41 protein-coding genes and 1 tRNA gene (1 of these 42 running past the window's edge) are annotated in these 57671 nt (G+C 34.2%); 18 read left to right on the forward strand and 24 right to left on the reverse strand.

What is annotated here, in order from left to right; genetic code table 11:
• Positions 1–388: 388 nt before the first annotated feature.
• The 6 genes from FNW52_RS11115 to FNW52_RS11140 form a co-directional block, all read right to left on the reverse strand.
• Positions 389–751 carry a nuclear transport factor 2 family protein gene (locus tag FNW52_RS11115; protein ID WP_143377547.1) on the reverse strand — a complete coding sequence of 121 codons (363 nt, stop codon included), beginning with the start codon at positions 749–751 and terminating at the stop codon, positions 389–391.
• A gap of 85 nt (positions 752–836) precedes the next feature.
• Positions 837–1742 (reverse strand): pseudouridine synthase, encoded by a 906-nt coding sequence (locus FNW52_RS11120; protein WP_143377548.1) that lies wholly within the window; start codon positions 1740–1742, stop codon positions 837–839.
• Between the two features lie 221 nt (positions 1743–1963).
• Positions 1964–2920 (reverse strand): geranylgeranylglycerol-phosphate geranylgeranyltransferase, encoded by a 957-nt coding sequence (locus FNW52_RS11125; protein WP_143377549.1) that lies wholly within the window; start codon positions 2918–2920, stop codon positions 1964–1966.
• A 49-nt stretch (positions 2921–2969) separates the two neighbouring features.
• The gene (locus tag FNW52_RS11130; RefSeq protein WP_143377550.1) at positions 2970–3908 is read right to left on the reverse strand and encodes a mevalonate kinase; all 939 of its coding nucleotides are present in this window, start codon (positions 3906–3908) and stop codon (positions 2970–2972) included.
• A 51-nt stretch (positions 3909–3959) separates the two neighbouring features.
• Complete coding sequence (locus FNW52_RS11135; RefSeq protein ID WP_143377551.1) at positions 3960–4154, reverse strand: hypothetical protein; 195 nt, start codon at positions 4152–4154, stop codon at positions 3960–3962.
• Between the two features lie 39 nt (positions 4155–4193).
• On the reverse strand, positions 4194–5276 hold the full coding sequence (locus FNW52_RS11140) for a diphosphomevalonate/mevalonate 3,5-bisphosphate decarboxylase family protein (RefSeq protein ID WP_143377552.1): 1083 nt from the start codon (positions 5274–5276) through the stop codon (positions 4194–4196).
• 108 nt (positions 5277–5384) lie between these two features.
• Here FNW52_RS11140 and FNW52_RS11145 point away from each other — a divergent pair, with 108 nt between their 5' ends.
• On the forward strand, positions 5385–5861 hold the full coding sequence (locus tag FNW52_RS11145) for a TspO/MBR family protein (RefSeq protein ID WP_143377553.1): 477 nt from the start codon (positions 5385–5387) through the stop codon (positions 5859–5861).
• A gap of 71 nt (positions 5862–5932) precedes the next feature.
• Here the strand turns inward: FNW52_RS11145 and FNW52_RS11150 are convergent, their stop codons facing one another.
• From FNW52_RS11150 to FNW52_RS11190, 9 genes are all read right to left on the reverse strand, one after another.
• Positions 5933–7141 (reverse strand): NAD(P)/FAD-dependent oxidoreductase, encoded by a 1209-nt coding sequence (locus FNW52_RS11150; protein WP_143377554.1) that lies wholly within the window; start codon positions 7139–7141, stop codon positions 5933–5935.
• A 343-nt stretch (positions 7142–7484) separates the two neighbouring features.
• Positions 7485–8171: a glycerophosphodiester phosphodiesterase family protein gene (locus FNW52_RS11155; protein ID WP_143377555.1), complete on the reverse strand. Its 687-nt coding sequence runs from the start codon at positions 8169–8171 to the stop codon at positions 7485–7487.
• Positions 8172–8545: 374 nt separating this feature from the next.
• On the reverse strand, positions 8546–10225 hold the full coding sequence (locus FNW52_RS11160; protein WP_143377556.1) for an alpha-amylase family glycosyl hydrolase: 1680 nt from the start codon (positions 10223–10225) through the stop codon (positions 8546–8548).
• 86 nt (positions 10226–10311) lie between these two features.
• Positions 10312–12762, reverse strand: a complete 2451-nt coding sequence (locus FNW52_RS11165; RefSeq protein ID WP_143377557.1) for a TIM-barrel domain-containing protein — start codon at positions 12760–12762, stop codon at positions 10312–10314.
• Positions 12763–13081: 319 nt separating this feature from the next.
• Positions 13082–14920: a glycoside hydrolase family 13 protein gene (locus FNW52_RS11170; protein ID WP_143377558.1), complete on the reverse strand. Its 1839-nt coding sequence runs from the start codon at positions 14918–14920 to the stop codon at positions 13082–13084.
• Between the two features lie 124 nt (positions 14921–15044).
• A complete protein-coding gene (locus tag FNW52_RS11175; protein ID WP_143377559.1) occupies positions 15045–17351 on the reverse strand; it encodes a glycoside hydrolase family 65 protein in 2307 nt (768 codons plus the stop codon).
• Between the two features lie 94 nt (positions 17352–17445).
• Positions 17446–18105 (reverse strand): beta-phosphoglucomutase, encoded by a 660-nt coding sequence (gene pgmB / locus FNW52_RS11180; RefSeq protein ID WP_143377560.1) that lies wholly within the window; start codon positions 18103–18105, stop codon positions 17446–17448.
• Between the two features lie 241 nt (positions 18106–18346).
• Positions 18347–19678 (reverse strand): MFS transporter, encoded by a 1332-nt coding sequence (locus FNW52_RS11185; RefSeq protein ID WP_185965963.1) that lies wholly within the window; start codon positions 19676–19678, stop codon positions 18347–18349.
• Positions 19679–20519: 841 nt separating this feature from the next.
• On the reverse strand, positions 20520–21542 hold the full coding sequence (locus FNW52_RS11190) for a LacI family DNA-binding transcriptional regulator (protein ID WP_143377562.1): 1023 nt from the start codon (positions 21540–21542) through the stop codon (positions 20520–20522).
• A 244-nt stretch (positions 21543–21786) separates the two neighbouring features.
• Here FNW52_RS11190 and FNW52_RS11195 point away from each other — a divergent pair, with 244 nt between their 5' ends.
• The 4 genes from FNW52_RS11195 (at position 21787) to FNW52_RS11210 (ending at position 30169) form a co-directional block, all read left to right on the forward strand.
• Positions 21787–24762 (forward strand): SusC/RagA family TonB-linked outer membrane protein, encoded by a 2976-nt coding sequence (locus FNW52_RS11195; protein WP_143377563.1) that lies wholly within the window; start codon positions 21787–21789, stop codon positions 24760–24762.
• 22 nt (positions 24763–24784) lie between these two features.
• Positions 24785–26389, forward strand: coding sequence for a RagB/SusD family nutrient uptake outer membrane protein (locus tag FNW52_RS11200; protein ID WP_143377564.1), 1605 nt, complete (start codon positions 24785–24787; stop codon positions 26387–26389).
• 21 nt (positions 26390–26410) lie between these two features.
• On the forward strand, positions 26411–27178 hold the full coding sequence (locus FNW52_RS11205) for a SusE domain-containing protein (protein WP_143377565.1): 768 nt from the start codon (positions 26411–26413) through the stop codon (positions 27176–27178).
• Positions 27179–27286: 108 nt separating this feature from the next.
• Positions 27287–30169, forward strand: coding sequence for an alpha-amylase family glycosyl hydrolase (locus tag FNW52_RS11210; RefSeq protein WP_143377566.1), 2883 nt, complete (start codon positions 27287–27289; stop codon positions 30167–30169).
• Positions 30170–30337: 168 nt separating this feature from the next.
• On the opposite strand, the gene FNW52_RS11215 is transcribed toward FNW52_RS11210, so the two are convergent.
• Positions 30338–30410, reverse strand: a tRNA-Phe gene (locus tag FNW52_RS11215).
• Positions 30411–30509: 99 nt separating this feature from the next.
• Between FNW52_RS11215 and FNW52_RS11220 the strand changes: the two genes are divergently transcribed.
• The 7 genes from FNW52_RS11220 (at position 30510) to FNW52_RS11250 (ending at position 37352) form a co-directional block, all read left to right on the forward strand.
• A complete protein-coding gene (locus FNW52_RS11220; RefSeq protein ID WP_143377567.1) occupies positions 30510–31244 on the forward strand; it encodes a type III pantothenate kinase in 735 nt (244 codons plus the stop codon).
• Positions 31237–32493 carry a hypothetical protein gene (locus FNW52_RS11225; RefSeq protein WP_143377568.1) on the forward strand — a complete coding sequence of 419 codons (1257 nt, stop codon included), beginning with the start codon at positions 31237–31239 and terminating at the stop codon, positions 32491–32493. The genes FNW52_RS11220 and FNW52_RS11225 overlap by 8 nt, the downstream gene beginning before the upstream one ends.
• A 25-nt stretch (positions 32494–32518) precedes the next feature.
• Positions 32519–33073, forward strand: a complete 555-nt coding sequence (gene lptC / locus FNW52_RS11230) for an LPS export ABC transporter periplasmic protein LptC (protein WP_143377569.1) — start codon at positions 32519–32521, stop codon at positions 33071–33073.
• Positions 33074–33257: 184 nt separating this feature from the next.
• Complete coding sequence (locus tag FNW52_RS11235) at positions 33258–33452, forward strand: hypothetical protein (protein ID WP_143377570.1); 195 nt, start codon at positions 33258–33260, stop codon at positions 33450–33452.
• A gap of 3 nt (positions 33453–33455) precedes the next feature.
• On the forward strand, positions 33456–34715 hold the full coding sequence (locus FNW52_RS11240; RefSeq protein ID WP_143377571.1) for a hemolysin family protein: 1260 nt from the start codon (positions 33456–33458) through the stop codon (positions 34713–34715).
• A gap of 110 nt (positions 34716–34825) precedes the next feature.
• Positions 34826–36925 (forward strand): peptidylprolyl isomerase, encoded by a 2100-nt coding sequence (locus FNW52_RS11245; RefSeq protein WP_143377572.1) that lies wholly within the window; start codon positions 34826–34828, stop codon positions 36923–36925.
• Between the two features lie 94 nt (positions 36926–37019).
• Entirely contained in the window at positions 37020–37352 is a 333-nt protein-coding gene (locus tag FNW52_RS11250) for a hypothetical protein (RefSeq protein ID WP_185965964.1), read from the forward strand.
• On the opposite strand, the gene FNW52_RS11255 is transcribed toward FNW52_RS11250, so the two are convergent.
• On the reverse strand, positions 37349–38269 hold the full coding sequence (locus FNW52_RS11255) for a GYDIA family GHMP kinase (RefSeq protein WP_143377573.1): 921 nt from the start codon (positions 38267–38269) through the stop codon (positions 37349–37351). The two genes, FNW52_RS11250 and FNW52_RS11255, sit on opposite strands and share 4 nt — an antisense overlap.
• A gap of 58 nt (positions 38270–38327) precedes the next feature.
• The gene (locus tag FNW52_RS11260; protein WP_143377574.1) at positions 38328–39656 is read right to left on the reverse strand and encodes a hydroxymethylglutaryl-CoA reductase, degradative; all 1329 of its coding nucleotides are present in this window, start codon (positions 39654–39656) and stop codon (positions 38328–38330) included.
• 317 nt (positions 39657–39973) lie between these two features.
• On the opposite strand from FNW52_RS11260, the gene FNW52_RS11265 reads away from it, so the two are divergent.
• The 4 genes from FNW52_RS11265 (at position 39974) to FNW52_RS11280 (ending at position 46084) form a co-directional block, all read left to right on the forward strand.
• Positions 39974–42145 (forward strand): S9 family peptidase, encoded by a 2172-nt coding sequence (locus FNW52_RS11265; protein WP_143377575.1) that lies wholly within the window; start codon positions 39974–39976, stop codon positions 42143–42145.
• A gap of 35 nt (positions 42146–42180) precedes the next feature.
• Complete coding sequence (locus tag FNW52_RS11270; protein ID WP_143377576.1) at positions 42181–43875, forward strand: peptide MFS transporter; 1695 nt, start codon at positions 42181–42183, stop codon at positions 43873–43875.
• A 98-nt stretch (positions 43876–43973) separates the two neighbouring features.
• Positions 43974–45458 carry a peptide MFS transporter gene (locus FNW52_RS11275; RefSeq protein WP_143377577.1) on the forward strand — a complete coding sequence of 495 codons (1485 nt, stop codon included), beginning with the start codon at positions 43974–43976 and terminating at the stop codon, positions 45456–45458.
• 125 nt (positions 45459–45583) lie between these two features.
• Positions 45584–46084, forward strand: a complete 501-nt coding sequence (locus tag FNW52_RS11280; protein ID WP_143377578.1) for a thioredoxin family protein — start codon at positions 45584–45586, stop codon at positions 46082–46084.
• A gap of 11 nt (positions 46085–46095) precedes the next feature.
• On the opposite strand, the gene FNW52_RS11285 is transcribed toward FNW52_RS11280, so the two are convergent.
• The 4 genes from FNW52_RS11285 to surE form a co-directional block, all read right to left on the reverse strand.
• On the reverse strand, positions 46096–48147 hold the full coding sequence (locus FNW52_RS11285) for a ComEC/Rec2 family competence protein (protein WP_143377579.1): 2052 nt from the start codon (positions 48145–48147) through the stop codon (positions 46096–46098).
• A gap of 338 nt (positions 48148–48485) precedes the next feature.
• On the reverse strand, positions 48486–49598 hold the full coding sequence (gene lpxB, locus FNW52_RS11290) for a lipid-A-disaccharide synthase (protein WP_143377580.1): 1113 nt from the start codon (positions 49596–49598) through the stop codon (positions 48486–48488).
• 88 nt (positions 49599–49686) lie between these two features.
• Positions 49687–49959: a hypothetical protein gene (locus tag FNW52_RS11295; RefSeq protein WP_143377581.1), complete on the reverse strand. Its 273-nt coding sequence runs from the start codon at positions 49957–49959 to the stop codon at positions 49687–49689.
• The gene (surE, locus tag FNW52_RS11300; RefSeq protein ID WP_185965965.1) at positions 49956–50732 is read right to left on the reverse strand and encodes a 5'/3'-nucleotidase SurE; all 777 of its coding nucleotides are present in this window, start codon (positions 50730–50732) and stop codon (positions 49956–49958) included. Before surE ends, FNW52_RS11295 begins: the two co-directional genes overlap by 4 nt.
• 210 nt (positions 50733–50942) lie before the next feature.
• Between surE and FNW52_RS11305 the strand changes: the two genes are divergently transcribed.
• Entirely contained in the window at positions 50943–53120 is a 2178-nt protein-coding gene (locus tag FNW52_RS11305; RefSeq protein ID WP_143377582.1) for a carboxy terminal-processing peptidase, read from the forward strand.
• A gap of 378 nt (positions 53121–53498) precedes the next feature.
• On the forward strand, positions 53499–55652 hold the full coding sequence (locus tag FNW52_RS11310; RefSeq protein WP_143377583.1) for a carboxy terminal-processing peptidase: 2154 nt from the start codon (positions 53499–53501) through the stop codon (positions 55650–55652).
• Positions 55653–56031: 379 nt separating this feature from the next.
• On the opposite strand, the gene rodA is transcribed toward FNW52_RS11310, so the two are convergent.
• Both rodA and mrdA read right to left on the reverse strand, forming a co-directional pair.
• The gene (gene rodA / locus FNW52_RS11315) at positions 56032–57267 is read right to left on the reverse strand and encodes a rod shape-determining protein RodA (protein WP_143377584.1); all 1236 of its coding nucleotides are present in this window, start codon (positions 57265–57267) and stop codon (positions 56032–56034) included.
• Between the two features lie 14 nt (positions 57268–57281).
• On the reverse strand, positions 57282–57671 hold the 3' end of the coding sequence (mrdA, locus tag FNW52_RS11320) for a penicillin-binding protein 2 (protein ID WP_143377585.1). Its footprint extends 1548 nt past the window's final position; only the last 390 of its 1938 coding nucleotides appear in the window; the start codon falls outside the window, past its right edge; the stop codon is at positions 57282–57284.

The raw sequence follows: 57671 nt of genomic DNA on the forward strand, positions 1-57671 counted from the left end.
CCCATCCCGAACAGAGTAGTTAAGCCCGCCTGCGCAGATGGTACTGCAGTTATGTGGGAGAGTATGTCGTCGCCTTTTTTTTTAAAAAACCCCGTTTCTTACGAAACGGGGTTTTTTTGTTTACAAAATACCGTAGTTTCTGTGGGAGTAGAACTCTATGTTTCTAAACTCCTCTGAATTGAGATCTAAAAGCTTTTATTTTGACATTGAAGATTCGGCAGATGCATTTGTACTTCTATTATCAAAATAGTTTAAGATTGACTGATAATAAAAACATCTAATGACACAATAATTAGAGAAACAAAAAATCTCATTCCGATTATAGCGAAATGAGATTTATTTACAACAATAGGTTTGTTTAGGTTTTGTTTTAAAAAGACATTAGTTGCTATCCATGATAGACTCTTGAAGCTACAATTTTATTCTCTTTAACCACAAGAACTTCTGCTACAAGCATGTCTTCTTCTCCATCAACAGTTCGTATGTATTCCATAAAAACGCGATCTGCATTTGCCGTAAGAGAAGTTACTTTGTAATGTAATGATGGTATGCGATCAAAGGCATCTTGCCACCAATCTCGCAACGCTTGTTTACCTGTTACTAATCCTTTAGTTTCAGGTTTGTGAATTTTTAATTTTGGACTGAAATGTTCAGCCTCATCGTCATAAAGTGAGAGTAGCTGTTCTAAATTATGATTATTAAACGCATCAAACCATTTAAAGGCAATTGATTGTAATTTTTCTGGCGTCATTCTGTTTGATTTTAAATGGTATTAAATTAAAAATCCCTTAACATTTTGAAGTGAAAGGGATTTAATATGCTTTTCTAAAGAACTATTATACGTTCTTCAGATTGATGATTTCTTGTTCTGTCAGCAATCTCCAATTTCCTCTCGGTAAATTCTTTTTGGTTAAACCTGCAAAAGCAACACGGTCGATTCTCAAAACATCATAACTAAAATTCTCAAAAATAGAGCGAACTACTTTTACATTTGCAGATCTTAATTGGATTCCAATTTCGCTTTTCGCCTCTCCATCAATATAACTTACATCTTCAACATAAACGCGGTGTCCATCAAGTACAAGACCTTTGTTTATTTTCTCTAGATCTTCAAATTTTAAATTTTTATCTAAAGAAACTTGGTAGATTTTTGAAGATTTTTGACTTGGCAAAGTGAATTTACGGATCATATCGGTATCGTTCGTAAACAACAAAAGACCCGTTGTATTCTTATCCATTCTTCCTATTGGTCCAATTTTCGAATTAGTAGAACCCTTAACCAATTCTAATACATTGCGGTATTCTTGACCTTCATCAAGAGCAGTTGTAAAGTTTTTAGGCTTGTTTAATAAGATATATACTTTTTTCTCAGGGGTTAAAACAGCTCCATCAAAATTGACTACATCTCCTGGCTTTACCATATATCCCATTTCTGTAACAGGAATTCCGTTTACTTTCACAGTCCCTGATTGGATATAAATATCGGCATCACGACGTGAACAAGCTCCAGAATTTGAGATATACTTGTTCAAACGAATTTCGTCTTTTACTTTAGGTCTTTTCGGTGCTTGATTCGGTTTTTTCTCTACTTTATCAGTAGTATCGGCAACTTTAACAATTGTTTTTACTTTTTTTGGACCTTGTGCCCTTTTTTGCATCGCAGGTTTTGGCTTATTTGAACTAGGTCTTGAGCTGTTTGCTCTTGGTCCACTTCCTCTATTATTGCCTTCCTTATTATTCATATGTTGATTTTTATTATTTTTTATAGGTCATATGTAATTCGCAAATAATAATTGGTGTTTACGACCAATTTACAACCATGCTCATTTCATAATATTCTATAATTTGTGCAAAGATACTATTTATATCATTGGGAAACGATTTTTAACAATTAGAATAAGCTAACTACTTCGTTAATTGGGTTTTAATTTGAATAAGAAACGATTTAAATGCCAAAGAAACTTTAAATTGTCATCAATATTTTTTTACCATGCCATAAAACGCTTGGATTGATTAATACAATGCAAAATACGCCCGAAACAATAAGGAATTTCAAAACGTTGTGCAGTAATATATATTGTTCTTTAGTGTTCCATTTCCACAGGTACAGTAAGAATAAAATTAAAACAATAAAACAGCTGTAGAAATAAATGTCCATATAACCAACATCATAAACATTTATCAAAAAATAAACGGGTACAATAGTCATAAGGGTCAATCCGGTAATTATTTTTTTGGAAACTTCCTCTCCATAAATAATTGGAATGGTTTTATAGTCATTTGCCAAATCTCCTTTTAAATTTTCTAAATCCTTTATCATTTCCCGAATCAAGATTAATAGGAACAAGAAAGAGGCATGGGAAAGAATCACGGAAAGTTTAGTACTATTGTTTTCGATTTCATACAATGGCATTTTCAAATAAAAATACAACAAAATTCCAAAAAAAGGAAGAACAGCCAAAAAAGCGGCCATTAAATTCCCAATTAAAGTGTATTTTTTGATTTTATGAGAATAAAACCAGATCAAGAAAATATAAACCGAAAAGAATAAAACAGCTCTAAAAGAAACAAAAAAAGCGATTAAGGCCACGAAAAAATTAAGACTGAAATAGACTCTCAACTTGGTTTTTTGACTTACCAAACGATCCAATTGTGATTTATTGGGACGATTGATTAAATCTTTTTTGCTGTCATAAAAGCTGTTGATGATGTATCCTGAGGCAATTGTCAAACTCGAAGCCAATACAATGATAAAAAGCTGAAAGTCTAATAGTATCGACAAAGCCCTTCTTTCTGGAGCCAATATAAAAATGGCAGACAAATATTGGGCTAAAGCAATAATGGGTATATTATAGCCTCTAACTACAGAAAATAAACTGATCATTTTTAATACAAATAGTTTATTCTGCCTGCTTAACATGGAGTAGGTTTAGAGTTTATAGGTAGTGTCCGTAAATTAATCGGAAGAATTAAAATTGGTAAACGACTTCTAATTTAAAGTCTTTCAATGATGCTTTTGCTCGTTCTAAATCTTCGGTAAATCCTAGAATATAGCCACCACCGCCAGAACCACATAATTTTAAATAATAGTCATTTGAATCTATTCCTGCTTGCCAAATTCCATGAAATTGTTCTGGAATCATCGGTTTGAAATTATTCAGCACCACTTTAGATAATTTTTTGGTGTTTTCAAATAATGATTTCATATCGCCACCCAAGAAATTCTCTACACAAGCATCTGTATATTTTACAAATTGATTTTTCAACATCGCACGAAATCCTTTGTCTTTCAAGTTTTCCATGAAAATATTAACCATAGGAGCCGTTTCTCCCACAATTCCTGAGTCTAATAAAAATACCGCTCCTTTACCGTCAAAACTTTGGGTAGGAATTCCGGTAGCCTCAATGTTGTCTTTTGAATTAATTAAAAGGGGAATGCTCAAATAGCTATTTAATGGGTCAAGACCTGAACTTTTTCCGTGAAAAAAGCTCTCCATTTGAGAAAAAATAGTCTTTAGAGTCAATAATTTTTCACGCGTTAAGTTCTCTAAAACGGTAATTTTATTTTGGGCGTATTTATCATAAATAGCGGCTACTAATGCGCCACTACTACCTACTCCATATCCTTGCGGAATACTGGAATCAAAATACATTCCCGATTGAACATCGTTGTTTAAAGTCTCTAAATCAAAAGTTACTAAATCAGGCTGTTCCTTTTGCAATTGCTCTAAATGGATTACAAAACGCTTCAAATGACCATTTGATTGTGTCGCTTCTTGCGAAGGATTTGTATCTTTCTTTAGCGCACCATTGTAAAAATTATAAGGAATTGATAAGCCCTTAGAGTCACGAATAATTCCGTATTCTCCAAAGAGTAATATTTTTGAGTAAAATAAAGGTCCTTTCATTTATTGTATTTTAAATTATCAATTTGGGGTTGGTAATTATTATTGTTATTTTCAAAAATCGACTACATCTCCGCGATTTTCATTTTGTATTCCTATGTTAATTTCTTCTTGCTGTTCGGGTGTTAATTCCTCCCAAAGCTCATTTTTTTCCTCTTCAAAAATGGCTTTGATTTTTTTTAGAAGCAAAACATCTTTGGTTTTTACTATCTTTTTAATTAATTCTAATTTTTCCGCATTCAAATCCATAATTGCATTAATTAAGAATTAAAGATACGAAAAAAAGAATCAATTCAACAAAGCGCCATTTCCAATTTCATCGCAAAGATACTGACCATTTTGGCAATAGTCAACTAATTCGGCTTTAATAAATTGCAACACTTTTTCTTTGACCGCATTGGGATATAAAACATGCACATTTGCTCCAGCATCCAAGGTAAAACAAACCGGAATTTTGGTTTCATTTCTGAATTTCCAAATCGCATTAATGATTTGCAGCGTGTTGGGTTTCATTAAAATAAAATACGGCATAGAAGCCATCATCATAGCATGCAAAGTCAAGGCTTCACTTTCTACAATTTTGATAAACTCTTCGAGATTACCATTTTCGAAAATTGGAATCAGTTTGTCTAAATTTTCATGCGCTTGAGCAAATCGCCTTTCGGCAAAAGGGTGGTCGTGCATTAAATCATGACCTACAGTACTTGAAACTTGTTTTTCGCCTTTGTCAACCAGCAAAATTGTGTCTTGAAAATTTTTGAAAGTATCATGTATTGCATACGGATATTCAACCCCATATAAATCAGAACTTCCTTTTATATTCGCTTGATTTCCCCAAACTACTACTTGTCCTTTTACACTTCTGCAAGCACTTCCAGAACCCAGTCGCGCCAGAAAAGAAGCTTTGTTATAGAAATAATCTTCGGACATTGTTGGATTTAAAGCTTTTTCCAAACTCATGAAATTCATTGCCAATGCTGCCATTCCCGATGCCGATGAAGCAATTCCGGAACTGTGCGGAAACGTATTTTGAGTGTCAATCGTAAAATGATAGTCTTTCAGAAAAGGCAAGTATATTGCAACCCGTTCTAAGAATTTCTGGATTTTTGGTTTGAAATCTTCTTTAGATTTTCCTTCAAATAACAAATCAAAAGAGAAATTACCATCGTTTATTTTTTTTGCAAAAGCCAAAGTGGTCATCGTTTTACAATTATTCAACGTAAAACTAACCGATGGATTAGCAGGAATCTGATTCTCTTTTTTACCCCAATATTTTACCAAAGCAATGTTACTGGGTGCACTCCAAGAAAAACTGCCTTGGTCTATTGAGTGACTATATTTTGATGGGATAAAATCGTTGGCTTCAAACATGAAAATTAATTTTTTGCAAAGATACTTTTTTTGATGAAATCGTTTATTCCTTTATTTGCATTCCTTAGAAAGTTTTTAAGTATTTTTGATCCCTCTAAAAAAAACAAAATGAATAAGATTACTCGAATATTATCAATTGTTGTTACTTGTCTTGTTGTTGGTTATTTCTCGGGAATTATTACCCGTTCTGCTATTACAACCTGGTATCCTACTTTGAATAAACCCAGTTTTAATCCACCCAATTGGATTTTTGCCCCCGTTTGGAGTATGCTTTATATCATGATAGGAATTGCCGCAGGACTGGTTTGGGACAGAATAGATTTTGAAAAAGAAATCGTAAAAAAAGCGTTGTTGATTTTTGCTGTTCAACTAGCTTTAAATGCTTTGTGGTCGTATTTGTTTTTTGGATTGAAAAATCCAATGTTGGCCGGTCTGGAAATAGTCATCTTGTGGTTGATGATTTATGAAACGTATATTCAATTTGCCAAAATCAACAAAATTTCGGGTTATTTGTTCATTCCTTATTTGCTTTGGGTAAGTTTTGCCACAGTTTTGAATGGGAGTATTTGGTGGCTGAATAGGTAGTTTCATGTCACAGTATTCAGTCGCAGTTTTCAGTACACTGGGAACTGAAAACTGCGACTGAATACTGTATCCTAAACTGCATTCGCCACAATAAACCCACTTGTCCAAGCATTTTGAAAATTAAATCCTCCTGTAATTGCATCAATATTTACAATTTCCCCAGCAAAATATAGGTTCTCATGCAGTTTACTTTCCATGGTTTTGAAGTTGATTTCCTTTAAATCGATTCCGCCAGCAGTCACAAATTCTTCTTTAAAAGTGCTTTTTCCATTGACTTGAAAAGTTCCGTTTGTCAATTGATTGGCCAAATTTTGTAACTGAATTTTAGAAAGATCCGCCCATTTGGTCTCAGCTTCAATATTCGATGCTAAAACCAAACTTTCCCACAGGCGATTCGGAAAATCGAAAGGTGATTTTTTCGAAACAGCTTTTTTGGCGTGTTCCTGTTTTAATGTTTTTAAAATTTTCTCTGCGTCTTCGGTTTCAACATCGTTCAGCCAATTCACAAAAATGGTAAACTGATAGTTTTTATCGAATAAAGTTCTTGCTCCCCAAGCGGATAATTTTAAAATGGAGGGACCGCTCATTCCCCAATGGGTAATTAACAATGGCCCTGTTGAAGTCAATTTGGTGTCTTTGATTTTTACGGTAACTTGAGCCGCTACACCCGGTAATTCTTTTATTCTGGAATCCTTTATATTAAAGGTAAATAACGACGGAACTGGACTTACAATCGCATGACCTTGTTGTTGAAGCATTTCCCAAATTTTCGGATTACTTCCTGTGGCAAGAACCAATTTTTCTGCAATATAGTTTTCGCTTTGCGTTTCGACTTTCCAAAAATTGTCCTTTTTAAAAATCGATTGAACACTCTGCCCTGTGAGAACAGCAATTCCGAGCTTTTGAGTAGCTTTCAAAAAACAATCAATGATGGTTTGAGAGGAATTCGAGACAGGAAACATTCTTCCGTCGTCTTCAATTTTGAGTTCAACGCCATGTTTCTCGAACCATTCAATGGTATCGCCTGAACAAAATTGATGAAACGGACCCCGCAATTCTTTTTCGCCACGAGGGTAAAATTTCACCAACTCATTGGGTTCAAAACAAGCGTGGGTTACATTACAACGTCCTCCTCCAGAAACACGAACTTTTCCCAGTACTTCTGATCCTCTTTCTAGAATGGCAACCTTAATTTTTGGGTTCTTCTCTACAATATTGATGGCTGTGAAAAAACCTGCAGCACCTCCCCCAACAATTAGTATGTCAAAATTTTGATTCATGATTTAGTATGGAAATTGAAACTGTGTTCGATTGATTTTGTTATTTGATGATTTAATTTAAAGATAAAAGTATCAAATAATTTAGAATGCAAAGGTAAGCATTCGTTTTTGAAAGAATGTAAGTTCAAACCTCTTTAAATCCTTAGTCATTTCAAATTAGCTTAATAAACCTTGTACTTTATTTTCATCAAACTATAGCCAACGGTTTCAACCGTTGGAGACAATACAGGAATTAAAAAAAGCTCAGCAATACGTTACCCACGGTTAAAACCGCGGGCTATAGTCTAAACGTTGATAAAGCCATATTCCAATCGCATTAAATTATTGGGAATTACTGATTGTATTAAATACGTTCTAGAAAATCGGTGATTATTCCATCGATTTTGAATGATTTCATTTTTTGTATATCGTCCTTATTATTTACTGTCCAAGGAAAAACCAGAATTCCTTTTTCTTGAATTTTAGCTGTATATTCATTAGTCAATAATTGAAAGGCGGGATGTAAGGCCTCGGCTTTTATAAATCGGGCAAAAGAAATAGCCAGATCCATATCGGTTTCTGTTAAAACTCCAATTCGAATATCCTCGCTTAAAAATCGAACTTGTTGCAAGGCATTCCAGTCAAAACTGGACACTAGAAAGTGATCGTAATTCCAATTCTTGTCTGAAATGTAATGCTCTATTAATTGAACCACTTGCTCTGCCGTATCTTGATTTTTCAATTCTATATTGATAAAACACCGCTTATTGACCAATTCAAAAACTTCTTCCAATGTTGGAATTTCATATTGGATATTGATCCGAAAAGATTTTAATTCTTGTAAGAGGAGTTGGTTCACAGTACCTTTTCCATTGGTTGTTCGGTCTATGGTTTCATCATGAATAACGATCAAATGACCGTCTAAACTTAAATGTACATCCAGTTCAATTCCGTCTGCACCCATTTCTATCGCTTTTTGAAAAGAAACCAAGGTGTTTTCGGGTTCGTACCCATTGGCTCCGCGATGTCCTATTTTGAGAATTTTATTCATAATAATTGTAAAATGTAAACATAAACCCAAATTATGGAATAGACAACTATAACAACTAAATCATTCTGAAAAACCCTGAAGGGGTGAAATGATTATAGAAATTTTATGACATTGCGGATAAACCCCGAAGGGGTGATATTTTTATATTTATGTAATTTTACGGAGGTTTTATTAAATTTAAAAGGTTAAATAATAATCACACCCCTTCGGGGTTGTGAATAATGGAATTATTTATTTCTATAATCATTGTACCCCTTCGGGGTTCGGATGAATTATAATTTATCTTGAGATTGTGTTTTAATACGGAATTAATAACATAAAAAAACGCCTTCATTGCTAAAGGCGTTCTAATTCAAAACTAATTCAATAACTAACTATTTTTTTAATTCTAATAATACAATACCAAATTCAGTATCAATCCTTGCTTTTCCATTCAAAACAGTACCTAATTTACCGGAATACCCATCTCTCAGTTTTGCACCTTCTTTAAATGTAGATCCTACAGGGATTTCTTTTTTTCCTTTGGCTAAATCCAATCCGATTACGACTGTATCTGTATAATTCCCTTTAGTAAAAGTTCTAGAACACACATAAGGTTTAGCAGAAACTGCTACATTCACACCAGCTCCTACCGATGGGTGATTGGCTCTAAATTGCCCCAATTTTCGCCAATGCGAAAGTACTTGTTGGGTTGCTTTATTTGTTGTTATGGCATCCCAATTCATAAACGAACGTAATGTTGCATCACCTTGAGTTCCTTCAACCACTAATGATCGTGCCGATTCATCTCCATAATAGATTTGGGAAATGCCAGGTGTCAATAGTAATTTTGTTGCGCTTTCTATGCTTTTTGTGCGATTGCCATCAAAAGGAGAACCATCATCATGGGAAGACAAATAATTCAAAACACTATATCCTTTCAATTGATTGTTGAGTAGATCCGAATATTTTTGGAACATAAAAGAATACTCTTTTTGGGCATCACTTTTAAATTCAAAATTGATCATAGCTGTAAAACCATTCTCATAATAGTTTACTTTTTTGTCTCCAAAATCAAATAGCTGTCCTCCGCTAATATTGTAATTGTAGACTTCTGCAATAGTGTAAAATGGATTATTGTCCAATACTTTAGTTGGATTGTTTTTCTTCCAATCGGCGAAGGAATAATCACATTGTGTTTTAAAATCGGCCCAAACTCCTTCATCGGTATGTTTTACGGTATCGGCTCTATAACCATCAATTCCAAATTCAGTAATATAATCTGTCAACCATTTAATAATATAATATTTTGGAGTTCTTGGATAACCCGTTCTTTTAAAAAAAACGTCCAATGAAGCGACCTCTTTGTCATATCTTCCTTCGGCTTTCCATTTTTCGATTAAAAAAGGAGGGAGGCTTACGGCTGTAGTGCTTTCCGTTTTTACATCTGGTAAATTAGCCACTAATGTACAAGCGGTTGTATTCTCAAAATTGCTGTATTGACATTTAGGCTCTGTTCGAACCCAACCTTCTGGCCAAACGGTATCGACTTCAGTAACTGGGCCAGTATGATTAATTACGGCATCCAGCATAATACGAATTCCTTTGGCGTGGGCTTTTTTAACCAATTCGGACAAATCTTTCTTGGTTCCGAAGTTAGGGTCTAAAGCAGTCCAATCTCTCGCCCAATAGCCATGAAATCCATAGCTCATTCCTGTTCCTTCATCCACACCATCGTGAATTTGTTCGACAACGGGCGTAAACCAAATCACATTGACACCTAATTTTGTAAAATAACCTTCGTCTAGTTTTTGAATAATTCCTTTGATGTCCCCACCTTCAAAACCACGAAGTTTTTCGGTTTTTTTGTTTCTGTTGAAATTGAGATCATTTGATTTATCTCCATTATAAAAACGGTCTGTCATCAAAAAATATAAATTGGCACCTTCCCAAACGAAGGGTGTTTTTTCGGTTTTTGATTTTGAATTTACAGTTCTTTCTTTTTTTGCTTGTGCAAAAGTAATTGAAGTAATCAGCAGTAGCAAAAAGGACAGTGTTGTGATTTTTTTTATCATACGAAGTTTATATTTGTTTTTTAATGGAATATGGTATCGCCATTCTTCATCTTTATTTGTGAATATAGAATCATGGCGATTTCATTTTACAATTGAATTTTAATTTCTTTATCCATTCCTTTTTCTATTACAACAGGAATTTCTAAAGTGTTAGTATTGGTTTTGAAATCGACATTCACTCCGTTTACAGTAATTTTAATTGGTTTTTTGTCCATGTTATGAACTATCAAATTAATTTTCTTATTGATGCTGGTAAACGATTTTCCAACAATGGTACTCACTTTGAGGGTAATCAATTTAGCCGCTGTATTGTTAGTGAAATTCAGTATTTCGTAGGCTCCTTTTTCATAAGCGTTAGATGTCAAACCATCGTCATTATATAGTTTGCCAAAACTATTTGTTGTTTTTTCGTCATAATAAAAATGCAAATCAAAATCGGCCAGCGAATATTTGGTTGTGTTTTGAATGGTTTTTATCATGGGTATAAAAGCGCCTCCGCGAACAAAAACCGGAATATTATCGGCTGAAACTGTAACCGTTTCAGTTAAACCGGCTTCGTGTTTTTCGCCAGTATAGAAATCATACCAGTTGCTGCTTTTGGGAAAATAAATAGAAGTACTTGTAAGAGCAGCTTTTGTAATTGGAGTAACCAAAAAATCATTTCCCCATAAATAAGAATCACAGGAATTCAATAACTTTTCGTTTTCAGGTTCTTCAAAAAATAAGGGACGCATGAGAGGCAAACCTTTGTTATTGTTTTCAAAAGCCAAGGTGTAGTTATACGGTAGCATTTGGTAACGCAATTCGATTTGTTTTTTGGCTTTGGCCTTAGTTACAATATCTTTATAAACAGGTTCCGAAGCTACATCTTCTTGTGCATGCGGGCGATACACGGGTTGAAAAACACCATATTGCAGCCAACGAATATACAATTCATTATCAAAATAATCCCCAGCAAATCCCCCTAAATCAGAGTGCATATAGGCCATTCCCTGCATTCCCATTTGCAATGCAATTTCAGGTTGTGATTGCAATCCGCCCCAAGATCTGCTTACGTCGCCAGACCAAGGAATCATGCCATAATTTTGAGAACCGGAATATCCAGCTCGCATTAAAATAAAAGGGCGCACATTGGGGAAATCATTTGCATATCCATCACGGATTATTTTTGCCCAAGTGTGTCCGTAAATATTATGCACTTCATCGGCAGAACCCTGAGCGGTAAAAGCCGCAGACGGGAAAACTTCAGGTTCTCCCAAGTCGCCCCACCAACCACCAACTCCCTGATTGATTAAATCTTTGTAGATATTCCAAAACCAAGTTTTTCCTTCGGGTTTAAATACATCTACCAATCCGGTATTCCCAAAATAGAAATCGTATTTGAACGGATTTCCCGCTTTATCAGTAGCCAATACTTTTTTGTCCACTGCTTCTTGCCATTTGCTTGAAGTCGTTAGAATAAAAGGTTCTGTTATCAAAACCGTTTTTACTCCTTTGTTGTTTAAATCGGTTATCATTTTCTTTGGATCAGAGAAATTGTCTTTGTCCCAATCTAAATTCCCCATCGTGCCTTGAACGGTTTTTCCAAACCAATACAAATCAAGGATTATGGCGTCTACCGGTATTTCATCTTTGATGTATTTGTCTATGGTTTTCGTCACTTCGTCTTGAGTATGATATCCAAAACGGCTGGAAAAATTCCCTAATGCCCAACGAGGAACAAGAGGTTGTTTTCCTGTCAATGTGGTATAATTTGAAATTAAATCCGTCCAAGAATCTCCTGCAATTACCTGATATGTTTTTCTTCCAGAAATGGTTTCATAAACTAGAGTATTGTCTTTTTTACTGTCTAAATCCAAATATCCGATGGCTCCATTATCAAAATGTACCGCATATATTTTGGATGACAGTACCAGCGGAATAGAGAAATTCATTTTTTTGGAATAGATTTGGTACCCATAATCCGCTTGATTGTACAATTGTAAACGATTCCCACGACGGTTCATGCCTAACGCACGGGCTCCGGCACCATAAAGTGCTTCGTTTGAATCTAAATTGAAGTCTAATGTTTCTTCCGAAAAAGTATTTAAATTTTGGTTGTCAGGAACCGCCTTTGTCTCTTTATTGGAAGAATATTTCTTTGTGGCGGTTTCTTCTTTATCCTTTTTGGTGTACCCGTTTTTTTCAGAAAGTAAAGGTTTGTTTTTATATGAATAACTGATTTTAAACGGAGCTTTTTGAATGGAAACCGTAATTCCATTAGTTGTACACTCAATAGAATTTTGGGTTTGTTTTACTTTGAAAGTCACTTTTTCAGGAGTTAAAACTACAGCATGAGAATTTGGATTCGACTTTTCTCCTGTTGGCAAAAAAGTAGTTTCGATTATTTTATCCGAATACGGTTTTATAAAATACTGCCCATCAGAAGTTTTTATTTCTAATGTGTTTTTGACTAATTTATAGCTTTCGAATTTCCTGTTTGCGTTTTGAGCCAAGGAAATACTGGAAACTAATAGGAATAGAATTATTTTTTTCATTATTATTTTAATTTTTGAACCATATAAGTAATATAAGTTCATTTAAGGCCGTTTATTTAAATTATATTTAAGCGAATGATTTTTCCGACTTTTTTTCATTTTCCAAATCTCGCTCAATACATATTCTTATATAATGTTGTTTTCTTAAGAATCTGACACAGCAGAATCGACACAGTTTGTCATTTCGACCAACGGGAGAAATCACATTTCGTGAGTCTCCCTTGTGATTCCTCCTTCGTCGGAATGACAAAGTCTCCTTAAGGAAACAGCATGATTCTTATATTTTTCTTATATCCCTTATATGGTTTAAATTTATTTTTTATTTCAATTCTAAAATCAGAACAGATTTTCCTTCGATTGTAATATCACTTTTCAAATCAATAGATTTTCCAGAAAGCACATCGATTCCTGTTTTATAATTTAAAATGCTTTCTTGAAAACGACTTGTTTTGAAAGTTTGTGTTTCTTTATTGTTATTGATGACCACCATAACCGATTTCGAATCAGTATATCTAAAGTAAACATAAACATTCTTCTCTGGAATGTAATGTTTCATTTTTCCAAAATGCACAGCATCATTGGTTTTTCTCCAATTGAATAATTGAGACGAAAAATCAAAAAACTGTTGTTGCTCAGGCGTTCTTCCGGTTTTGGTGAAAGCATCATTTTTGTCGCCAGCCCAACCTCCGGGGAAATCTTGACGAATGGCTGCATCTCCATCTTTATCTTTATTCCCGGACATTCCAATCTCGGATCCATAATAGATTTGAGGAATTCCTCGAACTGTAGCCAATAAAGTCATTGCCATTTTATATTTTGAAAAATCATTTTTGTAAATTTCATTGAAACGATTCGTGTCATGATTTTCTACAAAAGTCATAATGCTATTGATGTTGGGATATAAAAAATCGTTGGTAAAATTATTGTAAACATTTACCATTCCTGCATTCCAAGTATTATCATCTTCATTGAATACTTTTGCCAATGTTTCCATTAATGTAAAATCCATAACAGATGGCAAATACGAGTTGTAGTTTTCTATAGCTGCAATTTTACTGTCTTTTTGCCAATACGCCATTTGAGCTTGCTCGTGCATCCAAACTTCGCCTACAATATTAAAATTAGGATATTCATCCGTAATTGCTTTCGTCCATTTAGCAATTCCTTTTTTATCGCAATAGGAATAGGTGTCTACACGGAAACCATCCAAATTGGCATATTCAATCCACCAAATAGCATTTTGAGTAATGTAATTTAAAAGCAATGGATTGGATTGATTCAAATCGGGCATCGATTTTACAAACCAACCGTCCATGCACATTTTGGCGTCAATTTGAGAAGCGTTGGTGTCAAATTGAGTGGACATTTTATAATTGGTTTGGGCATAGCCCGGAAATTGATGCAACCATTCATATGTTGGCAAATCCTTCATCATCCAATGTTCAGCTCCCCAATGGTTGGTTACATAATCCATGATGAGTTTCATGTCGCGTTTATGCAATTCTGCCGATAATTGAACATACTCTTCATTTGTCCCAAATCGAGGGTCAATTTTATAAACATCGGATTGTCCGTAGGTGTGATACGAATAGGTTTTGTCATTATCCTCGCAAAGAGGCGTTGGCCAAAGTGCTGTTGCTCCTAATTCTTTTATATAATCCAAATGTTGAATCATTCCTGCAATATCGCCCCCATGTCTTCCTCCTGGAAGTGCTCTATTCCCTTTTTCAAAAACAGATTTATCGCTGTCATTTTTGGGATTCCCATTGGCAAAACGATCCGACATAACCAAATAAATTAAATCGGATGCATCATAACTTTTTCTGGAAGCCGAATTTTCTCTTCTTTGTTTTAAACTATATTTTTTGGTAAATACGACTTTTTTATTTTTAGAAAATGAAAAAATAAAATCTTGTGTCGTTGTATTTTTGGTGTCAATTGTTACGAAAAGGTAATTGGGATTTTCGGTTTTTTGAACTTCTTTTATGACAATAGCATTTGATGCCGTTACTTCATTTTGTGCAATATTTTTGCCATAAAACATAATTTGCAGTTCTGGATTATGCATTCCGGCATACCAAAAAGGTGGCTCAACTCTGTCTATTTGTGCAAAAATTGAAGTGGAGATGAAAAAGAAAAGAAAGATTATTTTTTTCATGTTTTAAACAATTAAAGATGTTTTTAAAGTCTAAACCGTATTTTTTTTAAACCATTAAGACATTAAGAAAATTAAGTTTAGTCTTAATGAATCTTAATGCCTTAATGGTTTTTTTTATTAAATTTTAAACCGCAACCAAATTATTTGGCTTCACTAAAATAGCAGTTTCATTTACAAAAACGGTAAGTTCTTTCGAACCTTCGAGAGTAAGTGTGGTTTCTTTGTGATTGATTTCGATTTTCAAAATTTGATTTCTGAAATTAATTTTAAACGAATACCCTTCCCATTCTTTAGGGATTTTTGGAGAGAAATGAAGCGTGTCTCCTTTGACTCTCATTCCGCCAAATCCTTCAACAATACTCATCCAAGTTCCCGCCATTGATGTGATATGACAACCTTCTTCCACTTCTTTGTTATAATCATCAAGATCCAAACGGGAAGTTCTCAAATAGAATGCATAAGCCATATCCATTTTATCCAATTTAGCCGCTTGAATAGAATGCACACAAGGAGAAAGTGAACTTTCATGTACCGTAAATGATTCGTAAAAATTGAAATTGCGTTCCAATTCTTCTTTAGAAAAATGATCTTCAAAGAAATAGAAACACTGCAATACGTCAGCTTGTTTGATGTATGGAGAACGCAATACACGATCCCAAGACCATTTTTGGTTGATCGGTCTTTGAGCGCGATCCAAATCTTTTACAGGGACTAAATCTTTGTCTAAAAAGCCATCTTGCTGCAAGTAAATGCCCATTTCTTCCGATTTTGGGAAATACATATTACCCGCCACTTTATTCCATTCCTGCAATTCGGTTTCAGATAGTTTTACCTTTTCCATAATACGTTTATGGTCTGCTGGATATTCTAGAGAAACTTTTTGAATTTGCTCGTAGGCATAATCAATACACCATTTGGCGATGTAATTGGTATAGAAATTATTGTTGATGTTGTTTTCATATTCGTTTGGTCCAGTCACTCCCAAAATCATATACTGATTTTTGTTTTTGGAGAAAGAAGCTCTTTGGTGCCAAAAACGAGCAATTCCAATTAATACTTCCAATCCTTTTTCTGGTATGTAACTGTAGTCTCCTGTAAAACGATAATAGTTGAAAATAGCAAAAGCAATGGCACCGTTTCTGTGAATTTCTTCGTGGGTTATTTCCCATTCGTTATGACATTCCTCTCCATTCATGGTAACCATTGGGTATAAAGCCGCTCCGTTTTTAAAACCTAAGTTTTTCTTGGCATTTTCTATTGCTTTATCCAATTGATTGTAGCGATACGTCAATAAATTACGGGCAACTTGCTGGTCTTTTGTAGCCATATAAAACGGAATACAGTAAGCCTCAGTATCCCAATAGGTAGATCCTCCGTATTTTTCTCCGGTAAATCCTTTTGGTCCAATATTCAAACGGGAATCTTTTCCTAAATAGGTTTGGTTTAACTGAAAAATATTAAAACGAATTCCTTGTTGTGCTTTTACATCCCCGTCAATAGTGATGTCTGACATTTCCCAAATTTTTGCCCAAGCATCGATTTGCTCTTGTAGCAATTGGTCATATCCTTTTGCTAAAGCGACTTGAATTACATTTTCGGCTGCAGCTATAGTGTCTTCATGGTTTAATGAAACGGTATAACCACCTATTTTTTGAATGCCCGTTTTATCGCCTTTGGCAACAATGACATCGTAATAAAATAGAATTTTATCGGTACTCGTATCAACAGACGTTGGAGAAAGGTTTTGTTTTTCGCCATTCGTCCAAATCGTGTTTTGCATAAAGGTCGTTACCTTGAAATGCGTTTTAAAAGTTTGAGCCGTTACAAAAGCTTCATTTCTGTATTTTTTAACATTAAGAGGCTTCCAGAATTTTTCATCCCAGTTTGCATCTTCATTGGTTACACCAGCATCAATATACGGTTTGTAGATTATTTTTGCGTCTTTGTTTAAAGGGGTGATTTCATAATTAATTACACCAACTTCATCTAAATCTATAGATAGAAAACGACGGATATTGGCTGAAATTTCAGTTCCGTTTTGCAAAGTGGCGGTAAAGGAACGGTTGTACCAACCTTCTTTCATATTCAACTCTCGACGGAAATCTTTAACTTCCGTACACGTATTCAAATCGAAATCTTCTCCGTTAATTTCGATGTTGATTCCAATCCAATTTGGGGCATTCAATACCTTGGCAAAATATTCTGGGTATCCATTTTTCCACCAACCTACTTTGGTTTTGTCTGGATAATAAATTCCGGCGATGTAACTTCCCTGAAAAGTTTCTCCCGTATAATTTTCTTCAAAATTGGCTCTTTGACCCATAGCACCATTCCCAATGCTAAAAAGGCTTTCAGATGATTTTACACTCTCTCTATCAAATCCTTCTTCGATGATAGACCAATTGTCTGGTTTTATATAGTCTTGATTCATTGTCTATTTAAGTTTAAGGCGTAAGGTTTGAAGTTCATGAATAAAACAACTCTATTGCTTCATTCCTCCTTAACCTTATCTTTTTGTTAATTTATTATCTATTTATAAGTGACTCCAAGAAACTGGTGTCAATGGCTGTGAAATCTTTAAAAATGTGTTGTGCCTCATGCAAGGTTGTTTCTTCTCCAATACCAATACTGATCATATGTGCTGTGTTTGCTGCTTGAACTCCTGCAACCGAATCTTCAAAAACGATTGAATCATCATTGGCAACATTCAATAATCGTGCGGCATGTAAAAACACTTCTGGATCTGGTTTTGCATTGACAACATCATTACCGTCTACAATAGCATCAAAATAATGTAAAGTTCCAGTTTTCTCTAGTATAGGTCGAGCATTTTTACTGGCAGATCCTAAAGCTATGAGTTGGTTGTTTTTCTTCAAAAAACGTAATGTATCCATAACGCCCGGCAGAATTTCACTTTCATTCATATCGACTAAATATGAAAGGTAATCTTCATTTTTTTGAATTAACCATTTGTTTTTGTCCTCTTGAGATGCTTCAACTTTTCCTAATTCTAGAATAATATCTAAGGAACGAACGCGACTCACGCCCTTCAATAATTCATTATGTTCTAATGTGAAATCAATTTCTAGCTCATTGGCAATTTTTTTCCAAGCTAAAAAATGATATTTCGCAGTATCTACAATCACACCATCTAAATCGAAAATAAATCCTTTACTCTTTTTCATTTTAATTTTGCTAATTTATTTGGTTCTACCATGGAATTGTGTGGTAAAAATTTTTCGCCACGAATTTCACGAATTGACACAAATTCATAAAGAATAAAAATTAATTAACGCGAATTTTATTACGTTTTTTGTAAATTTGTGTAATTTAAGAGTCTAAAAATTCGTGTTCATTCGTGAAATTCGTGGCTGCTTTTTTTTGTTTCTAAAGGCGTTTTCCCTGCTAGATACGTGGTAGAACCGTTTATTTAATTGTTGTTGTACTTTCTTTTACAAAAAACACTGCTGAACCTGCTATTAACATCGATACTCCGGCAATTACAATAATTGCCATAGGATTCCCTCCAAAAAGCATGATCAAAGTACTACCTAAAAGTCCAGCGGCAATTTGCGGTATTGTTATCGTTGCGTTAAATAATCCCATGTAAACTCCCATTTTATCGGCTGGTAATGATCCGGATAACATGGCATAAGGCATAGCCAAAATAGCTGCCCAAGCAAGACCAACTCCCGAAATGGATAACAATAACATGTTTTTATCTTCTACGATGAACATAGAAATCAAGCCTAAGCCTCCCAATACAAGAGAGAAACTGTAGGTTTTTTTTCTTCCAATCGCTTTTGCAATAGAAGGGATCAATAAGGAGAACAAGGCTGCTACTCCGCTATAGAAAGCAAATAGTACTCCTGTCCAATCTCCGGCTTCGTTAAATCCTATTGATTTTGCATCTAAAGCAGCGGGGCCCCAAACTTGATTAGCGATAGCTCTAGTGGTGTAAACCCACATCAGGAACAAAGCAAACCAAGAGAAAAACTGAACAATTCCTAATTGCCAAAAGATGGTTGGTGCATTACCAATTAGTTTAAAAATGCTTGTTTTTTCCTTTTTATCTGGAGCGTCAAGGTCTATTTTATTATATTCAGCGTGTTCTTTTGGGGCATATTCTTTGGTTTTAAATACCGTCCAAAGAACAGAGCCTAATAAAATGATTCCACCAATATAAAACGACCAGATTACGGATTCGGCGACTTTCTCTCCAGCTGCCGGAACATTAGACATTCCAATTTTTACTAGGATCCAAGGCAATAATGAACCAAAAACAGCACCAAAATTGATTAATGCACTTTGCAGTGAATACCCCAAATTGCGTTGTTCGTCATTGACCATATCTCCCACAAGAGCCCTAAAAGGTTGCATGGTAACATTAAAGGAAGTATCCATTAACAATAACATTACTGCGCCAAAAAGTAGGGGCGGTAGCACATAAGCAAAGTATTCTGCGTTTGGCATGAAAAACATGGCTAATGCAGATACAACCGCACCAAAAAATATAAATGGAATACGACGTCCTAATTTTGTCCAGGTTTTATCACTCGATAGACCGATGATGGGTTGCACAACCAATCCTGCCAAAGGTGCCGCGAGCCAGAAATAACCAATGCTGTGAACATCGGCTCCTAAAGCTTCTAGAATTCTACTTGTATTTCCATTCTGCAAAGAATATCCAATTTGAACTCCTAAGAATCCAAAACTTAAATTCCAAATTTGCCAAAAACTTAATTTCGGTTTTTCCATTATTAATTATTTTATGTGTTTGTATTGGATAAACGCAATGCCTATCAACTAGTTCCTGATTGTATCAATCGAAATTGATTTTCAAAAAAATAAAGCAACTGTTTTTGAATTAAAACATGCAATTCAGTTTTTAAATTCTAAATCAAGGTCGTTTCCTCAAGAATTTAATCGCCTCGAGTCAAAACAAACCTTAAGGAAACAATATTGAATTCTAAACGCTGTAAAATAAATTTTAATATTGATAGGAAGAATAGCTGAAGGCTTTATTGATTAAGGAAGAAATCCTTTAAACAATAAACAACTAAACAGTATAAAAATCCATTAAATCGCTCTCTTGATTTATGAATTTTCATCTTTTGATTTCATCGTATAGTGTTGAACTTTTACGATTAAATTATCGTTTAAAAAAAACTTATCTTATTTTTCGAAGTAAAAGAAAAGCTGCAAACGTGGAGTAAATGTATAAATTTATTTTTGTATTTAATTCAAAAAAAATAAATAAAAGGCGATTTTTTTAACTACAAGGTTGTAGTAATGAATAAAATATCTTTTTTTGTCCGCAAAATATTTCAGATTTAATAATTTTTAAGTGATTAGTGAGTAGCTGTAAGTGATTAGTTTTGGGCTTTAATTTAGAATCAAAACTAATTACAAAATAGATCTGTCAAGAGTATTTTGCAAAACATTCCTCTTTTTGGAATTGCTAATAATGAGTTGCTAGATTCAATAAAAAAACGGATAGTTTATTCAGCCTATCCGTTTTGATTTATACTTATGTCCGTCCTGAAATAGCGATACACCGCTAATTACTACGGGCTATTCACTATTCACTAAATTAAGGTTAACTAGTAGATTCTCTTTCTATAAGGTAGGTTTCAATTATTTCGGTTACATAAGTTTCTTCCTCGTCATCCTCTTCAGATTCTAGTCGGTCTATAATAATTTGCGCCGCTCGATTCCCCATTTTTATACCACTTTGACTAACCGTTGTGATGGTCGGTGTCGAATATTTCGATATTATTCCGTCTGTAAAAGCAATTACTGCCAAGTCTTTAGGCACATTCAAGCCCATTTTGTTTGCCGTTTTAATACAGGTTACGGCAAAAAGTTCATTTACGGCAAAAACGGCATCAATTGCTTTGTCTTCGAGTAATTTTGCAATTATTATTTCGCAAGTATCGACATCTTCAATCCTAATAATTAATTCGTCATCAAAAGGCAATTCGTTGTCCAGCAAAGCTTTGATGTAGCCGTCCGTTCTCAATTTGCCCACACTTAGATAATCTGCAGTAGTCAACAGGGCTATTTTTTTTCGGCCTTTATCTATTAAACTCTGTACAGCTTCATAGGCGGCGAGTTTGTCATCGATTATCACTTTGTCGCAAATTACCTCATTGGCAACCCTGTCAAACATGACTACCGGCATTCCTTGATTAATGACTTCTATAATATGATGAAAATCGCCCTTAAACTGTGTTTCTTTAGACAAAGACATAATAAAACCATCGATACTACCATTGGCCAAAAGTTCCATGTTTAGTACTTCCTTGTCAAATGAATCGTCAGAGAGGCAAATCACTACGTTGTATCCATTTTCATTGGCTACTTGTTCTATACCATTAATTACAGTAGAAAAAAAATGGTGTACAATTTCGGGAATAATAATGCCAATTGTTTTGGTTCTTCGGTTTTTAAGGCTTAATGCTATGTTGTTGGGTTTGTAATGGTAAAAGTTTGCAAATGCCTGTACTCTTAATCTTGTCTCTTCTCCAATTTCTGGACTGTTCCTCAATGATTTTGAAACGGTTGATATTGAAACGTCTAGTTCTTTTGCAATTTGTTTTAGTGTAATTTTTCTCTTCATAGTGGCATTGCTTGATTCAATATATTCAATTCGTAATAAAGGTAAAATATTTTTTCATTTATAGTAATTTTTCGCATAAAATTAAAAATAAAACACAAACTTTTCAACACTACCACGTTTTCGTAAGTCAGTTTGGAAAGTGTCATGTTTTTGATGTTAATAAATAGTTAGTTTTGATTATTCGAAGTAAAGTAAACTTAAACCAAACTTAACCAAAAACAATTAAATTAAACAAAAACAAAGTATGAAAACAATTTATAGAAAGTTGTTATTTTTAGTACTCCTACTTCCTTTTTGTGCCATAGCACAGAATAAAGTAGACGGAATTGTCCTTGATAATGTATCAGGACAGCCTATCCCGGGAGTAAATGTAAAAATAGAAGGGAGTTCTACAGGAACTTCAACAGGTTTTGATGGAAAATTTCAATTGACCAATGTAAAGCCAACAGATATGCTAAACATATCTTATATGGGATACGTAACCAAAAAAATTACCGTTGGATCTCAAAACGCTATAACGATTAAACTTGAAGAAGACTCAAGCCAATTAAAAGAGGTTGTAGTTCAAGTAGGTTATGGTAGTGTTAAGAAAAAAGATGCTACAGGAGCAGTAACCGTATTGGGAGGAAAAGATTTCAATAAGGGGTTAAATGTCACTTCAGAAAATTTAATTACGGGTAGAGTTGCTGGTGTAAGCATAACCGGAGGAGGTGCCCCTGGAGCAAAATCAGATATTAGAATTCGTGGTGGATCTTCATTGAATGCCTCTAATGAACCATTAATAGTCGTTGATGGATTACCATTGAGTGGGACAAAAAAAGACGATCAATCTAGTGTTCTTTCTACAATAGATCCAAATGATATTGAGACTTTTACAATTCTAAAAGATGCATCTGCATCTGCAATTTATGGATCTAGAGCTGCCAACGGAGTTATTGTAATTACTACTAAAAAAGGTGCAAAAGGCGGTGTGAAAGTGGCGTTTAATTCTCAAACTGGTGTAAGTACAATTGCTAAAAAAATAAATGTGTTAAGTGCCGATGAATTTCGTACACTAGTAAATGCTAATGGATCTGCTGCTCAAAAAGCAAAATTGGGCACAGCAAATACGGATTGGCAAAACGAAATCTTTAGCGATGTAATCACTAGTAATAATAATATATCAATTAGTGGTTCTTTGTTTGACAAATTACCTACTAGACTTTCTGTTGGTAATACGAACACTCCGGGTATTTTGAAAAACACTAGCTTCGAAAGAACAACTACTTCATTGTCTTTGAATCCTGTGCTTTTAGATAATCACTTAAAAATTGACCTTAGCGGAAATTTATCGTTTGTTAAAAATCAATTTCAAGATGAAGGTAGTGTAATTTCAAGTGCTATAGTATTTGATCCTACACAATCTGTGTATCAAGCAGGTTCTCGCTATGGCGGTTATTTTGAATGGTTGGAAGCCAATGGCGATGTCAATCTTCTTGCTTTAAAAAATCCAGTTGCTCGTATCAATCAAAACAACAGAAGATCTACTTCTACAAGAAAATGGGGTAACGCTAGAATTGATTATAAAATGCATTTCTTAGAAGAATTGAGAGCAGTTGCTGAACTAGGAATTGATAGATCTGATAACAATGGTTATGATGAAACCAGTACCAATAGTGTAAGTGGTTATCAACCTAATACATTTTCATCTGGGAAATGGGTAAATCTAGGAAATTCTAGACATTATACAGACTCTCGTCAGAACAAAAACTTAAATGCATATTTAAACTATGCTAAAGAATTTGACAAATTTAAAGTGGATTTAACGGGAGGTTATAACTACCAGTTATTTCAAAGAGTAGGATATTCCACCGGGGAAGTTATACAGCCAAATCCAGCTGAAGATGTAACTACAGATCCAGATATTAATTTACAGTCTTATTTTGGACGTGCAAATGTCGGATATGACAGCAGGTATTTACTTACCTTGAGTTATAGAAGAGACGGTACTTCTCGTTTCTCTGAGGAAAACAGATGGGGTAATTTTGCAAGTGCTGCTTTTGCTTGGAATATAGCCGAAGAATCTTTCTTGAAAGACAATAAAACCATTTCGGCATTAAAATTAAGAGCTGGATACGGTACTACTGGTCAACAAGACATCACTGCTTCTTATGATTATTTAAGAAGAGTTACATTAGGAACTGTAAAATCTAATTATGTTTTCGGGAGTACCGCTTATCAAGTTGCTAAAACGGAAGGATATAATGCAGATATTAAATGGGAAACTGCAACAGAGTTTAACGTAGGATTAGATTTTGGTTTTCTAGATAATAGAATCAATGGAACTATTAATTATTTTAACAAAAAAGCTTCTGATCTTTTGGCAGATATCGCTTATCCTGATGGTGCCAATTTGAGAAACTCTGGTTTTTCTAACATTGGAAGTGTTACAACCGATGGTATTGAATTCAACGTTAATGTTGACGTTCTTAAAAAAGACAATTTAAACTGGAATGTTGGTTTTAATATGGCTTACCTTAATCAAGAGATTACTGATTTGGGAGAAACAGTTCCTGGTTTTCAAGGATACATGACTGGTGACAATATTGCTGGAGGTAGTAATAATAAAATCAAAATCAATTCGGTTGGTTTCAATCCATCTTCTTTTTATGTATATGAGCAATTGTATGACGCTAACAAAAAACCAATACAAGGTGCGTATGTAGATAGAGATGGTGATGGTAAAATTACTGCTAGTGATAAGTACAGATTTCACAAACCAAATGCTGATTATACTTTTGGATTGTTTAGTACTTTCAATTACAAAAAATTCGATTTTGCTATGAGCTGGAGAGCTAGTTTAGGGAATTTTGTTTTTGATAATATTAGCTCAGATAAAGGATATTTACAAGCAGCTCTAAGAAGAGATACTGATTTAGCGAACATTACACCTGATTATTACGAAACTGGTTTCACTTTTGAAGATAATGGAACAACACGATACGCATCAGATTATTTTGTAAAAGATGCTTCTTTTATTAAATTAGATAATGTGTCTGTGGGATATACAATGGACAAATCGGTTCTGAAATTGGTGGCCTTACATTTCTCATTAGGGGTACAAAATGCACTTGTTTTTAGTAAATACAATGGTATAGATCCTGAAAGTTTTTCGGGTGTTGACGGATCAGTTTACCCAAGAGCTAGAACATACATGTTTGGTGTAAATGCTAATTTCTAATCATAATTTTAAAAATAGTAAAATGAAAATATCATTTAAAAAAATAGGTTATTTATTCCTAGTGATTTTAGGAATGAATATGGTTTTTACTTCTTGTACAAATGACTTGAATGTAACACCAAAAGACGATGATGAGTTTCTTGCAGAAGAATTTTATAAAAATCCAGATTCATACAAACAAGTTTTAGCAAAATTATATGCTGGATTGTATGTAGGCGGAAATGACGGAGATGATAAAGGAGATATCTCTGGAATTGGTGGGGATTTCAGTAGTTATTTAAGACTTCTTTTTGTGTGCCAGGAATTTACTACTGACGAAGCTGTTATTGCTTGGGCAGATGGTACGTTGCCAACCATGAATACACAGACTTGGGGTCCTGTTAATGAGTTTTTATACGGTACGTATTCAAGATCGTTTTATCAAATAAGTCTTGCCAATGAGTTTTTAAGAGAAACTACAGAGGAAAAACTGACAGCAAGAGGTGTCGATGCTACTTTGAAAACAGAAATAGCAGCTTTTAGAGCAGAAGCACGTTTCTTGAGAGCATTTGATTATGTGCAATTAATGGATCTATTCGGTAATGTACCTATTACTACAGAAGCTGATCCAGTAGGGATTTACAATCCAGTTCAAAAATCGAGAGCCGAAGTTTTTGCTTTTGTCGAAAAAGAATTAAAAGACTTAGACTCTAGTTTAAAAGCTTCAAGAGGAAATGAATATGGTAGAGTAGATAAAACGGCTGCTAAGTTTTTGTTAGCAAAAATTTATCTTAATGCCAAAGTGTACACTGGAACTGCAAAAAACACGGAGTGTATCACAGCTTGTAAAGAGGTAATAGCTTCAGGTTATTCTTTTGCAAATGTTCCTTATTTTAATTTATTCTCTGCTGATAATAATGTAAATGGTGCTCAAAATGAAGTTATTTTTCCAGTTGTAAGTGACGGAAAATTTATTAGAGCTACAGGAGCTGGAATGAGTTTTATCATGCACGCTTCTATAGGGGGATCTATGAATGCAAGTGATAGAGGTATGGATGGTGGATGGCAGGGAATCAGAACAAGAAAAGAATTTGTTCAATCCTTCCCAGACGAAAACGGAATTGGAGATAAGAGAGGTAGCTTTTATAAAGATGGGCAGTCTATTGATATAAATAACATCGGAAAATTTACTGATGGCTACTCGGTTACAAAATTCATCAATAAGAAAGCCGATGGTAGTGCTGCTCAAAGAAACGATATTCCTGACACTGATTTTCCAATGTTTAGAATGGCCGATGTATATTTGATGTATGCTGAAGGAGTACTAAGAGGAGGTGCAGGTGGAGATATTTCTACGGCTGTGAGTTATGTTAATCAATTAAGAACAAGAGCAGCTGCGACGGCAATTACTGCTACAGACTTAACGCTTGATTTTATTCTTGCCGAAAGAGGTAGAGAATTGTTTTGGGAATGTCACCGAAGAACTGATTTAGTTCGTTTTGACAAATTTACAGGTTCTGGAAAATTATGGCAATGGAAAGGTGGCGTTAAAAACGGTACTGGTACAGATTCATACAGAAACCTTATGCCAATTCCTGCAACAGCTATTCAAGCAAACCCAACTTTAAAACAAAATCCTGGATACTAACCAAATTTAAAAATTATAAAAATGAAAAATCTAAATAAAATTTTAATCGCTTTTATAAGCGTACTTGCTATATCTTGCTCAGGTGACGATGTTGAAAACAGACCTGTAATCGTTGCTGGAACTGCTCCAGTATTATTGTCTCCAAAATCAGATTTTATTATTGTTCTTGATAAAACAAAAGAGGCTGATTTAGCCACTTCAGTGGTTTGGGAAAAAGCAACTTATGCGGGAGATGCAACAGTAATAAATTATACTGTCGAAATTGCAAAAGCTGGAACTAGTTTTGCAAAACCTTCAGTTGCTGGGACTTCAACTAGTACTTTCAAAAACTTTACAGTGGCTGAGTTAAATTCAGCTGTTTTAGATGCAGGTTTTAAGCCTTTTGTTGAGAACAGTATTGATATTAGAGTGAAATCTACTATTGGTGGAGTAGGAAGCACACCACAAATTTCGAACTTTTACACTATAAAAGTAACTCCTTATCCAGCTTGGCCTAACTGGGGTATTATTGGTAGTGCAACTGCCGCTACAACAGGTGGTGATGGCTGGGGAAAAGATGCGAATTTAGATTATGATTTAACAACCAAAAAATACTCCATTACAATGGATTTAATCGGTGGTAAAGAATTCAAATTTAGACTTGACGATGCCTGGGCTGTAAATTATGGTGATGATGGTAATAATTTGTCATTAGATGCGGGTGGTGCAAATATTCCAGTTGCAGTATCTGGAAATTATACAATCGTAGTAGATTTCACAGCGAAAACTTACACGATTCAGAAAAATTAGTTTTATTTTTTATTAGTTATAAAGGACTGTCTTAATTGACAGTCCTTTTTTATATCATTTATTTTTTAAGGCTGTAAAGTTAATAGAAAACTTAATAATTTTAATACTATGAAAAAACTTATACTTTTATTATTATTCTTCATATCGTTGGGCAGTGTAGCTCAACAGGTAACCATTTCGCCGCCAGTGTTTAATGTTACAGATCAAATCACTATAACCGTTTCGTTTGCATCCTCAACATGCAACTCGATGGGGGCTTCTCCTATAAAAGTTTATATGCATTCCGGTATTGGGAATGATGCCAATGCATTTGGGTTTGCAGTGGTTGGAAATTGGGGAGCCGACGACGGTGTTGGATTAATGACGAATAATGGAAACGGAACCTGGAGCAAAACCATTACACCCAGTACCTACTTTGGATTGAATGCAACGCAACAATCTACAGCTACCAAGCTTGGAATGGTATTTCGTGATCCTTCTGGGAATAAAACATTGAAACTAGCTCCTCTATGTAATGATTTTATTTTTAATGTAGGTGCTTTTCAAGTAACAATGACTTCACCTGCACAAAACAGCACGACTATTTTAGCGTCGGGAGGAAGTCTTTCTATTGCTGCAACCAATACCAATGGAGTTGCAGATTACCATCTGAAATCGAACGGGTCAGAAATCAATATGAGTATGGGTGCCACTAGTTATTCTTTCAACCACACCAACATTATAGACAATCAAAACTATGAATTGGTAGTGACTCAAGGGGCAACTACGGTAACCAAAAAATTCACTGTAGTTATAAACCCAAACACTATTTCAGCAGCAATGCCTGTTGGAATGACCGATGGAATTAATTACAATACAAGCGATGCTACCAAAGCAACTTTGGTACTAGACGCCCCGCTAAAAGATTTTACTTATGTAGCTGGAAGTTTTAATAACTGGCAGCCTAGTTCTTCTTATGCCATGAAAAAAGACCCTACAAGCGGTAAATTTTGGCTAGAATTAATCGGATTGGTTTCTGGAACAAATTATACCTATCAATATTGGGTAGGAGATGCAACGCCATTAGCAAATTCACCAGCGCTTGTAAAAACTGCCGATCCGTATTCGACACTAGTATTGTCTCCTTATGACGACCCCGGTATTCCTGCTACCACATATCCCAATATACCGGTTTATCCTGCAGGTCAAGAAAGAGAAGTTACCGTTTTGCAAACAGGTCAAACTCCATATCCTTGGAGTACTGCTACAACCAATTTTGTAAAACCTGAAAAAGATAAGTTAGTAGTCTATGAAGTATTGGTTAGGGATTTTGATGCTAATAGAAATTATCAAAACTTAATTGACCGAATAGGTTATTTCAAAAACTTAAAAATAAATGCAATTGAATTAATGCCTGTAATGGAGTTTGAAGGCAATGAAAGCTGGGGTTATAATACCTCCTTTCACATGGCATTGGATAAATTTTACGGGCCTGCTACCAAATTAAAAGAACTGATCGACTTGTGTCATCAAAACGGGATTGCCGTAATTCTTGATGTAGCTTTGAATCATGCTTTTGGTAGAAACCCCATGGTACGCATGTGGATGAATGATCCTGATGGAGATGGATTTGGTTCGCCTACCTCAGAAAATCCATATTTCAATACGGTTGCCAAGCACAGTTATAGCGTAGGGGAAGATTTTAATCATGCTGTGGCTTTAACTAAAAACTATGTAAAAAGAGTTATTAAGCAATGGGTTGAAGAATATAAAATTGATGGATTCCGTTGGGATTTAACCAAAGGTTTTACGCAAAATTGTACTTCAGGAGACGATGCTTGTACCAATGCATATCAAGCTGATAGAGTTGCTGTTTTGAAAGAATATGCCGATTATTCATGGTCTTTAGATCCAACTCATTACACTATTTTCGAACATTTGGGAACCAATAATGAGGAACAGCAATGGGCCAATTATAGAATTACAGAAACGCCTAGTAAAGGAGTGATGATGTGGGGGAAAATGACTGATAATTACAATCAATTATCGATGGGGTATGCCGGAAACATATCAGAAATGACGAGCCAAAGCCGTGGATTTACAACCAATAGATTAATGGGGTACGCCGAAAGTCATGACGAAGAACGTTTGATGTATAAAAATTTACAATTCGGAAATACAACTAATGCGGCTCACAATGTAAAAAATCTAAATGTTGCCTTGTCCAGAATGTCAGCAATAGGAGCTGTTTCGTTATTGGTTCCAGGACCAAAAATGATATGGCATTTTGGAGAACTAGGATGGGAGTCTTCTATTTATACGTGTAATAATGGTGTTATAAACGATAATTCGTCAACTATTGCAGGAGATTGTAAATTAGATACCAAACCGCAGCCGCAATGGGTTCAAAGCTGGCTTAGTAATGATTCCCGAAATAAAATTTATTATGATTGGGCAAGAATGATTGGTCTAAAAACTACCGAAGCCGTTTTTTCGGGTACCGCGACTATGACTAATGTATCCAATTTAACACCAAATATCAAAATCACGAACAGTGCTTTGGCCGATACAGAACTTAAAAATGTTCTTATTATTGCCAATTTTGATGTAACCGCTAAAGATGTGGCAACAGGTTTCCAAAACACAGGATCTTGGTACAATTTAATGAACAACGCACTTTATAATGTGTCAGATGTCAATGCAACCATCAATTTGCAACCAGGGGAGTATAGAATTTACGGAAATAAAGCCAGTATATTAGGAACTACTGATTTTGAAGTTTTAAAGAATATTTATCTTTATCCAAATCCTGCTGCGAATTATTTTACATTAAATACAGATGCATCTAAAGTTCAAATTTTTTCGATTACAGGACAATTAGTCAAATCGTTCAATAAAAATCAAACAATAGATCATCATTACAATATTAGTGATTTAAATAATGGGATGTATCTTGTAAGAGTGTATAATGATGAAAACCAGGTAAAAGTGATGAAGTTTGTTAAACAATAAATAGATCTTATTAAGGATTTTGCATTCAAAAGAATCCTTCAAGAGCCATCAAAATTTATTTTTTGGTGGCTTTTTTGTTCCTCCACAGCTTTTAGGATTGATCCAAAATTTCGGCTTTTTGGAGATATATTCAAAACAAAAAACCCAAACATTGCTGTTTGGGTTTCGTGGTACCTCCAGGGATCGAACCAGGGACACATGGATTTTCAGTCCATTGCTCTACCATCTGAGCTAAGGTACCGTGCTTGTTGCGGGTGCAAATATAAGATGTTTTTTTAATTAAACAATACGTTTTAAAAAAAAAATCTATTTGTATCTTCGTGTTTTTAAATATTAGAATATGACTTTAACCATCGATGTTGGGAATACTAGAATTAAAGGTGCTGTTTTTGAGGAAGATAAAGCCTTAGAATGTTGTGTTTTTTCGAAAGACGAAATTCAAAAAAATATTGTAATTATTTTAAAAAAATATCCAAAAATCACGCATTTGGTGGTTGCCTCAGTCGGAAATGTAGAAAAACAATTGTTTTTAGACTTTGAGAAGGAGCTTCAAGTGTGGTTTGTTTCGCATGATGACGCTTTTCCGTTTGTAAATAGGTATGCTACTCCAAAAACGTTAGGTATTGATAGAATGGTGTTGGCTGCTGGGGCAACATTGCAGTTCCGAGGTCAAAACCGTTTAATTATAGACGCCGGGACTTGTGTTACTTACGATTTTGTAGACCAGAACGATGTGTATCTTGGCGGGGCAATTTCTCCTGGTTTGCGTTTGCGGTACGAGGCCTTGCATCAGTACACCGAAAAACTGCCGTTGCTGTCAGTGTCGGATCCCAATCATTTTATAGGAAAATCTACGGCAGAGTCAATTCATTCAGGAGTAGTAAACGGATTGGTCCATGAGATTAATGGTTTTGTCGATGAATATAGCGCTCAGTATTCAAATTTTATAATAATTTTAACGGGTGGAGACACAGAATTTTTGGCTAAACGATTAAAAAATACCATATTTGCCAATTCAAATTTCCTTTTAGAGAGTTTGAACCAAATTTTTCAATATAAAATCAAAAATGATTAAACAAATTATTGTCACTGCCTGTTTCTTTCTAACGCTTGCTTCTTTTGCTCAAAGCGGATCTGCTTCTCCTTATTCTTATTTTGGTATTGGAGAATCTAGGTTTAAAGGAAATCTCGAAAATCGTTCTATGTCGGGAGTTGCTATTGAGCAAGATAGTATTCACATAAATATATTGAATCCTGCGAGTTTTGCAGCAATTAGGTTGACCACTTTTACAATGGGTGGTGGGTACACTAGTACTAAAATGAAATCGGACAAAGGAGACGCAAAAGCGCAAAGAACAACGCTGGATTATCTGGCAGTTGCCTTGCCATTGGGTAAAATGGGTGTCGGTTTCGGATTGCTTCCGTATTCTTCTGTAGGATATAAGATTGAATCTTTAAGTTCTGATCCTAATGGCAATAATAATAGATTAACAGGATCTGGCGGTTTAAATAAAGCTTTTTTTGCTTTAGGATATACTATTATTCCTAATTTGGTTGTGGGAGCAGATATTCAATATAATTTTGGAAGAATAAAAAATAGTAATTTAGAATTCATTACTGCTATTCCTATTGGTACACAAGAAGAGAATAAAGCTGATTTGAGTGGGTTTAGTACGAATTTTGGGGTAATGTACCAAGGTAAGATTAATAAAAAATTAAATTATTACGGTAGTGCCACGTATATGCCAGGGAGTACTTTGGCTTCTAATAACACCAGAACTATTTCAACGGTACAATATGACGCGAATTTCAATCTAGGGATTGTGGATGTTGTTGACGCAGAATTGATTAGAAAAGACATAAAAATACCAGAAAAGATAACATTTGGAGCTGGTATTGGTCAATCAAGAAAATGGTTGGTAGGAACCCAAATTGTATATCAAAATATTGGTGGATCTGGAAACGGTGTTAATGATTCCAAGAATGTAACTTATGAAAATTACTCTAATTATAGTTTAGGAGGGTATTATATTCCTAATTACAATATGTTCTCTAAATACTATCAAAAAATCACGTACCGTGCAGGTTTGAAGTATGGTAAAACAGGAACAATTATTAATTCAAAATCAATTGACGAGACGGGTATTACACTAGGTTTTGGATTGCCGTCTGTTACTGGAGGATCTTTGTCTAATTTTAATATCGGATTAGAATATGGAAAAAGAGGAACAACCTCAAATGGGTTGATTCAAGAAAATTATGGTAGCATAAGTTTGAGTTTTTCTTTAAACGACAAATGGTTTAGACAGTCAAAATTTAATTAAAAAATAATTGGTTTAAATTTAATACATGACCTTTCATAAAAGATTTTTTTCGGTTCTACTCTCAATAGCTTTGGCTGTTGGTTTGTCTGTGGGGTGCGAAAGCAATTTTAAAGAAGTGCGACAAAATGATTACTCGGAGTTTGTTCCAAGTGGCGATGCTGATAATGTAAATTTAAAATATACAGACTCAGGTATGATTAAATCAATCTTGATTAGTCCAAAAATGTTAGATTATGCCAATGTAGATTTTGCTTTTACAGAATTTCCAAAAGGGATTGATGTAACTCTTTATGACAATAAAGGCAAAAAAACGTTTATTAAGTCGAATTATGCGGTTTCTTATAAAGCAACCAGTATTATAGATTTGCAAGGAAAAGTCAAAATCACATCTGAGGATGGACAAATGCTAGAAACCGAACAATTGTATTTTGACCAAAAAAACCAATGGTTTTATACCGAGAAAAAGTTTAAATTGACGGATGCCAAGGGGAGTTCTACAGGTCAAGGAATTGATTTTAGCAAAGATTTTAAAGTCGTAAACTCTCAAAGAATAGAAGGGGAAATCGAATCCTCTGAATAATATTGTTAGCCCTTAGTCCCGATTGCTATCGGGAGTGAACAGTAATTAGCTATCACTATGGTCAAATTTTTTTTAGTTTCATACGTTTCGCTTAAAGTTTTTAGACTAATTAGAATTCAATCAGATTTTAAGCTAATCACTATAAGCTAATTGCCAATCACTAATATTTAAATAAAACAATAACATGAATTTCTTAAAATACACCTCTTACCTTTACTTGGCTTTTGGAATCTATTTTTTGTATGAAGGATATACAAAATGGAGTTCCGGTACCGAAACTCCATTTTTGAGTTTTGTTATTGCGGGACTTGCTATTTTTATGTTTTTCTTCAGAAGAAAATTTGCCAAGAAATTTGATGACCGAAATAAACAATCCTAGGTAATGGAAGTTAGTATTATAATATTGTGTTTAATACTATGTGCTTTTTTTTCAGGAATGGAGATTGCATTTATATCTTCGAATAAAATTTATCTCGAGTTAGAAAAAAAACAGGATACTTTTCTTTCTAGAACGCTCACAAAACTTACCGAGAAACCCTCGAAATTTATTGCAGCAATGCTTATTGGCAACAATATAGCACTTGTGGTTTACGGTTTTTTTATGGGCGAGTTGCTTATGAATTGGCTGATGCTCTTTAAGTTGCATTTTTCTGATTTCGCAAGTCTTTTAATTCAAACGGTGCTGTCAACATTTATTGTTTTGATAACAGCCGAGTTTTTGCCTAAAGTTTTCTTTCAAATTTATGCCAATTCACTGATTAAGTTTTTTGCAATTCCTGCTTATTTCTTTTATGAAGTGTTTTATTTCATTTCTACTTTTTTAATATGGATTTCAGATTTTGTATTAAAAAGGTTCTTTAAAACCGAAGGAGATCAAGTGCAACTTTATTTTAGTAAAGTGGAGTTAGGGAACTACATTGCAGAACAAATGAGTACTGTAGAAGATCATGAAGAAGTAGATTCCGAAATACAAATATTTAGGAATGCTTTAGATTTTTCGGGTGTTAAGGCCAGAGATGTTATGACTCCAAGAACCGAAATTGCGGCAGTAGATGTAACAGACACTTTAGACAATCTCAAAGAATTGTTTATAGAAACGGGGTACTCCAAAATGGTGATTTATAAAAATTCATTAGACGATATCATTGGGTATGTGCATTCATTCGATTTGTTTAAAAAGCCAGTGAGTATAAAAGAAATAGTAATTCCTGTAGAGTTTATTCCTGAAGCTATTTATGTAAAAGACGCTATGAATTTGTTGACCAAAAAACGAAAAAGTGTCGCAGTAGTCTTAGATGAATACGGAGGAACTTCTGGAATATTGACTATAGAAGATATTGTAGAAGAGCTTTTTGGCGAAATAGAAGACGAGCATGATTTAGACGAAGAATTGATAGAGAAAGAGTTGGATGATGCTACCTTTTTGTTCTCTGCCCGTTTTGATGTTGAATATCTTAACCAAACCTATAAATTGGCTATTCCAGAAAGTGAGTCTTATGGAACACTTGGAGGGTTTATTGTTGATTTTACGAAGGAAATTCCTCAAAAAGGAGATGTAATTACCATCGAGAATTACCATTTTGTCATTGAAGAAGCCACAAATAAGAAGATTGAATTAGTTAAAATGACTATCAAAGACTGATATTATTTTTTTAATTTAAAAAAAAACAAAAAAAAAACAGTAGTTCTATAATTATTAATTAGATAATTGTATTTTCGCAAACAAAATTTTAAAATAAACAATAATAAACAATGGCAGTTTTATCAAAAATCAGACAACATTCGGCTATAATGATTGGAGTTATTGCTCTAGCATTATTTTCATTTATAATACAAGATCTTTTTACGAAAGGAAATTTTGGTAAAAGCTCAAAAGATGTTGGTAGCATCAATGGGAAAGATATCGCATTTGAGGATTTTAGAATAAAAGTAAGCAATGTTGAGAAAAGTGGACAAGGGGTTACTTCGACTGAAGCGTCAAAAAGAGTATGGGATCAAGAAGTGACCGTAGCTTTACTTTCTGCTGAATTTGATAAATTAGGTTTAAGAGTAGGAGAGAAACACATATTAGACATTCTTAAAGCAGATCAAAATATTGGAAAAAACCCAATGTTCTTGAATGCAGCAGGTATGTTCGATGTTGCTAAATTCAAAGAATACTTCAAATCAAATCCAGAACAAGCTCAATATTTAAAAGATAGAGAAAAAGATGCTGAATTGAATGCTAAATTTCAAATCTATAATACTTTAGTTAAATCAGGTATTTATACAACTGAAAGTGAAGGAAAGTTCAATTATGAAATGGCTTCTAATAAAGTAAATTTTGCTTATGTTGCTGGTTTATATTCAACAATAAAAGATAGTGATGTAAAAGTTACTGATGCTGAAATTGTTGATTTCATGAAATTGAGTCCAAAAAAATTCAAGTCAGAAGAAACTCGTAATGTAGAATATGTTTTAATTGAAGATAAAGCTTCGGTTGCAGATGAGAATGAAATCAAATCTAAAATCAACGGATTGTTATCTGGAAGCGTTGTTTACAATCAGGCAACGGGTAAAAACGATACTTTGGCTGGTTTTAGAACAACATCAAACGTGATTGATTTTGTAAATTCAAACTCAGATGTTCCTTATGATTCAACTTATGTTGCCAAAAAAGATTTACCAGCTGTAGATGCAGATCAATTGTTCAACTTAGCTCCTGGAGCGGTTTACGGACCTTATGTTTACGGAAAATACTATTGTATTTCAAAATCATTAGGAAAAAAATCAGGTGTGAATGCAAAAGCAAGTCACATCCTTATCAGCTACGAAGGAACTCAAGTTCCTAATAAGAAAGAAAAAAGAACAAAAGAAGAAGCTAAAGCAAAAGCAGAAGCTATTTTGGCTCAAGTAAATGCAAACCCAGATAGTTTCTTGATGTTGGCTTTTACCAATTCTGACGATTCATCTGCTCAACAAGGTGGAGATTTAGGGTATTTTGGTCCAAACCAAATGGTAAAACCTTTTAACGATTTCGTTTTTAATAATGGAATAGGAAAAGTTGGTTTAGTTGAAACTCCTTTCGGTTTTCATATCATCAAAATCACGGACAAACAAGACGGAATTCGTCTGGCAACTGTAGCTCAAAAAATTGAAGCTTCAGAAGCTACTTCTGATAAAGCATTTACTCAAGCGACTAAATTTGAAATGGATGCTGCTGATAAAGATTTCAATAAATTGGCTAAAGAAATGAAGCTTACGGTAACACCTGGAGTTTCTGTTAAAGGAATGGATGAAAATTTTGGTCCTCTAGGAAATCAAAGAGCTATTGTAAGATGGGCGTTTGAGAAAGATAGTAAAGAAGGTGCAGTAAAAAGATTTGAAGTTGCCAATCTCGGACACGTAATTGCAAAAGTTAAAACAATTGATAATTCTGGTTTAATTCCTGTTGACCAAGCAAGACCGTACGTAGAGTCAATTCTTAAAAACAAGAAAAAAGCCGAATTGCTAAAAGCTAAAATGAACGGAAGCTCATTAGAAGCTATTGCAAAAGCTACAGGTTCAGCAGTGCAACAAGCTACTAATGTTACTTTAGAAAACCCAGTATTAACAGGTGGTGTTGGTCAAGAGCCAAAAGTGGTAGGAAATGCATTTGCATTGGCTGCTAATAAACTATCTGCTCCAATTGAAGGTGTAACTGGAGTTTATGTGGTTAAAAACATAAGTGCAGTAAAAGCTCCAGCTCTGAAAAGCTATGCTGATCAAGTAGCAAGATTAAAAGGGCAAAGCGCATCTGATGTAAACAGAGTATTGCCAGCTTTAAAAGAAGATGCTGATATCAAAGACAACAGAAAAGATTTTAATTACTAAGCAGTAATTATTCAAATATCAAAAACCCGATACTTCTTAAATTGAAAGTATCGGGTTTTTTGTTTGATATGGATTTTGGGTTTAACAGGGGATTTTGGAAATAGAATTTCTTTTGAATTTGATGAAACAAAGTTCTATCTTTGTTATAAATAGTAAATGTTATGGATTTTTATTTAACAAAATTAGAGTTGATAGAGATGCTTTTGAGAACAAAAAAAGAAACAGTATTAAAGAAAATACAAGCAAACTTGAAAGCGACAGAGACGACGTTGTTGCTCTTGATAACGATGTATATGTGATGTTGGATAATAGAAGAGAAAGACATTTGAAAGGAGAAAGTAAATCCTATTCTTGGAAAGAAGTCAAGAAAAACATAGATCAGCATAGGGGTCAATATATAAAAAATAATTTCCTGAAAAGTTTTTAAAAACGACTTAAAATCATTTTACTGTAAGGAATAACCGTTTCATACCCTTTCGAAATAAAATAAGAACTGGGATTGTCTTTTGAAATTACCAATACAAAATCTCCTCCCCAAGCGCCAAGACTTTTAATCGTACCATTGAAATCAGGAAACAAAGATTCTTTAACTGTTTTTGTTTCAAGAATAGAGCTCAGTTCTGTTTCGTGATTTTCTAAGGCTTCTGCAAACGTATTGATGTTGTTCGTCTTCAAAACGATTTCAGTGAGTTGATTTATAACTTCTTTATGCGTTTCTAAATTGTTTTTTTTCTCATTATAAGCTGCAATAGCATTTTTGCTGCTTTGTTTTTGATTGAGATAGACAAAATATAGATTTTCTGTAAAAGTCGGTTTGAAAATTACTTTTTCAACGATAGGCTTTCCATGTTCTAGATGATACACAATAGGACAGTCGTTTTGTGCACAGGCAATATCGTAGCCGCTGCCTCCAAAACTGTTTTTAAGCAGTATAAAAGCGTCTATTTCGAACCATTGGGCTATATTGTTTATTAAGGTAGAAGAAGTTCCCAGCCCCCATTTTTTAGGGAAAGATAAATGAGTAGTGATACTGTAACCTTCTGAGTTTAGTATTAAATTAGGATTTAATAAATAGGCTTCCCTTAAAATGGTAATTAGTGTATTTGCTACCGATTCATTTTCGAAAGTAGTTACTGTAGTTATTGCCAAAAACGGAATTGTTCCTTCAAACCAAATACTTTCATCAGCATCATAACTGGTCCATTTTAATTCTTGATTAGCTCCATTTTCTACAATCAGGTTTTGTCCAAACTTTGTGGGTAACGCCAATGCTTTTGCGCCATCAAGAACTAGATATTCTCCTGTTATTAATAGTTTGCCGTTACTGTAAAATGTTTTTTTCATTTTTTTTGAGGTTAACCCAGTCAGGATTTAAAACCCTGACTGGGTTCGGGGTTCGCTTTTAACTTAAACGGGGTTTTCTTAATTTCTCAATATAATCAACAACGGCACTGTGGGAAACGACGTGGTTTTTGAAATGTTTTTTTATCAAAAGACGTTCCTCATCATTGGCTTCAAACTGGTTTAGGATATTATTCAAGTGCATTTTCATGTGTCCGTCCTGAATTCCTGTTGTGGTCAAGGAGCGTAAAGCAGCAAAGTTTTGAGCCAATCCCGCTACTGCAACAACTTGCATTAACTCTTTGGCTGACGGTTTTTCAAGCATTTCTAATGACAATTTTACCAAAGGATGAAGGGACGTTAATCCGCCAACAGTTCCTAAAGCCAACGGAATCTCCAGCCAGAAACTGAAAATTCCATTTTCTATTTTGGCATGAGATAAACTAGAATAATGTCCGTTTCTAGAGGCATAGGCATGTATTCCTGCTTCTACGGCTCTAAAGTCGTTTCCTGTAGCTAGCACAACAGCATCAATTCCGTTCATGATACCTTTATTGTGGGTTACAGCTCGAAAAGGTTCTACCTCGGCAATTTGAACGGCTTGAACAAATTTTTCGGCAAAATCTAGAGGGTTTAAAATGTGTTTTTCGGCTAATTCTTCGATAGGGCAAGAAACTTCGGCTCGAACAATGCAATTAGGGACATAATTAGAAAGGATGCTCATGACAACCTGTATGTTTTTTTCTTCTTCCGAAAACAGCTCATATTCTTGCGATTCCTCTTTTAAGGTTTTGGCAAATTGCTCTAAACAAGAGTTGATAAAATTGGCTCCCATGCTATCTTTAGTTTCAAAAGTAGCATGAAGTTGATAGTAGTTTGGCAGTAAGTTCGTTTTGTCTTTTAGAATAATATCCAAAATTCCACCACCTCGTTTTTGCATGTTTTTGGTAATGCTTTCTGTAGATTCGAACAATTTTGATTTTAATTGGGCGAAAAACAAATACAATTTAGACTCTTCCCCTTTATATATAAAATGAACCTGTCCTATTTTTTCGGTATTAAGAACCGTGGTTTTAAAACCTCCACGAGTGGACCAAAACTTAGCAGCTTTTGCGGCAGCGGCCACTACCGAACTTTCTTCGATAGCCATTGGGATGGTGCGGTACTTGCCGTTAATCAAAAAATTTGGGGCAACACCTAGTGGGATATAAAAATTGGTTATGGTGTTTTCTATGAACTCATCGTGGAGTTTTTGAATTTTATCATCCGTATTCCAATAGTTTTTAAGCAGTGAGATGGCCTCACTTGGAGTTGAGAAATAGTGATTGGCAATCCAGTTTATTTTTTCTTCTTTGGATAATTTTGAAAATCCAGCAACAGCGTTGTTCATATATGAAATATTAAGCTTAACAAAAGCAAATATACACATTCCGTTTTAGTGTGTTTTTTTTAATTGATTTGTATTTTGAAGTTTCGTTATTCTGTTTTCACGAGCGATTGGAACGTTTAATAGTTCGGAAAGTACTTAATTTGTAGATTATTTACGAAGCTAAATCTGCATAAAATTAAAATCAGTTTTCTTTTTTTATTTTGATAAAGTTATTTAAGTGAATGATAAAATATTATTTCGCAATATTTAACAGTGAGAAAGTGTTATATGTGTAATTTTTTCACTAAAATTGCGCCTTTTATCATTTAATCCATATTATGAATTCTAATAAGCTTACTGCGGTACTTTTGTTTTTGTGTTTTACGGTTTTTGGACAACAAAAAATAACAGTTGATGAAATTTTTACGGGTTCATTTCGTGCCAAAGGAATGGATGAATTATTGTCAATGAAGAAGACCAATCAATACACTGTGTTGAATTCTGACAGGGCAACGAAGAGTATGCAAATCGATCTGTATGACTTTGCAACACTAAAAAAAGTGTCAAACCTAATTGATACTAAAAATTATAAAGAACTAGCAGACGGAATTGATAGTTACACCTTTGACGCTTCCGAAAAGCAGCTATTAATTGCTTGTAATACTAATCAAATCTTCCGTCACTCTTTTACAGCCGATTATTTTTTATATGACATTGCTGGAAAAACATTAACGAAGCTTTTTGATTTTCAGGTGCAAGAACCGACTTTTTCTCCTGATGGAACTAAAATCGCTTATGCTAAAGAAAACAACTTATATGCGTATGATGTTGCTTCGAAAAAATCGACTGCAATTACTACTGACGGGAAAAAGAATGCTATCATTAACGGAATTACAGACTGGGTTTACGAAGAAGAATTTGCCTTTGTCCGGGCTTTTGATTGGAGTAAAGACAGTAAAAAATTAGCGTATATTCGTTTTGATGAAGGCGAAGTTCCAGAATTTTCAATGTCGATTTTTCAAAAAAGTTTATATCCAACAATTGAAACATTCAAATACCCAAAAGCAGGAGAGAAAAATGCAGTAGTTTCATTACATATATATGATGCTCCAAGTAACACTACTAAAAAAGTTGATTTAGGAAACTATAACGATTTTTATATCGCAAGGTTACAATGGACAAACGATAATAATGTGTTGTCGGCACAGGTTTTAAATCGCCACCAAGACAATCTAGATTTGTTATTTATTGATGGAACAACAACTACCACAAAAGTGATCTTGAACGAAAAAGACAAAGCCTATGTTGATGTTACCGATAATTTGACATTCTTACAAGACAACAGCTTTATCTGGACAAGCGAAAAAGACGGTTTCAATCATATTTATGTATATGATAAAACGGGAAAGCTTAAAAATCAAGTTACAAAAGGAAACTGGGAAGTTACTTCATACTACGGTTTCGACGAAAAAACAAAAACTATTTTTTATCAATCTACAGAAAATGGTTCTATCAATCGCGATGTTTACAAAATTGCTCTTGACGGAAAAAACAAAGTACGTTTGTCTAAAAACGTAGGTGGAAATGCGGCAACCTTTAGCCCTAATTTTCAATATTACATTAATACATTCTCAAGCGCTTCTCAGCCGACCATTTATACTTTAAATGAATCAAAAGCAGGGAAAGAAATTCAAGTTATAGAAAATAATCAAGATCTTGCTGCAAAATTGAAAGGATATAATTTGCCTTCTAAAGAGTTTTTTGTTTTGAAAACAGAAAAAGGGAACGAGCTAAATGCATGGATCATGAAGCCAAAGGATTTTGATGCATCCAAAAAATATCCTGTTTTTATGGTTCAATATTCAGGACCAGGTTCACAACAAGTAGTAAATCAATGGGGTAGCTCTAATGAGTATTGGTTTATGATGTTGGCACAACAAGGTTATATTGTTATTGATGTTGACGGTCGTGGAACGGGATTCAAAGGTGCCGATTTCAAAAAGGTAACCCAATTGCAATTAGGGAAATATGAAGTCGAAGACCAAATTGATGCTGCCAAAGTAATAGGGAACTATCCTTATGTAGATAAATCAAGAATAGGAATTTGGGGCTGGTCTTTTGGAGGCTTTATGGCTTCCAACTGTATTTTTCAGGGAGCCGATGTCTTTAAAATGGCAATCGCTGTGGCACCAGTAACCAACTGGCGTTTTTATGATAGCATATACACAGAAAGATACATGCAAACACCACAAGAAAATGCAAGTGGATACGATCAAAATTCCCCAATAAATCATGTGAATAAACTAAAAGGGAAGTTCTTGTTGATTCACGGTTCTGCGGATGATAATGTGCATGTTCAAAACTCTATGCAAATGATGGAAGCATTAATTCAATCAAATAAACAATTTGACTCCCAGATATATCCAGACAAAGATCATGGTATTTATGGAGGGAAAACTAGAATTCAATTGTACAACAAAATGACTAATTTTATCAAAGAGAATTTATAATCCAAATCAAAACCCAAAACCCAAAACCAAAAAAAATGAAAGAAACTCAAGTTAAAACAGCACATCCAAAAGGACTTTGGGTGTTATTTGGAACCGAAATGTGGGAACGTTTCAACTTCTACGGAATGCGAACTTTATTGGTTCTTTTTCTTGTAAATTCTTTAATGATGAAAGAAGAAGATGCTTCTTTAATTTATGGAGGTTTTCTTGGTCTTTGTTATTTGACTCCGATGCTTGGAGGTTTTATTTCGGATCGTTTTTTTGGAAATAGAAATTGCATCATGCTTGGTGGATTAATGATGGCTATTGGGCAATTATTGTTGTTTACCAGTGCTAGTGTTTTTGGCGAAAATGTAGGTTTAGCGACCACGATTATGTATTGTGGATTGGGAGTTATCATTTTTGGAAACGGATTTTTCAAACCAAATATCTCTAGTATGGTGGGTAGCTTGTATCCAAAACAAGAAAAAAGTAAATTGGATACAGCCTTTACAATTTTCTATATGGGAATAAATCTAGGGGCTTTTTTAGGTCAATTTATTTGTCCATTAATTGGGGATGTTAAAAGCTCAGGTGGGGTTAGAGATATTCACGCTTTCAAATGGGGATTTCTTGCCGCTGCAATAGCAATGCTTATCGGAACTTTGGTGTTTTACTTCTTGAAGAACAAATATGTTGTTACTCCGGAAGGTAAGCCACTTGGAGGATTGCCGTCTACAAATGATGCTTCGCATTATGAAGAAGGAGAAGCGCAAAGTGCTGTTTTTTCATCAAAAGCTTTAATACTTTCAGTAGTTGCTTTTATTGGGATGTTTTTATTATTTCATTTTTCTGTAGATGGAGAGAATGTAGTAAAAACAATTATTTATCCTATTATTTATGCTAGTGGTATAACCTTAGCGGGTTTAATTTTATCTGACACCTCTTTAACAAAAGTAGAGAGAGATCGTATTCTAGTAATTTATATTATTTCTTTCTTTATTATCTTCTTCTGGGCCGCTTTTGAACAAGCGGGGTCTTCCTTGACCTTTATTGCAGATTATCAAACAGACAGGACTTTTATGTTTGGTTGGCAAATGCCTGCCTCAATGGTGCAAATATTTAACGGATTATTTGTGGTTGCTTTAGCAGTGCCATTCAGTTTGCTTTGGGACAAGTTAAGAGCTAAGGATAAAGAACCTATTTCTCCAGTAAAATTGGCCTTTGGTTTATTGTTGATAGCTGTAAGTTTCTTCATGATTGCGACTCAAGTAAAAGATCTTGGAACTTCCGGGTTGTTAGCTATCAAATGGTTAATTCTATTGTATTTGTTGAATACTTGTGCAGAGTTGTGTTTGTCTCCAATTGGTTTGTCATTAGTTGGTAAATTATCTCCAAAACGTTTCTCTTCTTTATTATATGGAGTGTTTTTCTTGTCTAATGCATCAGGTTATGCACTGGCGGGAACTTTGGGTTCTATTTTGCCAGCAACAGGAGATAAGTTCAATAAAGCGAAAGAACTAGGAATAGATTTACAAGCTGTTCTAGATAAAAAAGTTGTGCCTACAGCAGAACAATTGCAATTATTGGATAAAAATCAAATTATGGATCATAACCCAATTTTTGGAGGTTTTGAAATCCATAATTTATTCGAATTTTTCATGGTGTTTGTTGTCTTGACAGGTGTCGCTGCAATTGTTTTGTTTGCATTGACTCCATTTTTGAAAAAAATGATGCACGGTGTTCGATAGTTTAATAAAATAAAAATATACTTAAAGCATCATCATTTTGATTCAATCAAAATGATGATGCTTTTTATTTACATACTTATAAAAAAATAAAATTAAAAATGGAACAAAAATTAAGTTTAGAACAAATTCAGAATTTTGAAGGTAAATACCCAAAACAGCTATGGTATTTGTTTATAGTAGAAATGTGGGAACGTTTTTGCTTTTATGGAATGCGGGGTGTTCTAACTTTTTTTATGGTCGATCAACTTTTGTTAAAAGATGAGGCCGCTAATTTGCAATACGGAGCCATTCAGGCTTTTGTTTATGCTTTTACTTTTATTGGAGGTATTTTTGCCGACAAAATTTTAGGTTTTAGAAAATCTCTGTTTTTTGGGGGTATCGTTATGATTTTAGGAAATCTATTGATTGCTTTCTCTCCTCAAACCCTTTTTTATTATGGGATTGCCTTTTCTATAATTGGAACAGGTTTCTTTAAGCCTAATATTTCTTCAATGGTTGGAGAACTTTATCATGCCGATGACCATAGAAGGGATGCGGGATACGGAATGTTTTATGCAGGTATAAATATTGGAGGTCTTTTAGGAGGTGCTTTGTGTATTTATTTGGGTAAATATTATTCGTGGTCTTGGTGTTTTCTTTCTGCCGCGATCGTTATGATTTTGGGCTTAGTTACTTTTTTATTGACTAAAAAACATTTAGGGCCTATTGGGGATTCGCCTTTATTGAATTTGTCTGCTAATAAAAGAAAATTTAGGGAGATTGCTGTTTATGCAGGTTCGTTGTTAAGTATTCCATTTATTTTTATAATGGTTAAGAATACCGATTTTACCGATTATTTTATGTGTACAATTGGGGTGATTGCAGTGCTGTATTTTGCTTTTGAAGTGTATAATTTGGGAGATAATAAATTGCGTAAAAAGTTACTTGCAGCTTTTGTTTTTATCTTTTTCTATTTTGTTTTTAATTCCATTTACGAACAAAGCGGGGGGTCATTATCTCTTTTTGCTAAAGACAATTTGAGTCATAGTCTTTTGTTTTTCAACATTGATCCAAATGTTGTTAACAATAGTTCGAATTCTTTATTTGTTATTATTTTTAGTCCAATTTTAGGGCTGCTTTGGTTGTGGCTTGCCAAAAAGAAATTAGAGCCTAATACAATTGTTAAATTTGGTATTGGTTTCTTATTCCTTGGAGCCTCTTTCTATTTGTTCTACTACACGCGCTTTTTTGCTAATGTCGAAGGAATTACATCATTGAATATTTTTACTTTTGCTTATTTAGTAACCACCATTGGTGAGCTTTGTTTGGGGCCTATTGGAATGTCTATTATCACTAAATTGTCTCCTAAAAGGCTTTTTGGAATGATGATGGGATTGTGGTTTTTGGCTTCAGCTTTTGGTCAATTTGCAGCAGGTAAATTGGGTGCCGAAATGGCTAAGGCAAACACTGGAACAACTTTAGTATCAAAATTGCAATCATATACTGAAGGGTATTACCAATTAGCAATATATTCTCTTATAGCGGGAGCGGTTTTAATTCTAATGGTGCCAATAATGAAAAAATTAATGCACGAAGTAAGATAGCCAACGCATTTTGGTATTATTTTTGTTTAAATTTGTGAAGCAGAAATCGATTAGAGAATAGGAAAAAGAAAGGTTTTTAACTTTTCCAGATTCTATTTTACTTTAAAAAATTAAAAAATAAACAAATGAAGAAAGTATTTTTGATAACATTGTTCTTAATTGGAGGACTTGCGATACAAGCTCAAGAGTTAAAGTGGTACACCAATGTAAAAGAAGCCATCAAAGTTTCGAATAAAAAGAAAAAACCGTTAATGTTATTCTTTACGGGAAGTGATTGGTGTGGGTGGTGTATTCGTTTGCAAAATGAAGTGCTCAAAACACCCGAATTTAACAAATGGGCCCAAGAAAGTGTTATTCTTGTTGAATTGGATTTTCCTAGAAGAACTGCCCAATCAGATGAGATTAAAAAACAAAATGACGAGTTGCAACAAGCTTTTGGAGTACAAGGTTTTCCAACTGTTTATTTTGCAAATGCAACTGTTAACAAAGAGGGGAAAGTTAATTTTGAAGGATTAGGGAGTACCGGTTATGTTGCAGGTGGACCAACAGCTTGGTTAGCCGTGGCGGATCCTTTTGTTAAAAATTCTGCTTTGAAAGGAAAATCCAAAAAATCTAAAAAAGATTAAATTAAATTCGTTTAATTGATTGTATAGAATCCCTTTTCACTTGTTGAGTGAAAAGGGATTTTTTGTTGGGTACACGTCTGCTTCCAACGTTTTTGAATGGTTTTAAAATTCGATCCATCGGCAACTATAATTTTGGGTTTTATACTTTGTAATACTCGGTCTAGATTGACTCTTGTTGATTGTGTGAGTAGTAAAACATCGGGTTGTATGGTTTTTGGATAAACCATAGAACTGTCAAGGATCAGTATTTTATTTCCTTTAAAATAAATGATATTTTGTAATTGCCTTTTATGTTTTAATGTGCAAAAATTTCCTGAAAGATAGGAGGAAATAAGATTGTTCTTTTGGTATGTTTTCAAAAGGCTGTCATTGGCATACAAAGTGGTGTTGAAGCCATTTCGTTCCAGTAGTAAAGTATTCTTTTTGGTATTAAAAACAACAAATTCTTCTTGATTTTGTACATCCCATTTTGTTTTTATACTCGAAATTTGCAGTGCTACAATTGTAATTAATACGAATGCCAGACTTTTAAAATTTGGTTTTTTAAACCAAATTACCATTGCAATTAGTACGAGGTATCCCGTTATTAGGAGTGAAGTATTTAGCGAAATGTCTTTGATGACGAAGGATTCGAATGAGGCAATTGTGTTTATGATTTTATCCAAATAAAAGATGCTTATTTCTAAAGCTTTGGCCGGATAAAAAGGAACCCAATTGAATGCCGCTAAAACCATGACCAAAACGCCTAGACTCATTATGAAACCCAGAAGCGGAATCACAATCAAGTTGGTCACAAAGAACAATCCGGGAAATTGATGAAAGTAATAGATGCTTAAGGGTAAAGTTCCGATTTGTGCAGCAAAAGAAACCGTTAGTAGATCCCAAATGTATTTTTGGACTTTGTTCTTTGGTATCCAAAGCTTTGCCAAAAGCGGCTGTAGCCAGATTATAAAGAACAAGGCGATATAACTCAGTTGAAACCCAACATCGAACAAGAAGGAAGGTTGAAACAGTAAAATAAGTAAAATGGAAACGAGTAAAGTATGATAAATATTGACACTTCTTCTTAAAAACAGTCCAATAGCAACAAAGGAAAACATCGTAACGGAACGCAACACTGATGGTGCTAAACCCGCAAGTATTCCAAAAAGCGACAAAGAGAACAATGTTACAATTAGTTTAACGAAAGAACCTCGTTTAGAATTGGGTAACGGTTTTAGAATAAAAGTTACAAACAGCAATATAAAACCAATATGCAATCCCGAAACCGATAAGATATGAACGGCACCAGCGTATTGATAATCCCGAATTATATCTGGCGAAATATCTTGCTGTTGCCCCAAAATTAGTGCTACGGCTACGTTTAGCTCTGCTACATGAAAATTGCTTTTATTTAAATTCTCAATAATTCGTGTTCTTAATTTGGAGGCATAATACCAAATATCCTTTTCGATTTCAGTACTTATCTTTATTTCATTCGGCTCGGCATAGAGTTGAGCGTAAATTTGTTTGTTGTCTAAGTATTTTTGGTAATCAAATTGGTTTGGATTTTTTTGAACAGTGTTTTTGTAGAGTAATCCATCTATTTTTAAGCGATTACCAATTTTAAAAGTATGGTTTAAGCTGTCTCTTCGGATGTTGAGGAGTATTCTTCCTGTAGCGTTTTCTTGGTCTATTGTATGGAGTAGGGCAATGTAGCGTTCGTTAAAATTGGACCCTTTTAGTTTTTCTCTTAAGGTTACGGTAAAAGTGTGGCTTTTCTCAAAGATGGTTGCATGATGTGTGTAATTGTTCTGTTGGTAGGAATCGGTGTGGATGATTTGTGTAGTGGCTCCGATGGAAAAGGCAAGTAGTGATGTTGCTATTCCAAAAAGGGCTAAGGATTTTGTGTTTGTTTTGCTTGAATAATAGGTTCCGATAAAAAGGAGCGTAGTCCCGATAGCTATCGGGATAGCAAGAAAAATGAATGTTGTCGAAGGAATTGGTTTTAGGAAATAGGCGAGTAGTATACCCAAAATAAAGGCGATTGTAATTCTTGCTAATGGGAATTGTAGTACTTTCATATTACCAAAGTACAAATATTTTGTAAGAAATAATGCTTTTTTTAGCTATGATTTTTATGGGAGTCTTTAATTATTAGGATTTTGTGAATTTGCATAGAAAAATTGGCACGTAGATCTAGAAGATTTACGCAGATTTTAAAACTAACGATATCGTAACTATTTAGATTATTGCTTATTTTGAATTGCCTCCAGCTTTAGCTGGAGGTATAATGAATGAATGTCAAATTGGCTTTAGCCAAAAAGCATGCTGTTTTGGCTGAAGCCATCATATAACATGCCAATTTTATTCCCCCAGCTAAAGCTGGAGGCAATTGATGTATTGAAAACAGATGTTTGAATTACTTTATAGTATCAACAATTAATTGTGCTGTTTTTTTACTGGCACCTATTCCGCCTAGTTTTTCTTCTAGTAAATCGTAGTTTTCGAGAAGTGTTTTACGATAGTTGGGCTCTAGAATTTTGGTCAATTCTTCCCGAATGCGTTTGGTGGAGCAGTCGTCTTGAATTAATTCGGTTACTACTTCTCTGTCCATGATTAGGTTGACGAGCGAAATGTATTTTAGCGTAATAATGCGTTTGGCGATTTGGTATGATGCCCAACTGCCTTTGTAGCAAACCACTTCGGGAACTTTAAAAAGTGCGGTTTCTAGTGTTGCTGTGCCTGAGGTAACCAATGCAGCGGTGGAATTACGCAATAAAGCATAGGTTTTATTCGAGATGAATTTTATGTTTTCGCTAGAAATGAAAGGCTTATAAAATGAAAATTCCTGACTTGGCGCACCCGCAATTACAAATTGATAATCGGGGAAATCGGTAACAACGCTTAACATCACGGACAGCATTTTGCTGATTTCTTGTTGTCGGCTTCCCGGTAAAATGGCAATGATTGGCTTTTCGGACAATCGGTTTTCGGTTCTAAAAGTATTGGCGTCAATACCGGATTGATTGTGAATGGCATCAATTAATGGATGGCCTACAAATTCAACAGGGAACTGATGTTTGACTTCGTAGAAATCTTTTTCGAAGGGTAAAATCACGTACATTTTGTCTATGTCGTGTTTTATGGCAGTGATTCTGTTTTCTTTCCAAGCCCAAATTTGAGGAGAAATATAGTAATGGTTTTTATATCCGGATTGTTTGGCCCATTTGGCGATTCGCATATTAAAACCTGGATAATCGATATAAATGATGACGTCTGGATTGAATTGCGTAATGTCGTTTTTACAAATCTTAATGTTGTTTAAAATGGTTTTCAGATTGAAAATCACTTCAATAAAACCCATAAATGCCAATTCACGATAGTGTTTTACTAGAGTACCACCTACATTTTGCATCAAATCACCACCCCAAAAACGGATGTCAGCATTTGGATCTTTTTCATAGAGTGCTTTCATTAAATTGGATCCATGTAAATCGCCTGAAGCTTCTCCTGCAATAATGTAATATTTCATTTTTTTTGAATTAAAAGTAGTAAAAACAACTCAATGGGAGCTGATTTAGGTTTGTTTTCAGATCTACAAATATAGTATTTATTCTTTTTTAAAGAAACAAAGTGATAATAGTCAGTAGAATAACTGCCAAAACGACACCTCTTGCCATGAGCTCTTTATTCATTTTTAGTAAAATGCCAAAAGCAATTAAATCAAGTATGGAACCTAGAGTGACTATTTTTCCGAGGTGACCTTGGTATTTCATTAATTGCAGTCCAGCGATAAAATCCGAGTGAACTGCAAAGGTAATGTAGAGGAACATTCCCAAGATAGAAGCCAAGATTCCGATGGTGAATCCGATGAGTAAGTCTATTTTATTCATTTCCAATCTCTATTGGTTAAGTTTTGGATGGCATGATGCGCCGTCAGATCAAATTGCACAGGAACTATAGAAACATATCCGTTTGCAAGCGCCCATTCGTCGGTATCTTCGCCTTTGTCTTGATTGACAAATTCCCCAGTAAGCCAGTAATAATCTTTGCCTTGTGGGGTTTTTCGTTTGTCGAATTTTTCCATCCAAATGGCATTCGCTTGACGGCAAATTTTGATTCCTTTGATTTCTTTTTCTTTTAATTTGGGAAAATTCACATTCAAAATCACCCCTTCTGGGAGTTTCTTGTTCAGAACCTCTAATGTGATATTTTTGATATAGGATTTAATTTGCTCAAAGTCGGCATCCCAATCATAATCTAATAAAGAAAAACCAATAGCTTGAATGCCTTCGATTCCTGCTTCTACAGCGGCACTCATGGTTCCGGAATAGATAACATTTATAGAAGAGTTGGATCCGTGATTGATGCCAGAAACGCAAAGATCTGGCTTTCGTTTCAGAATTTCATGCACCGCTATTTTTACACAATCTACAGGTGTCCCGGAGCAGCTGTATTCTATAATTGAATCAGTTTCTTTTGAAATTTTATTGAGATGTAGTGTGTTATTAATGGTGATGGCATGTCCCATTGCGCTTTGTGGTTTGTCTGGAGCTACGACAATTACCTCTCCTATCTCTGACATAACAGTAATTAAAGCTCTTATTCCCGGTGCTGAAACGCCATCGTCATTCGTTATTAGTATTAAAGGTCTTTCAATTTTCATTGGTGTTGTATTTAAAAAAAAGAATTGTTGATAAAATTTGACTTCTTGAACAAATGTAGTAACACAAAATCTTATATTGCGAACAAATAAAATATATTTTTCAAGCTGATTTATTCAAGTTGGGAATTCTATTTTATATCTTTAACAAAAAATTATGTAGCAATCTAGAGGGCTGGCATGGTTTTTAATGTAACTTTAGATAAAAAATTGATGAATCCTATTATTAGATTTATGAAAAGAAATTATAAAATACTCATAGCAGTGGTATGTCTTTCGGCTACCTTATTTGCATTTACGATTAACTCAAAAAAAGAAGTAGATCCGGATAGAGATAAGTTACTTTTGGAGCTTTTGACTTTTGTAATAGAAAAAGGACACTACAATCCTGCCGCGATAGATGATGTTTTTTCAAAAGGGGTTTATAAAGATTATATTGTTGCCTTGGATCCTTCCAAACGTTTTTTCTTGCAGTCGGATATTAATGAGTTTTCTAAATTCGAAACAGAAATAGACGATCAGTTAATCAACAAAGATTTGACTTTCTTTAATCTTACCTACGATCGTTTAATGCTACGTATGGAAGAAAGCAAAAAAATATTCAAAGAGGTTTTGAGCAAACCTTTTGACTATACTGTTGATGAGGAATTTAATGTAGATTATGATAAAGCGCCTTATTCAAAAAATACAACCGAGCTTAAGGAAAAATGGAGAAAACAAATAAAGTTATCTACCCTTTCTTCTTTTACAGACAAACAAAAAATCGAAGAAGATAAAAAAGGGAAAGACCCTAAATATGTTGTGAAGTCTTATGCGGATCTTGAGAAAGAAACACGAGATAGTTCATTGAATTCTTTAAATGAGTCTTTTGGATTTATGAATGAATTGAAAAGAGATGATTGGTTTACCTTGTACATCAATTCTATTATGTCTCGTTTTGATCCTCATACTTCTTATTTTGCACCAGAAGAAAAAGAGCGTTTCGATGTCAGTATGAGCGGAAAACTAGAAGGTATTGGAGCTCGTTTGCAAAAGAAAAACGATTATACGGAGATTTCTGAACTGATTTCTGGAGGTCCGGCTTGGAGAGGAAAGCAATTGGAAGCAGGAGATTTAGTGATGAAAGTTGCCCAAGGTAATGGAGTTCCGGTAGATGTTGTTGGAATGCGTCTGGATGATGTTGTTAAAAAAATTAAAGGGCCAAAAGGTTCTGAAGTTCGTCTTACCGTTAAAAAAGTAGATGGTACGATTCAAGTTATTTCTATCATTAGAGATATTGTAGAGATTGAAGAAACGTATGCTAAATCTAGTGTTGTTGATAAAAACGGACTTAAATACGGTGTTATCTATTTGCCTAAATTTTATATTGATTTTGAAAATAAAGACGGTAGAGATGCAGGTAAGGATATCGCTCTTGAAGTGGATCGATTGAAGAAAGCTGGAGTAAAAGGAATTGTATTGGATGTTCGTGATGATGGCGGTGGATCATTGTCTACTGTTGTTGATATAGCAGGTTTGTTTATTGAGCAAGGACCTATTGTACAAATCAAATCTGCGGGTAAGAAAAAAGAAATTTTATACGATACCGATAAAAAAATTGAGTGGGACGGACCTTTGGTTATAATGGTTAATGAGTTCTCAGCATCGGCTTCAGAGATTTTGGCAGCCGCCATTCAAGATTATAAAAGAGGAATCATCATTGGAAGTAAACAAACTTATGGTAAAGGAACTGTGCAAAATGTAATCGATTTGAATCAATTTGTACGCAACAGTTCTGCAGGTGATCTTGGAGCATTGAAAACAACCACCCAGAAGTTTTACAGAATAAACGGAGGATCAACTCAATTAGAAGGAGTGAGCAGTGATGTTGTTATGCCAGATCGATATGCTTATTTAAAAATGGGAGAGCGTGATGAAGAGAATGCTATGCCATGGGATAAAATTGATCCGGCACCTTATGCCGTTTGGAAGGATTATGCAAAATTTGATCAAGCGATAGCGAATAGTAAAAATAGAATTGAGAAAAACATTCAATTTCAATTGATTGAAGAAAATGCAAAATGGATTGACAGCCGAAGTGGAGAAAATATATATAGCTTAAATATTGATAAATTTATAGTTGCACAAAACGAAGTTGAAAATTTAGCTAAAAAGTATAAGCCAATAGTAGATTACAAAAATAATTTAAAATTTACTTCGTTGCCTTATGAATTAGATGGTATAGCTAAAGATCCTGCTCTAAAAGAAAAGAGAGAAAGATGGCATGAAAGTTTGTCTAAAGATATTTATGTTGAAGAAGCCTTGAATGTGTTAGATGATTTGCAAATAAAAGCAATTGTAAAAAACAGTATGGTCAGTGAAATTAAAAAAGGTAAATTAGTTAAATCGTAATAATTCTTTATGATTTTAAAATAGTTATTAGGAACGCTTCAATATATTTGGATATTTGAAGCGTTTTTTTTATTGTGTATCGATGTGAAAAGAGCGAAGTGAAAAGTTAATAAATCTTTGGAGTACTACGTGTTCGATAAGTTGGTTTTCGGCAATTGATTTGTTCTTTTTTTCTTGGAATAAATGTATATCTTTAACAAAATATTGTCTGGTAGTCTGTGGATTTGAGACAGTTTTTAATGTAATTTTGAAAAATATTAAACGAGTTTTGTTGTTAGTGTTAAGTAGTCGTTTTGGTTTCTTCCCGAAGTTTCCGGATGCAAAAAAGTGATGAAGAACGGCGAACCATGTTCTATTAAAAACAAATATTATTTACGAATGAAAAGAAATTATAAAATACTCATAACTGTGGTATGCCTTTCGGTTACCTTGTGTGGCTTTACTATTAATTCTGAAAAATCGGTTGACCCGGATAGAGATAAATTGCTATTGGAGTTACTGACTTTTGTTATCGAAAAAGGACATTATAATCCGGCGACTATTAATGATAATTTTTCTAAAGGCGTTTACAAAGACTATATAGTAGCTTTGGATCCTTCTAAGCGTTTTTTCTTGCAATCTGACATCAATGAGTTTTCTAAATTCGAATTGGAGTTGGACGATCAATTAACCAATAAGGATTTGACTTTCTTTAATCTAACTTACGATCGTTTGATACTTCGTATGGAAGAAAGCAAAAAAATATTCAAAGAGGTCTTAAGTACTCCTTTTGATTATAAAATTGAAGAAGATTTTAATGTAGATTATGATAAAGCTCCGTTTGCCAAAAACAGCACCGAGTTGAAAGATAAATGGAGAAAGCAAATAAAGTTATCTACGCTTTCGTCTTTTACAGACAAACAAAAATTAGAAGAAGATAAAAAAAGAAAAGATTCAACGTATGTTGTAAAATCAGAAACTGTCTTAGAAAAAGAAACAAGAGATAGTTCCTTAAAATCATTGAATGAGTCTTTTGGATTTATGTATGAATTAAAAAGAGACGATTGGTTTACATTATATATCAATTCTATAATGTCACAATTTGACCCGCATACTTCTTACTTTGCTCCGGAAGATAAAGAGCGTTTTGATACGAGTATGAGTGGTAAATTTGAAGGGATAGGCGCTCAATTACAAAAGAAAAACGATTACATCGAAATTTCAGAACTTATTTCTGGAGGACCAGCTTGGAGGGGGAAACAATTAGAGAAAGGGGACTTATTGATGAAAGTAGCCCAATCTAATGGTGTTCCTGTAGATGTGATAGGAATGCGCTTGTCTGAAGTTGTAAAAAAAATAAAAGGTCCCAAAGGTTCTGAAGTTCGTCTTACTGTAAAAAAAGCTGACGGAACTATGCAAGTTATCCCTATCATAAGAGATGTTGTAGAGATCGAAGAAACGTATGCGAAATCTAGCATTGTCGAAAAAAACGGTTTGAAATATGGGGTTATTTATTTGCCTAAATTTTATCTTGATTTCGAAAACAAAGACGGAAGAGATGCCGGTAAGGATATTGCTTTAGAAGTGGATCGTTTAAAAAAATATGGGGTTAATGGTATTGTTTTAGACGTTCGAGATGATGGAGGAGGATCTTTGACTACCGTTGTTGATATTGCGGGGTTATTTATTGAAAAAGGACCTATTGTTCAAGTTAAATCGGTTGGGAAGAAACAAAATATTTTGTATGATACCAATGAAAAAATAGAATGGGACGGACCATTAGTTATTATGGTAAATGAATTTTCAGCTTCGGCTTCGGAGATCTTGGCAGCTGCTATTCAGGATTATAAAAGAGGTATCATCATAGGGAGCAAACAAACGTATGGTAAAGGGACTGTTCAAAAAGTAATTGACCTGAATCAATATGTGCGTAATAATACAGTAGGCGACTTAGGGGCTTTAAAAACAACTATTCAAAAATTTTATAGAATAAATGGAGGCTCTACGCAATTAGAAGGCGTAAGCAGCGATGTAGTAATGCCAGATCGCTATGCTTATCTAAAAATGGGAGAACGTGATCAAGAGCATGCAATGCCATGGGATAAAATTGAGCCAGCACCTTATGTCGTTTGGAATAATACTTCAAAATTTGATCAAGCGATTATCAATAGTAAACAGAGAATTGAAAAAAACATTCAATTTCAATTAATCGAAGAAAATGCTAAATGGATTGATAGCCGAAGTACTCAAAATAATTATAGCTTGCAGATAGATAAATTTAAAGTAGCGCAAAATCAGATTGAAGAAGCAGCTAAAAAGTTTAAGCCAATTGCTAATTATAAAAATAATTTGAAATTTACTTCAATGCCTTATGAATTAGAAGGAATAAGCAAAGATCCAATTTTAAAAGAAAAGAGAGAAAGATGGCATGAAAATTTATCCAAAGACATTTATGTTGAAGAAGCTTTGAATGTTTTGGATGATTTGCAACCTAAATCCATTGTAAAAGCGAGCATTGCTACAGATAAAAAGAGGAGGTTAGTTAAATCATAACGGTTGTTTTAAGACAAAATAAAATCAGAAAAGTGTTTCAAATTATTGAAACACTTTTTTTGTTGTTATTGAAAAGGATGATTACATTACGTTGGTACCAATGAAAAATGGTTGTATTGATTGTCTTGTGGGAAGATACGATCTAAAATAAATTAGAAATAGTAAAGAATGGGTTTTTAATTAATATGTCTATCCGTTAAGTAGACCATGATTGATTTTTCTTGACACAGATTTCACAAATTTTTACAAATTAATCTGTGGGAATTTGTGAAATCTGTGTCAAATAAATACATTCAAGTTTTTGCATTTATTTAATAATTCGTGTAATAATCTAATTGGTATTAGTTGCGGACAGTCATATTAATTAAAAACCCATTGTTTACCATTCATTTACTTTATTGGCATCCATTTTTATGAAAATAAATAACAAAATCGTAAATCCCCAAAGTCCAGAACCTCCATAAGAAAAGAACGGCAAGGGTACTCCAATAGTTGGAAAAATACCGATAACCATAGCGATATTTACAAAGAAGTGGGTAAACAATATTCCAGCAACACAATATCCGTAAACTCTACTAAATTTTGTTTTTTGTCTTTCGGCAAGATAAATGATACGAAGAAACAAACCTGCAAATAATCCAATTACTACTAAGGAACCAACAAATCCCCATTCTTCGCCAACTGTGGTAAAAATATAATCGGTATGCTGCTCGGGTACAAATCCACCCTTTGTTTGGGTGCCTTCCAGAAATCCTTTGCCGAGCCATCCTCCAGACCCAATTGCAATTTCGGATTGATTGGTGTTGTATCCAATTCCTTTCATATCAACTGATTTTCCGAGTAAAATATTAAAACGATCGCGGTGGTGTTGCTTGAAAACATGTGTGAAAACATAGTTTACAGACAATACAAAACCAGATATTACAGCAAAAAGAATGCCGCTTAATACTACATTTCTATCGGCAAGTCTCGATTTAAAATGGATTAGAATTAGGATAACTAATGCTATTAAAATAACATATTGTGGCTCTAAAATGAGTGTTAATACAAAAAGTAAAATTGTAATAAATCCTGTCCAAACGTACCAGGAAGGTAATCCTTCGCGATAGAGTACAATTATAAAAATGCTATAAATTAAGGCGCTTCCGGGATCCGGTTGAGGCAAAATAAGCATAACAGGTAAAAAAACTACTGCTAATGCCTGTATTTGTCGGTTGACATCTTTTAAATTAATTTGGGTGTCGCTCAAGTATTTTGCTAGTGCCAGTGCTGTAGCTGCTTTGGCAAATTCTGATGGTTGTAGTGTAAAACTTCCAAAACCATACCAACAACGTTGTCCCGCTATCGTTTTACCAAAAATAAATAAGCCCGCTAAGGATAATAAAGAAATTCCGTATAGTATAGTTGCGTATTTTTCATAAAACTTACCATCAATGTATAATAAAATAAATATTAATGGAATTGATAATGCAATAAAAATGGCTTGTTTCTCATACGTGCCTTCGGTAGAGGACAATGACGAAGAATAGATGTTTAACCAACCTAAAAGCACAAGTGCAATATAGATAATGATACATATCCAATCAATATTGTTTGATAAACTTTGATTTTTCATTTCAAATGAATGTATTATGTTTTGGCTTTGATTGAATCTATCTTTATTATAGGTGCTTTTGTTTTGCTTTTTAAAATAGAATCTTTAGTTCTCAATTCTTTTTTAATCTCTTCGGAAAGACCTCCAAGTTTTGCGTAGCGACCTTGTAGGCTAATATTTAACACTCTAGTTTCCAAATCGGTTCTTGAAATTTTCTTTCTAAGGTATTTTTCAATCATTAAACTGGCAATAGGTCCTGCAATAGTGGAGCCGAAACCCCCGTTTTCTACCAAAATAGCTATGGCTATTTTCGGATTGTCTTTTGGGGCAAAAGCAACAAAAATAGAGTGATCTTGTAGTTTTGTTCTTAGCCCGTCGATTTTAGCAAAATTTTCTGCGGTTCCTGTTTTTCCACAAATGTCAAT

The organism is Flavobacterium sp. ZT3R18, from assembly GCF_007097385.1.
Classification (GTDB): Bacteria; Bacteroidota; Bacteroidia; order Flavobacteriales; family Flavobacteriaceae; genus Flavobacterium.

Excerpts from the sequence above, each read along its gene's own strand:
- FNW52_RS11115 (WP_143377547.1), bottom strand. The coding sequence starts at position 751 with ATGACGCCAGAAAAATTACAATCAATTGCCTTTAAATGGTTTGATGCG.
- FNW52_RS11120 (WP_143377548.1), bottom strand. The coding sequence starts at position 1,742 with ATGAATAATAAGGAAGGCAATAATAGAGGAAGTGGACCAAGAGCAAAC.
- FNW52_RS11125 (WP_143377549.1), bottom strand. The coding sequence starts at position 2,920 with ATGTTAAGCAGGCAGAATAAACTATTTGTATTAAAAATGATCAGTTTA.
- FNW52_RS11130 (WP_143377550.1), bottom strand. The coding sequence starts at position 3,908 with ATGAAAGGACCTTTATTTTACTCAAAAATATTACTCTTTGGAGAATAC.
- FNW52_RS11135 (WP_143377551.1), bottom strand. The coding sequence starts at position 4,154 with ATGGATTTGAATGCGGAAAAATTAGAATTAATTAAAAAGATAGTAAAA.
- FNW52_RS11140 (WP_143377552.1), bottom strand. The coding sequence starts at position 5,276 with ATGTTTGAAGCCAACGATTTTATCCCATCAAAATATAGTCACTCAATA.
- FNW52_RS11145 (WP_143377553.1), top strand. The coding sequence starts at position 5,385 with ATGAATAAGATTACTCGAATATTATCAATTGTTGTTACTTGTCTTGTT.
- FNW52_RS11150 (WP_143377554.1), bottom strand. The coding sequence starts at position 7,141 with ATGAATCAAAATTTTGACATACTAATTGTTGGGGGAGGTGCTGCAGGT.
- FNW52_RS11155 (WP_143377555.1), bottom strand. The coding sequence starts at position 8,171 with ATGAATAAAATTCTCAAAATAGGACATCGCGGAGCCAATGGGTACGAA.
- FNW52_RS11160 (WP_143377556.1), bottom strand. The coding sequence starts at position 10,225 with ATGATAAAAAAAATCACAACACTGTCCTTTTTGCTACTGCTGATTACT.
- FNW52_RS11165 (WP_143377557.1), bottom strand. The coding sequence starts at position 12,762 with ATGAAAAAAATAATTCTATTCCTATTAGTTTCCAGTATTTCCTTGGCT.
- FNW52_RS11170 (WP_143377558.1), bottom strand. The coding sequence starts at position 14,920 with ATGAAAAAAATAATCTTTCTTTTCTTTTTCATCTCCACTTCAATTTTT.
- FNW52_RS11175 (WP_143377559.1), bottom strand. The coding sequence starts at position 17,351 with ATGAATCAAGACTATATAAAACCAGACAATTGGTCTATCATCGAAGAA.
- pgmB (WP_143377560.1), bottom strand. The coding sequence starts at position 18,105 with ATGAAAAAGAGTAAAGGATTTATTTTCGATTTAGATGGTGTGATTGTA.
- FNW52_RS11185 (WP_185965963.1), bottom strand. The coding sequence starts at position 19,678 with ATGGAAAAACCGAAATTAAGTTTTTGGCAAATTTGGAATTTAAGTTTT.
- FNW52_RS11190 (WP_143377562.1), bottom strand. The coding sequence starts at position 21,542 with ATGAAGAGAAAAATTACACTAAAACAAATTGCAAAAGAACTAGACGTT.
- FNW52_RS11195 (WP_143377563.1), top strand. The coding sequence starts at position 21,787 with ATGAAAACAATTTATAGAAAGTTGTTATTTTTAGTACTCCTACTTCCT.
- FNW52_RS11200 (WP_143377564.1), top strand. The coding sequence starts at position 24,785 with ATGAAAATATCATTTAAAAAAATAGGTTATTTATTCCTAGTGATTTTA.
- FNW52_RS11205 (WP_143377565.1), top strand. The coding sequence starts at position 26,411 with ATGAAAAATCTAAATAAAATTTTAATCGCTTTTATAAGCGTACTTGCT.
- FNW52_RS11210 (WP_143377566.1), top strand. The coding sequence starts at position 27,287 with ATGAAAAAACTTATACTTTTATTATTATTCTTCATATCGTTGGGCAGT.
- FNW52_RS11220 (WP_143377567.1), top strand. The coding sequence starts at position 30,510 with ATGACTTTAACCATCGATGTTGGGAATACTAGAATTAAAGGTGCTGTT.
- FNW52_RS11225 (WP_143377568.1), top strand. The coding sequence starts at position 31,237 with ATGATTAAACAAATTATTGTCACTGCCTGTTTCTTTCTAACGCTTGCT.
- lptC (WP_143377569.1), top strand. The coding sequence starts at position 32,519 with ATGACCTTTCATAAAAGATTTTTTTCGGTTCTACTCTCAATAGCTTTG.
- FNW52_RS11235 (WP_143377570.1), top strand. The coding sequence starts at position 33,258 with ATGAATTTCTTAAAATACACCTCTTACCTTTACTTGGCTTTTGGAATC.
- FNW52_RS11240 (WP_143377571.1), top strand. The coding sequence starts at position 33,456 with ATGGAAGTTAGTATTATAATATTGTGTTTAATACTATGTGCTTTTTTT.
- FNW52_RS11245 (WP_143377572.1), top strand. The coding sequence starts at position 34,826 with ATGGCAGTTTTATCAAAAATCAGACAACATTCGGCTATAATGATTGGA.
- FNW52_RS11255 (WP_143377573.1), bottom strand. The coding sequence starts at position 38,269 with ATGAAAAAAACATTTTACAGTAACGGCAAACTATTAATAACAGGAGAA.
- FNW52_RS11260 (WP_143377574.1), bottom strand. The coding sequence starts at position 39,656 with ATGAACAACGCTGTTGCTGGATTTTCAAAATTATCCAAAGAAGAAAAA.
- FNW52_RS11265 (WP_143377575.1), top strand. The coding sequence starts at position 39,974 with ATGAATTCTAATAAGCTTACTGCGGTACTTTTGTTTTTGTGTTTTACG.
- FNW52_RS11270 (WP_143377576.1), top strand. The coding sequence starts at position 42,181 with ATGAAAGAAACTCAAGTTAAAACAGCACATCCAAAAGGACTTTGGGTG.
- FNW52_RS11275 (WP_143377577.1), top strand. The coding sequence starts at position 43,974 with ATGGAACAAAAATTAAGTTTAGAACAAATTCAGAATTTTGAAGGTAAA.
- FNW52_RS11280 (WP_143377578.1), top strand. The coding sequence starts at position 45,584 with ATGAAGAAAGTATTTTTGATAACATTGTTCTTAATTGGAGGACTTGCG.
- FNW52_RS11285 (WP_143377579.1), bottom strand. The coding sequence starts at position 48,147 with ATGAAAGTACTACAATTCCCATTAGCAAGAATTACAATCGCCTTTATT.
- lpxB (WP_143377580.1), bottom strand. The coding sequence starts at position 49,598 with ATGAAATATTACATTATTGCAGGAGAAGCTTCAGGCGATTTACATGGA.
- FNW52_RS11295 (WP_143377581.1), bottom strand. The coding sequence starts at position 49,959 with ATGAATAAAATAGACTTACTCATCGGATTCACCATCGGAATCTTGGCT.
- surE (WP_185965965.1), bottom strand. The coding sequence starts at position 50,732 with ATGAAAATTGAAAGACCTTTAATACTAATAACGAATGACGATGGCGTT.
- FNW52_RS11305 (WP_143377582.1), top strand. The coding sequence starts at position 50,943 with ATGAATCCTATTATTAGATTTATGAAAAGAAATTATAAAATACTCATA.
- FNW52_RS11310 (WP_143377583.1), top strand. The coding sequence starts at position 53,499 with ATGAAAAGAAATTATAAAATACTCATAACTGTGGTATGCCTTTCGGTT.
- rodA (WP_143377584.1), bottom strand. The coding sequence starts at position 57,267 with ATGAAAAATCAAAGTTTATCAAACAATATTGATTGGATATGTATCATT.